This window comes from Lysobacter sp. (assembly GCA_013141175.1).
Taxonomy (GTDB): domain Bacteria; phylum Pseudomonadota; class Gammaproteobacteria; order Xanthomonadales; family Xanthomonadaceae; genus Lysobacter_I.
The window spans coordinates 2925344-2982167 of sequence record JABFRN010000001.1; the positions used below are offsets into that span (position 1 = coordinate 2925344).

General features: G+C 64.3%; 52 protein-coding genes (2 of these 52 cut by a window edge). 28 read left to right on the plus strand and 24 right to left on the minus strand.

All coding sequences use genetic code 11. From position 1 onward, the window contains the following. The 4 genes from HOP03_12830 to typA all read right to left on the minus strand — a co-directional run. Positions 1 to 1324: the 5' portion of an amidase gene (locus HOP03_12830; GenBank protein ID NOT89052.1), read on the minus strand. The gene continues 344 nt to the left of window position 1, outside the view; the window shows 1324 of its 1668 coding nt (coding positions 1–1324); the start codon lies at positions 1322 to 1324; the stop codon falls past the left edge of the window. Positions 1325 to 1410: 86 nt separating this feature from the next. After that, on the minus strand, positions 1411 to 1911 hold the full coding sequence (locus HOP03_12835) for a DUF2127 domain-containing protein (protein NOT89053.1): 501 nt from the start codon (positions 1909 to 1911) through the stop codon (positions 1411 to 1413). Between the two features lie 57 nt (positions 1912 to 1968). Further along, on the minus strand, positions 1969 to 2478 hold the full coding sequence (locus HOP03_12840; GenBank protein NOT89054.1) for a DUF2127 domain-containing protein: 510 nt from the start codon (positions 2476 to 2478) through the stop codon (positions 1969 to 1971). A gap of 22 nt (positions 2479 to 2500) precedes the next feature. Continuing rightward, positions 2501 to 4345: a translational GTPase TypA gene (gene typA / locus HOP03_12845; GenBank protein NOT89055.1), complete on the minus strand. Its 1845-nt coding sequence runs from the start codon at positions 4343 to 4345 to the stop codon at positions 2501 to 2503. A gap of 115 nt (positions 4346 to 4460) precedes the next feature. Between typA and HOP03_12850 the strand changes: the two genes are divergently transcribed. From HOP03_12850 to HOP03_12875, 6 genes are all read left to right on the plus strand, one after another. Then, positions 4461 to 4685: a hypothetical protein gene (locus HOP03_12850; GenBank protein NOT89056.1), complete on the plus strand. Its 225-nt coding sequence runs from the start codon at positions 4461 to 4463 to the stop codon at positions 4683 to 4685. A gap of 147 nt (positions 4686 to 4832) precedes the next feature. Further along, entirely contained in the window at positions 4833 to 5324 is a 492-nt protein-coding gene (locus HOP03_12855; GenBank protein NOT89057.1) for a macro domain-containing protein, read from the plus strand. A 112-nt stretch (positions 5325 to 5436) separates the two neighbouring features. Continuing rightward, on the plus strand, positions 5437 to 5931 hold the full coding sequence (locus HOP03_12860; protein NOT89058.1) for a peptidylprolyl isomerase: 495 nt from the start codon (positions 5437 to 5439) through the stop codon (positions 5929 to 5931). A 117-nt stretch (positions 5932 to 6048) separates the two neighbouring features. Beyond that, complete coding sequence (locus HOP03_12865; GenBank protein NOT89059.1) at positions 6049 to 6513, plus strand: hypothetical protein; 465 nt, start codon at positions 6049 to 6051, stop codon at positions 6511 to 6513. 28 nt (positions 6514 to 6541) lie between these two features. Beyond that, a complete protein-coding gene (locus tag HOP03_12870; GenBank protein ID NOT89060.1) occupies positions 6542 to 7210 on the plus strand; it encodes a replication initiation protein in 669 nt (222 codons plus the stop codon). A gap of 21 nt (positions 7211 to 7231) precedes the next feature. Continuing rightward, positions 7232 to 7597, plus strand: coding sequence for a hypothetical protein (locus HOP03_12875; protein NOT89061.1), 366 nt, complete (start codon positions 7232 to 7234; stop codon positions 7595 to 7597). A gap of 42 nt (positions 7598 to 7639) precedes the next feature. Here the strand turns inward: HOP03_12875 and HOP03_12880 are convergent, their stop codons facing one another. Genes HOP03_12880 through HOP03_12890 form a run of 3 tightly spaced genes read right to left on the minus strand, consistent with a single transcriptional unit; the run spans position 7640 to position 10235 of the window. Continuing rightward, a complete protein-coding gene (locus tag HOP03_12880; protein NOT89062.1) occupies positions 7640 to 8245 on the minus strand; it encodes a hypothetical protein in 606 nt (201 codons plus the stop codon). Further along, positions 8242 to 9423 (minus strand): M48 family metalloprotease, encoded by a 1182-nt coding sequence (locus HOP03_12885; GenBank protein ID NOT89063.1) that lies wholly within the window; start codon positions 9421 to 9423, stop codon positions 8242 to 8244. The genes HOP03_12880 and HOP03_12885 overlap by 4 nt, the downstream gene beginning before the upstream one ends. Further along, positions 9420 to 10235, minus strand: a complete 816-nt coding sequence (locus HOP03_12890) for a hypothetical protein (GenBank protein ID NOT89064.1) — start codon at positions 10233 to 10235, stop codon at positions 9420 to 9422. The genes HOP03_12885 and HOP03_12890 overlap by 4 nt, the downstream gene beginning before the upstream one ends. A 69-nt stretch (positions 10236 to 10304) precedes the next feature. Here HOP03_12890 and HOP03_12895 point away from each other — a divergent pair, with 69 nt between their 5' ends. From HOP03_12895 to prpE, 3 genes are all read left to right on the plus strand, one after another. Next, entirely contained in the window at positions 10305 to 11510 is a 1206-nt protein-coding gene (locus tag HOP03_12895) for a pyridoxal phosphate-dependent aminotransferase (GenBank protein ID NOT89065.1), read from the plus strand. Between the two features lie 97 nt (positions 11511 to 11607). Beyond that, positions 11608 to 12591 (plus strand): malate dehydrogenase, encoded by a 984-nt coding sequence (locus tag HOP03_12900; protein NOT89066.1) that lies wholly within the window; start codon positions 11608 to 11610, stop codon positions 12589 to 12591. A 136-nt stretch (positions 12592 to 12727) separates the two neighbouring features. Beyond that, positions 12728 to 14629 carry a propionate--CoA ligase gene (gene prpE / locus HOP03_12905; GenBank protein ID NOT89067.1) on the plus strand — a complete coding sequence of 634 codons (1902 nt, stop codon included), beginning with the start codon at positions 12728 to 12730 and terminating at the stop codon, positions 14627 to 14629. A 249-nt stretch (positions 14630 to 14878) separates the two neighbouring features. Here the strand turns inward: prpE and HOP03_12910 are convergent, their stop codons facing one another. The 3 genes from HOP03_12910 to HOP03_12920 all read right to left on the minus strand — a co-directional run bounded on the left by HOP03_12910 (position 14879) and on the right by HOP03_12920 (position 18655). Further along, the gene (locus tag HOP03_12910) at positions 14879 to 15214 is read right to left on the minus strand and encodes a hypothetical protein (protein ID NOT89068.1); all 336 of its coding nucleotides are present in this window, start codon (positions 15212 to 15214) and stop codon (positions 14879 to 14881) included. A gap of 118 nt (positions 15215 to 15332) precedes the next feature. Beyond that, the gene (locus HOP03_12915) at positions 15333 to 17057 is read right to left on the minus strand and encodes a GGDEF domain-containing protein (protein ID NOT89069.1); all 1725 of its coding nucleotides are present in this window, start codon (positions 17055 to 17057) and stop codon (positions 15333 to 15335) included. 389 nt (positions 17058 to 17446) lie between these two features. After that, positions 17447 to 18655: a helix-turn-helix domain-containing protein gene (locus HOP03_12920; protein NOT89070.1), complete on the minus strand. Its 1209-nt coding sequence runs from the start codon at positions 18653 to 18655 to the stop codon at positions 17447 to 17449. Positions 18656 to 18798: 143 nt separating this feature from the next. On the opposite strand from HOP03_12920, the gene prpB reads away from it, so the two are divergent. From prpB to HOP03_12935, 3 genes are read left to right on the plus strand one after another with little or no spacing between them, the layout of a single operon-like run. Beyond that, the gene (gene prpB / locus HOP03_12925; GenBank protein ID NOT89071.1) at positions 18799 to 19683 is read left to right on the plus strand and encodes a methylisocitrate lyase; all 885 of its coding nucleotides are present in this window, start codon (positions 18799 to 18801) and stop codon (positions 19681 to 19683) included. Positions 19684 to 19700: 17 nt separating this feature from the next. Further along, on the plus strand, positions 19701 to 20855 hold the full coding sequence (gene prpC, locus HOP03_12930) for a 2-methylcitrate synthase (protein NOT89072.1): 1155 nt from the start codon (positions 19701 to 19703) through the stop codon (positions 20853 to 20855). A 10-nt stretch (positions 20856 to 20865) separates the two neighbouring features. Next, the gene (locus tag HOP03_12935) at positions 20866 to 21315 is read left to right on the plus strand and encodes a two pore domain potassium channel family protein (GenBank protein ID NOT89073.1); all 450 of its coding nucleotides are present in this window, start codon (positions 20866 to 20868) and stop codon (positions 21313 to 21315) included. Positions 21316 to 21382: 67 nt separating this feature from the next. On the opposite strand, the gene HOP03_12940 is transcribed toward HOP03_12935, so the two are convergent. The 3 genes from HOP03_12940 to HOP03_12950 all read right to left on the minus strand — a co-directional run bounded on the left by HOP03_12940 (position 21383) and on the right by HOP03_12950 (position 25186). Next, positions 21383 to 21994, minus strand: coding sequence for a glutathione S-transferase family protein (locus HOP03_12940; GenBank protein ID NOT89074.1), 612 nt, complete (start codon positions 21992 to 21994; stop codon positions 21383 to 21385). A 166-nt stretch (positions 21995 to 22160) separates the two neighbouring features. Next, a complete protein-coding gene (locus tag HOP03_12945) occupies positions 22161 to 22634 on the minus strand; it encodes a cell wall hydrolase (GenBank protein ID NOT89075.1) in 474 nt (157 codons plus the stop codon). A gap of 464 nt (positions 22635 to 23098) precedes the next feature. Beyond that, positions 23099 to 25186 carry an NADPH-dependent 2,4-dienoyl-CoA reductase gene (locus tag HOP03_12950; GenBank protein ID NOT89076.1) on the minus strand — a complete coding sequence of 696 codons (2088 nt, stop codon included), beginning with the start codon at positions 25184 to 25186 and terminating at the stop codon, positions 23099 to 23101. Between the two features lie 202 nt (positions 25187 to 25388). On the opposite strand from HOP03_12950, the gene HOP03_12955 reads away from it, so the two are divergent. The 6 genes from HOP03_12955 (at position 25389) to HOP03_12980 (ending at position 31088) form a co-directional block, all read left to right on the plus strand. Then, positions 25389 to 26840 carry a bifunctional 2-methylcitrate dehydratase/aconitate hydratase gene (locus tag HOP03_12955; GenBank protein ID NOT89077.1) on the plus strand — a complete coding sequence of 484 codons (1452 nt, stop codon included), beginning with the start codon at positions 25389 to 25391 and terminating at the stop codon, positions 26838 to 26840. A 235-nt stretch (positions 26841 to 27075) separates the two neighbouring features. Continuing rightward, complete coding sequence (locus tag HOP03_12960) at positions 27076 to 28203, plus strand: OmpA family protein (protein NOT89078.1); 1128 nt, start codon at positions 27076 to 27078, stop codon at positions 28201 to 28203. A 190-nt stretch (positions 28204 to 28393) separates the two neighbouring features. Then, positions 28394 to 28933 (plus strand): hypothetical protein, encoded by a 540-nt coding sequence (locus tag HOP03_12965; GenBank protein ID NOT89079.1) that lies wholly within the window; start codon positions 28394 to 28396, stop codon positions 28931 to 28933. Between the two features lie 264 nt (positions 28934 to 29197). After that, positions 29198 to 29941 (plus strand): rRNA pseudouridine synthase, encoded by a 744-nt coding sequence (locus HOP03_12970; protein ID NOT89080.1) that lies wholly within the window; start codon positions 29198 to 29200, stop codon positions 29939 to 29941. A gap of 154 nt (positions 29942 to 30095) precedes the next feature. Continuing rightward, entirely contained in the window at positions 30096 to 30374 is a 279-nt protein-coding gene (locus tag HOP03_12975) for a hypothetical protein (GenBank protein NOT89081.1), read from the plus strand. A gap of 168 nt (positions 30375 to 30542) precedes the next feature. Beyond that, entirely contained in the window at positions 30543 to 31088 is a 546-nt protein-coding gene (locus HOP03_12980; GenBank protein NOT89082.1) for a hypothetical protein, read from the plus strand. A 172-nt stretch (positions 31089 to 31260) separates the two neighbouring features. Here HOP03_12980 and kbl read toward each other — a convergent pair whose 3' ends face one another. The 6 genes from kbl to HOP03_13010 all read right to left on the minus strand — a co-directional run bounded on the left by kbl (position 31261) and on the right by HOP03_13010 (position 40589). Then, a complete protein-coding gene (kbl, locus tag HOP03_12985) occupies positions 31261 to 32469 on the minus strand; it encodes a glycine C-acetyltransferase (GenBank protein NOT89083.1) in 1209 nt (402 codons plus the stop codon). A gap of 114 nt (positions 32470 to 32583) precedes the next feature. Then, positions 32584 to 36156: a response regulator gene (locus HOP03_12990; GenBank protein ID NOT89084.1), complete on the minus strand. Its 3573-nt coding sequence runs from the start codon at positions 36154 to 36156 to the stop codon at positions 32584 to 32586. Between the two features lie 56 nt (positions 36157 to 36212). Further along, positions 36213 to 38735 carry a HAMP domain-containing protein gene (locus tag HOP03_12995; protein ID NOT89085.1) on the minus strand — a complete coding sequence of 841 codons (2523 nt, stop codon included), beginning with the start codon at positions 38733 to 38735 and terminating at the stop codon, positions 36213 to 36215. Between the two features lie 69 nt (positions 38736 to 38804). After that, positions 38805 to 39299 (minus strand): hypothetical protein, encoded by a 495-nt coding sequence (locus tag HOP03_13000; GenBank protein ID NOT89086.1) that lies wholly within the window; start codon positions 39297 to 39299, stop codon positions 38805 to 38807. A 2-nt stretch (positions 39300 to 39301) separates the two neighbouring features. Next, positions 39302 to 39661 (minus strand): response regulator, encoded by a 360-nt coding sequence (locus HOP03_13005; protein NOT89087.1) that lies wholly within the window; start codon positions 39659 to 39661, stop codon positions 39302 to 39304. A 73-nt stretch (positions 39662 to 39734) separates the two neighbouring features. Beyond that, a complete protein-coding gene (locus HOP03_13010) occupies positions 39735 to 40589 on the minus strand; it encodes a response regulator (GenBank protein NOT89088.1) in 855 nt (284 codons plus the stop codon). A 225-nt stretch (positions 40590 to 40814) separates the two neighbouring features. Here HOP03_13010 and HOP03_13015 point away from each other — a divergent pair, with 225 nt between their 5' ends. Further along, on the plus strand, positions 40815 to 41507 hold the full coding sequence (locus HOP03_13015; GenBank protein NOT89089.1) for a hypothetical protein: 693 nt from the start codon (positions 40815 to 40817) through the stop codon (positions 41505 to 41507). 64 nt (positions 41508 to 41571) lie between these two features. Here HOP03_13015 and tdh read toward each other — a convergent pair whose 3' ends face one another. Then, positions 41572 to 42594: an L-threonine 3-dehydrogenase gene (gene tdh, locus HOP03_13020; GenBank protein NOT89090.1), complete on the minus strand. Its 1023-nt coding sequence runs from the start codon at positions 42592 to 42594 to the stop codon at positions 41572 to 41574. Positions 42595 to 42855: 261 nt separating this feature from the next. Between tdh and HOP03_13025 the strand changes: the two genes are divergently transcribed. Beyond that, a complete protein-coding gene (locus HOP03_13025; protein NOT89091.1) occupies positions 42856 to 45057 on the plus strand; it encodes a S46 family peptidase in 2202 nt (733 codons plus the stop codon). 67 nt (positions 45058 to 45124) lie between these two features. Here HOP03_13025 and HOP03_13030 read toward each other — a convergent pair whose 3' ends face one another. Beyond that, the gene (locus HOP03_13030; protein ID NOT89092.1) at positions 45125 to 45370 is read right to left on the minus strand and encodes a hypothetical protein; all 246 of its coding nucleotides are present in this window, start codon (positions 45368 to 45370) and stop codon (positions 45125 to 45127) included. Between the two features lie 133 nt (positions 45371 to 45503). Beyond that, entirely contained in the window at positions 45504 to 45899 is a 396-nt protein-coding gene (locus HOP03_13035; GenBank protein NOT89093.1) for a DUF3224 domain-containing protein, read from the minus strand. 255 nt (positions 45900 to 46154) lie between these two features. Here HOP03_13035 and HOP03_13040 point away from each other — a divergent pair, with 255 nt between their 5' ends. Together HOP03_13040 and HOP03_13045 are read left to right on the plus strand one after the other, a co-directional pair. Beyond that, positions 46155 to 47717 carry a phosphoglycerate dehydrogenase gene (locus tag HOP03_13040; GenBank protein ID NOT89094.1) on the plus strand — a complete coding sequence of 521 codons (1563 nt, stop codon included), beginning with the start codon at positions 46155 to 46157 and terminating at the stop codon, positions 47715 to 47717. A 13-nt stretch (positions 47718 to 47730) separates the two neighbouring features. After that, positions 47731 to 48381 carry a histidine phosphatase family protein gene (locus tag HOP03_13045; protein ID NOT89095.1) on the plus strand — a complete coding sequence of 217 codons (651 nt, stop codon included), beginning with the start codon at positions 47731 to 47733 and terminating at the stop codon, positions 48379 to 48381. A 106-nt stretch (positions 48382 to 48487) separates the two neighbouring features. Here HOP03_13045 and HOP03_13050 read toward each other — a convergent pair whose 3' ends face one another. Next, positions 48488 to 49357 carry a hypothetical protein gene (locus HOP03_13050; protein NOT89096.1) on the minus strand — a complete coding sequence of 290 codons (870 nt, stop codon included), beginning with the start codon at positions 49355 to 49357 and terminating at the stop codon, positions 48488 to 48490. A 49-nt stretch (positions 49358 to 49406) separates the two neighbouring features. Here HOP03_13050 and folC point away from each other — a divergent pair, with 49 nt between their 5' ends. The 4 genes from folC to HOP03_13070 all read left to right on the plus strand — a co-directional run bounded on the left by folC (position 49407) and on the right by HOP03_13070 (position 54269). After that, on the plus strand, positions 49407 to 50681 hold the full coding sequence (gene folC / locus HOP03_13055; GenBank protein NOT89097.1) for a bifunctional tetrahydrofolate synthase/dihydrofolate synthase: 1275 nt from the start codon (positions 49407 to 49409) through the stop codon (positions 50679 to 50681). Positions 50682 to 50761: 80 nt separating this feature from the next. Then, complete coding sequence (locus tag HOP03_13060; GenBank protein NOT89098.1) at positions 50762 to 51820, plus strand: sporulation protein; 1059 nt, start codon at positions 50762 to 50764, stop codon at positions 51818 to 51820. Positions 51821 to 51880: 60 nt separating this feature from the next. Continuing rightward, the gene (gene purF, locus HOP03_13065) at positions 51881 to 53350 is read left to right on the plus strand and encodes an amidophosphoribosyltransferase (GenBank protein ID NOT89099.1); all 1470 of its coding nucleotides are present in this window, start codon (positions 51881 to 51883) and stop codon (positions 53348 to 53350) included. Positions 53351 to 53456: 106 nt separating this feature from the next. Beyond that, positions 53457 to 54269 carry a ferritin-like domain-containing protein gene (locus HOP03_13070; protein NOT89100.1) on the plus strand — a complete coding sequence of 271 codons (813 nt, stop codon included), beginning with the start codon at positions 53457 to 53459 and terminating at the stop codon, positions 54267 to 54269. Between the two features lie 66 nt (positions 54270 to 54335). Here HOP03_13070 and lpxH read toward each other — a convergent pair whose 3' ends face one another. After that, positions 54336 to 55079 carry a UDP-2,3-diacylglucosamine diphosphatase gene (gene lpxH, locus HOP03_13075; protein NOT89101.1) on the minus strand — a complete coding sequence of 248 codons (744 nt, stop codon included), beginning with the start codon at positions 55077 to 55079 and terminating at the stop codon, positions 54336 to 54338. A gap of 236 nt (positions 55080 to 55315) precedes the next feature. On the opposite strand from lpxH, the gene gltX reads away from it, so the two are divergent. Together gltX and HOP03_13085 are read left to right on the plus strand one after the other, a co-directional pair. Beyond that, complete coding sequence (gltX, locus tag HOP03_13080) at positions 55316 to 56731, plus strand: glutamate--tRNA ligase (protein NOT89102.1); 1416 nt, start codon at positions 55316 to 55318, stop codon at positions 56729 to 56731. 70 nt (positions 56732 to 56801) lie between these two features. Further along, positions 56802 to 56824, plus strand: the 5' end (the start) of a protein-coding gene (locus HOP03_13085; protein NOT89103.1) for a transcriptional repressor. 493 nt of this gene lie beyond the right edge of the window; only the first 23 of its 516 coding nucleotides appear in the window; it begins with the start codon at positions 56802 to 56804; its stop codon lies off the right edge, out of view.

Genomic DNA, 56824 nt, shown 5'->3' on the forward strand with positions numbered 1-56824 from the left:
CGAGGCCTTCGTCCCTCGCCAGCCGGATGGCGTTCGCGCGCGCTTCGAGATACGCCTTGTCGCTCAGCGGCCCTTTCGCCTGCGCGCGTTCGAACAGGTCCTGCCCGAACCACGGCATCTCCGTATCGGCGTGCGCGTTGTTGTAGGCGATCAGTTCGGCCAGCGATGCGACCGGCGCTCCGCTGTCGGCGAGATAACGGTTCAGTCCGGCCTTGAATTCGTGGAACAGCACTTCGGATTCGGCGTAGTCCCACTGCCCGGCGGTGGCGATGTCGGCATCGACCACGTCTGCGCCAGCAGCACGCAGCACGGCGAGCGCACGTTCGAACGTGGCGTCCAGTGCCGGCTGATAGCCGGTCTTGTCGCGCAGCACGCCGATGCGTGCGCCCTTCAGCGCATCGGGCGAGAGGGCTGCGGCATGGTTTTCGCCATGATGTCCTGCATCGCGGGTCACGATGTCGTCGGGACCGAGGGATGTCAGCACGCCGAGCAAGATGGCGGCATCGGCGACGGAACGCGCCATCGGTCCGGCGGTGTCCTGCGAGGACGAGATCGGAATGATGCCGCTGCGGCTGACCAGTCCCACCGTCGGTTTGATGCCGACCAGCCCGTTCACGGCGGACGGGCAGAGAATGCTGCCGTCGGTTTCGGTACCGATGCCGACCGTGGCCAGATTCGCGGCAATCGCCGCGCCGGTCCCCGAGCTGGAGCCGCAGGGACTGCGGTCGAGCGCATACGGGTTGCGGGTCTGTCCACCGCGTCCGCTCCAGCCGGAGCTGGAGTGCGAAGAGCGGAAATTCGCCCATTCGCTGAGATTGGTCTTGCCCAGGATCACCGCGCCGGCTTCGCGCAGCCGCGCGACCAGCGCTGCGTCCTGCTTCGGGCGATGCATGGCCAGCGCGAGCGAACCGGCGGAATTGACCATCGGCACCGCATCGATGTTGTCCTTCAACAACACCGGGATGCCGTGCAGCGGCCCGCGCACCTTGCCGGCCCTGCGCTCGGCGTCCAGTGTCGTGGCTTCGCGCATCGCCTCCGGATTCAGTTCGATCACCGCATTGAGCATCGGACCGGCATCGTCGATGGCGGCGATGCGATCGAGATAGGCGCGGGTCAATCGTTGGCTGTCGAGCGTGCCGGAGCCCATGCGCGCCTGCAGCTGCGCGACGGTGGCCTCTTCCAGAGCGAGTTCCCTGCGGTCCGTGGATGCCGCAGCCGCGTCTTCGATGGTCGCAGCGTCAGTGTTTCGCAGGGAGCAACCGACAGCCGTCGCCAAGACCACGGCGAGGCTGCAGGACAGCAGAAGGGTCGGGCGCGGAAACATGGAGCCTCCGGAATCTTCGGTACGAATCCGCACACCCTTTCGTATCCGCAGGCAAGGCGCAAGCGTCGTGGCGGCCTACGGATGGATTACGGGTTGGAAGTCGCCGCTTGCCGTGCCGCCAGGCTGCGCCGACGGAGATCGCGGACCAGCACCCAGACGATGATCAGATTGAGCGCCAGCACGGCCGCTGTCGGCCAGCCCGGATAGCGCCACAGGGCGAACAGGCAGAACGGCACGTACAGCACCGCTGCGCAGGCGCCCAGCCACGATGCCCACGCCTTCACCCGCCACAGGCCCCAGAACAGTACGAAACGCAGCACGGCGTAGATGCCGACGGCGGTGGCCGCGAGATGCACGGTTTCCGGGGTGATGCCTTCGATGAAGCGGGCGAGCGCACTGTGCTGCGTATCGAAATGCAGATACTTGCCGATGTTTGCGATCAATGCGCGGATCGGCAACGGACCGACCAGCGCCAGTGCAGTCGCCGCAGAGGCGGAGACCAGGCCTTTGCTCAATTCGATCAGGGCGATGATATGCAGCCCGGGATGCGCACGCGGGCTCGGATCGTAGGTGGTCTGCTGGCTCATCGTGATGTGTTCTCGGGGATCATATGAAGATCGCGGCGATGGATCGCGTCGGAGATCTCATTCGCGGTGGGTGTCGCGAGCGGAAGAGGTACGGCTGGTCTTGCGCCGGCCGAGGAGGTCGCGCGTCAGGATCCACAGCACCGCGAGATTGACGGCAAGCACGGTGAATGCGATCCAGCCCGGGTGGCGGACCGACGCGAACACTTCGAAAGGAAGGTAGAGCGCGACCGAAACAGCGCCCAGCCAGGATGCCCAGGCCTGCGCATGCCACAGGCCCCAGCCTTCGGCCAGACGCAGCGCGCCATAGGCCACGACCGCCGCCACGACCAGATGCACCGAGGCCGGATTGATCTCGCGGGCGACTGCGGAGAGCGCCCGATGGATCGCGTCGAAGTGCGAAACCGCGGCCAGTCGATCGATGGCTTCGTCGATCCGCGCCGCGCCGAAGGTTGCGATGGTGCCTGCCGCAAGCAGGGCGAGGGCGCCCTTGCCCATCTCGACCAGCGCGATGGCGTGCAGGCCGGGATGCGCCCGATGATCCGGATTCTTCGGCGCATCCCGTTCCATGTCGGCGCGAGCGGAGCGCGACTTACGCGGCGCGGGAAGCGCGCTTGCGGTCGTTTTCGGTGCGCTGCTTCTTGCGCAGACGGATCGCCTTGGGGGTGATTTCCACCAGCTCGTCGTCGTCGATGAACTCCAGCGCCTGTTCCAGCGAGAACTTGACCGCCGGGATCAACCCTTCGTCATCGTCCTTGCCCGAGGCGCGGAAGTTGGTGAGCTGCTTGCCGCGCAGCGCATTGACGGTGAGATCGTTGTCTTTCGAGTGGATACCGACGATCTGGCCTTCGTAGATTTCGTCGCCCGGCTCGATGAACAGACGGCCGCGCTCCTGCATCGCGATCTGCGCGTAGGCGGGCGAAGGACCGGTGCCGTTGGAGATCAAAACGCCGTTCTGACGCTGGCCGATATCGCCGTCGGTCTTCGGGCCGTAATGGTCGAAGACGTGGAACAGCAGGCCGGTGCCGGCGGTGATCGTGCGGAATTCGGTCTGGAAGCCGATCAAACCGCGCGCCGGGATCATGAAATCGATGCGCACGCGACCTTTGCCGTCCGGTTCCATATTGGTGAGCTGCGCCTTGCGCTCGCCGAGGCGCGACATCACGCCGCCCTGGTACTGCTCTTCCAGATCGACCACCAGCGACTCGAACGGCTCCATCTTCTCGCCGTCGATCTCCTTGATGATCACTTCCGGGCGCGATACGGCCAGTTCGTAGCCTTCGCGGCGCATGGTTTCGATCAGGATCGACAGATGCAGTTCGCCACGGCCGCTGACCTTGAATTTGTCGGCGTCGGCGGTGTCCTCGACCTTCAGCGCCACGTTGTGCTGGGTCTCGCGGATCAGGCGGTCGCGCAGCTGGCGCGAGGTCAGGAACTTGCCGCCGCTGCGGTCCTTCACGCCGGCGAACGGCGAGTCGTTGACCTGGAAGGTCATCGAGATCGTCGGTTCGTCGACGGTCAGCACCGGCAGTTGCTCGACCCGCGAGGTGTCGCAGATGGTGTCGGAAATGCCGAGGCCTTCGATGCCGGACATCGCGATGATGTCGCCGGCCTGGGCTTCCTTCACTTCATGGCGCTCGAGGCCGAGGAAGCCGAGCACCTGCAGCACTTTCGCGTTGCGGGTCTTGCCTTCGCGGTCGATCACCGTGACCTGCTGGTTGGTCTTGATCTTGCCGCGCTGGATGCGACCGACGCCGATGATGCCGACGTAGTTGCTGTAATCCAGCGAGGTCACGCGCATCTGGAACGGACCTTCCAGATCGACCGGCGGCGGTGCGACGTGATCGACGATGGTCTGGAACAGCGGAGTCATGTCGCCGCTGCGCACGCTCGGGTCGAGCCCGGCGTAACCATGCAGCGCCGAGGCGTAGACGGTGTGGAAGTCGAGCTGCTCGTCGGTGGCGCCGAGACGGTCGAACAGGTCGAAGGTCTGGTCCAGCACCCAGTCCGGACGTGCGCCCGGGCGGTCGACCTTGTTGACCACGACGATCGGCTTGAAGCCCATCGCGAAGGCTTTCTGGGTCACGAAGCGGGTCTGCGGCATCGGGCCGTCCATCGCGTCGACGAGGATCAGCACCGAGTCGACCATCGACAGCACGCGCTCCACTTCGCCGCCGAAGTCGGCATGCCCGGGGGTGTCGACGATATTGATCCGGTATTCCTCGCCTTCGGGCGATTTCCAGCGGATCGCGGTGTTCTTCGAGAGGATCGTGATGCCACGTTCCTTTTCGAGATCGTTGCTGTCCATCATGCGTTCGGTCGTGACCGTACGCTCACTGAAGGTGCCCGACTGCTTCAGCAGCTGGTCGACGAGGGTGGTCTTGCCGTGGTCGACGTGGGCGACGATGGCGATGTTGCGCAGGCGTTCAATGGACATGGCGAATGGGCGCCCGGGGGTGACCGGATGCTGATTTGTCGTGAAGGAAGCCGACTATTATAGCCGGCAGCCGAGAGCAATGGCTCAGTCGGCCCGTTCAGGAGTTTGAATCCCCATGATCAGGACACCGTGGAAGCCGCCTTTGTGGCTGTTCGCCCTCGATGCCATCGGCCTGTTGCTGCTCGGGCTGGGGTTGCTGATGCAGTTCGCGCCGGACTCCGCAGTGGCGCTGTCCCTGCCGGCCTCGTTCCGCTTGCCCTTGCTGGCGGTCGGTGGCGTGTTCTTCGCGTTCGCCTGGGTCGGTCTTGCGATGTCGCTGCTGGATCACCGCCGCAGCTGACGTCCTGCCGGTCGAGGCGGTGGAACCCGCGCACAACCCTCCGATTCTAGTGGATTTCGCGAGGCGCGCGCATGCCTGGCGACAAGGCGTTGGCGGTGCTGTCGTGGGAGCCTGTGGGCATCCCAACCAGCCCAGAAGGCGACCCGAATGATCCAGGAAGTGACCGGCGACATCCTCAAGACCCGCGCTCAGGCCATCGCACATGGCGTGGCCCCGAACGACGATTTCCACACCGGCCTGGCGCTGTCGCTGCGCGAGCATGCCCCGGCGCTGTACAAGGACTTCCGTCATTACTGCCAGTCCGGCCACCCGAAATCCGGCGGCCTGTGGACCTGGGCCGGCGCCGATGGCCGTCGCATCGTCAATCTGTTCACCCAGGAGGGCGTCGAGGGCCACCACGGCGGCAAGCCCGGCAAGGCCAGCCTGCAGCATGTGCGCCATGCCCTGAAGGCGCTGCGCGCCGAGATCGACGATCAGAAGATCGCCAGCATCGCCATCCCGCGCCTCGCGACGGGTGTGGGCGGCCTCGACTGGGTCGATGTACAGCCGCTGGTGCAGGAGTACCTCGCCGACGCCGGGATTCCGGTGATCGTCTACACGACGTTCAAGGCCGGGGCGCAAGCCGACGAAGTGTTCTGATCCGGGCCGATGGAGGGCCAGGGGGCGCACCGATCATGTCCGCCGGGGAGGGCGGCATGGTACGGTGTTGCCCCTTTTTATCCCGTCGATTCGACCCCTCCGGAGCCTGACCATGAGCCTGATCGCCCATTTCGACACCGACCGCGGCCCGATCCGCATCCAGTTGCACGCCGACAAGGCGCCGCTGACCGTCGCCAACTTCGTCAACCTCGCCCAGCGCGGCTTCTACAACGGCCTGATCTTCCACCGCGTCATCGCCGACTTCATGGTCCAGGGCGGCTGCCCGCAGGGCCGCGGCACCGGCGGTCCGGGCTACAAGTTCGAGGACGAAGCCAACAACGGCATCGGCCATGAGCGCGGCGTGCTGTCGATGGCCAACGCCGGCCCAGGCACCAACGGCAGCCAGTTCTTTATCACCCATGTCCCCTGCGGCTGGCTTGACGGCAAGCACACCGTCTTCGGCAAGGTGCTGGAAGGCATGGAGGTGGTCGATACGATCCGCCAGGGCGACACCATCAAGTCGCTGACGATCGAAGGCGATGCCGAAGCCGCCATCGCTGCGAAGGCCGACCGCGTGGCGGAGTGGAACAGGATTCTCGCTGCGTGAAAAACGCCGCATGAAAAACAAGGCGGGACTGCGGAGAAGCCGTCCCGTCCTTCGGCAGCCATGGATGGTCGATGCTGCCATTATCGATCCGCATTCACTCTGTACTGGACGCCATCCATGAAAACCATCTTGTCCGCCGTCCTGCTTTCGGCGCTGTTGCTGACGGGTTGCGCGAAAGACCCGGTCGTCGCCGATCTGCAGGCATTCGATCGATACGTCGCGACCTCGGTTCTCGATCCCGCTTCGCAGGATGTGAGCCGGAAAATGGCTGCGGCCACGACCGACGCCCAAAGAATCGCGCTGTTGGACGACTGGATCGTGGCGATGGAGAAGAACGCGGCTGAATTGGCGCAGTTCAAGGCGAGCACGCCGGAAGTCGGGAAGATTTCCCAAGGTTTCGCGGACGCGATCGCGCTGAGCACCGACGGCGCGAAAGGCGTGAAGGCTGCCCTGGCCGCGAAGAACCAGATGATGATGAGCGACGCCGCGATCAAGTTGTCGCAGGGCCAATCGAAAATGATCGAGCAAGGCAATGCCTTGACCCGGTTGGCGGCCGAAAAGGGCTACAAACTCGCTCGCTGAGTCGAGCGTGGATGTGATCCGGCTGTCGATGCTGTTCGCGACGCTGCTCGCGACAGCGTTGCCGGCACATGCGGCGAACAGCGTGTGCCACGGAACCCCCGCCAAAGGCCGCATCGAGCATGCCGTGCAACTGCCGGCCAACGGCAAGAACTTCCGCGCCTACAGCACTGCCGGCGTCGGCCTCGGGCGCACCTACACGCATCGTCGCGTAGCGGATGCCGTCGCGGGTGCGTACGCAACGCTCGCGCAGCATGCGCCGGCGAAGACCTTCGTCTATGGCGAAACGGGATTCGCGAAGGGCGGGCCGTTCAAGCCGCACAAGAGCCATCAGAACGGATTGTCGGTGGACTTCATGGTGCCGGTGGTCGATGCGAAGGGGCGTTCGGTGCCGTTGCCCGGCAATGCGGGCAACCGTTACGGTTACGACATCGAATTCGACGCCAATGCGCGCTATCGCGATCTGCGTATCGACTTCGATGCGCTGGGCGAACATCTTTACGCGCTGGAACGGTCCGGGCGCCGTTCCGGCGCGCGCATCGGCCGGGTGATCTTCGAGCCTGCATTCCTGCCGAAGCTGTTCGCCACCCGGCGCGGGCCATTCTTACGCGACCGCATTACCTTCGTGCGTGGAAAAGTGTGGTGGCGGCACGACGAGCATTACCACGTCGATTTCGTGGCACAGTGCCGTCCACTTTGACTTGCCGCTCGGGGTGTCGTCATGTCGGGAAAAGTACCGGGGCTGGTGTTGCTTGCGATGGGGGTCGTGGCGCTGCTCGCCGGCTTCCAGCTGCCCGCTTTCGTGGTGATCGGTATCGGCTTGCTGCTGGTGGCGCGCGGCGGCGGTTCGGGCCGCCGTCATGCGCGTCGCGGCGCTGCAGTCAACGGCAGCACTGGGTTTGACAGCCGGGGGTTCGACAACGGAACCACGTACTACAGCGACAGTAGCGCTTCAGGCAATGATCCGCGCGACAGCAATGATCAGTGCGATGCCAGCGATGACGGCGGCGGTGCCGGCGACAGTGGCGGCGATTGCGGCAGCGATAGTGGAGGCGGCGACGGCGACGGCGGTGGTGGTGGCGACTGATGTCGTATCGGACGTGCGTTCGACCTTGTCGCCGCGCGCGCATCACTTCAGCCGCAGGGTGTCCAGCATTTTGGCAACCTTCGCGGCATCGCGCGGGTAGTAGTACTCCGACGGCGCCATGAAGATCGCGAGCGACAGCCCTTTCTCGTGCTCGAACGCGGCGGCCATGCCCTTGAATTTCAGGCCTTCCTCGTTGGCGAGCGAGAACTCGAAGCGCAGGCCTTCGCGGTTGCCGAACGTGGCCGGGCGCAGGTCGCGCGCTTCGACGTTGGCGGTCCCGGCGGCGCGCAGCCCATCCAGGATCAGATCGCGCAACTCGTCCGGGCGCAGGCCGCGATGATAGAAGGCGCCATCGGGACGCCGCTTCGTCTGGCGTTCGCCGAGGAAGATGAATTCCTTCTCGCGCACGGTCGGGATCAGATACAGACGATTGAGCAGTTCACCGTCGATGCTCCACAACTGGTAGCGGGTTCCGGTGTAGATCCGGGTCCACTCCATTTCGCTGTCGATCATCAGCTTGCCGCTGGCGATGGTGGGGCCGGGTTTCACCAGCGCGCCGCCGGTGCTGCAGGCGGCGAGCAGCAGGCAGATCGGCACGATCAAGGCAGTCTGCAACACAATGGTCTGCAGCATGCGGCGGAGGCTCATGGTCGTTCTCCTGTTTTTTCCAGTTCGCGCTGCACGAAAGCGCGGTCGTCCGCCTGCGGGGCGAGATCGAGATAACGTTTCAACGCGGCGATGGCCTCGACATTCTTCCCGGCCTCGCGCAGCGCGAATCCGTGCTCGCGCCAGCTTGCGGCCGGCGCGCCGGGCAGGGTGATCGCACGCGCATAGAGTCCGGCGGCTTTGGCGCGGTCTCCGTTGGCATTGCGTCGCCGGTGCGCTTCGCCGAGATAGAACGTGAGCAAACCATGATCCTCCGCAGGCGCATCCGCCAGCAGTTCGCCGATCACCAGCAGCGAACTGGCGTAGCGGCGGCGGCCGAGTTCTTCGTCGAGCCAGTGCGCCATGAACGGCCGCATCGCCGTGCGGTACTCGTCGCGGCGACGTTCGCGCGGTGGATTCGGCAAGGCACCGGCGGCGGCGCGGATATCGCTCATGCGCTCGTCGGTCGCCGGGTGGGTGGCGAACACCACGCCGCGGCGCTGGTACTTGCGGGTGTCCTCTTCGCGCTTGAGCCGCGCCCACAGATCGGCGCCGGCATCGGGGTCGTAGCCGTGCGCGACTGCGGATGCGAAGCCGAGCCGGTCGGCCTCGCGCTCCTGGTCGCGGCTGAATTTGAAGATGCCGGCGTAGGCGCCCAGCGCGCCGAGCAGCGCGGCGTCGGGCACGCCCGCGCCGTAGGCCACCAGTTGGAAGGCGCTGAGCACGGCGGAAGTGTCCTTGAGCCGTCGCCATTGCCGGATCGAATGCTGGGCGCGGAAATGGCCGGCCTCGTGCCCGAGCACGAAGCCGATCTCGGCCTCGTCGCGGGCGCGGAGCAGGGCGCCGGTCCAGACCAGCATCATCCCGTTCGGCGCCATCGACGCGTTGAATTCCGGTACATCCATGACGTAGACGCGCAGATCGCGGCAGTAGTCGTCGGCCACATCGCAGGCGATCTTGCGCACGTACTCGTTCAGTGCGGGATCGCGGACCCGCTGCGGCGCGCGCTGCAGTTCGGCCTCGGCGCGCTGCATCGCGTACCAGAGTTCGTCCTCGTCGCTGCCGGCGACCGGTGCATCGCCCGGACGATGGTTGCGGACCTGCTGGCTGGTAGCGCAGCCCGTAAGCGCTGCGATGATCAGCACCATCCCCAGCATGGGAATCCGCCACCCCGGGCTCATCGCCGGCTCCCGCTGCTTGATCGAAGCTTGTCGTTGAGGCCCTTGAGCAGATCCTCCGCGGTTTCGCGCGCGCCGGCCTCGTCGCGCAGATCGCCGGCCTGATCGACCAGCAGGTTGTGCCAGACCACCTGGCCGGTGCGCAGGTCGACCAGCGACGTCAGCCCGATCTGGTAGCCGCCGCCGATGTCGCCGCCCAGCAGCAGGAAGCCGACCACCCGCATCGCCACGCGACCGCTGCCGGTGTAGCTGTCGCGGACGTAGGTGAACAGGGCGTAGTCGGCGCCGGTGGCATCGCGTAGCGCTTTCACGCCGGGACCGAGGGTCCAGTCGAACTTGCCGTGCTTGTTGCGCAGGCCGCTATTGGGGCTGCTGCCGCTGCGCGAGTATTGGAGGATGCTGATCGAAACCGCCTGGTTCAGCAGCATCAGCTGGCGCAGCGGATCGTCGTTGCTGGTGGCGGGCGGCAGGTTGAAGTCGGGAACCACGGTCATGCCGCGTCTGCCGAGGATGTCGCGCGCCATCTGCGGATACAGCCGCCGGGCGGTGTCGGTCCAGACTTTGCGCGGTTCCTGGGCGCCGCCGGCGAGCACTTCGTAAAGCTCCATGTCCGGTTCCACCAGCACCACGCTGCCGGCGATGGCCAGCGGCTGGCCGGTTTCGTCTTTCACCACCCGCGTCTGCGTGGAGACGCAGGCGTTCAGCAGCAGGCAGCAGGCCAGCACGAAGGCCCAGCGGGATCGTTGCAGAACCGGCGCAGATACGGTCGGCAAGCGGGTCGCGGCGGCGGTCGGAACGGTGCGCTGTGCTAACATTTCGTGCTTCCTCCGGCCTGCGTCCGCAGGCTCCCCCTCAGTGTTTTCGAACCCAAAACAGGTCAAGCGATGCTGCAGCTCGCCCGGCGCGTCGGTCGCGCCAAGCCCAGTGCGATCATGGTTGTCGCCGAAAAGGCCAAACGGCTCAAGGCCGAAGGCCGCGACATCATCAGTTTCTCGATCGGCGTCCCGAATTTTCTGCCCGGTGCTCATGTCTATGACGCCGTCCGTGAGGCCCTGAACAAAGACTCGGGCCAGTATGGCAGCAACCGCGGCTCGGACGCGCTGCTCGACGCCTTCCTGAAGCACATGGAAGCCACCGGTCTGACCGGCTACACCCGGGCCAACATCGCCACCGGCATCGGCGCCAAACACGTCATCTACAACCTGGCCGAAGTGCTGCTGGACGAAGGCGACACCATCGCCTTCCCAACGCCCTACTGGACCAGCTATCTCGATATCGCGGAGATCGTCGACGCCAAGATCGATCTGCTGCCGTGTCCGCCGGAACAGGACTACAAGCTCACCCCCGCGCAGCTCGACGCCGCGATGGCGAAGAAGCCGAAAGTGTTCCTGTTCAACAATCCGTCCAACCCGACCGGCATGGTCTACGGCAAGGACGAGATCGCGGCGCTCGCCGACGTTCTCGTGAAGTATCCGGACACCTGGATCATCACCGACGACATCTACAACCGAATGGTCTTCGACGATGTCGGCTACCACAACTTCATCCAGTTCCGTCCCGAGCTGCGCGACCGGGTGATCTTCCTGGATTCGCTGTCGAAGACCTACGGCATGCCCGGCTGGCGCGTCGGCTTCATGGCCGGCCCGGAAGCGGTGGCGAAGGCAGTGGTGACGATGAACTCGAACCACATCACCAATATCCCGGAGATGACCACCGCCGCTGCGATCGCCGCGCTCAGTGGCCCTCAGGACGTCCCGACCCTGAAGAACGCCGAATTCCAGGCCAAGCGCGACCAGGTGATGGCGGCGCTGATGGCCATTCCGGGCATCGTCTGCCCGAAACCGCGCGGCGCGTTCTACGTGTTCCCCGATGTCAGCGCCTACTTCGGCAAGACCCACGGCCCGACCGGGCTGAAGATCGCCAACGACGTCGACCTGTGCAACGCGCTGCTGGATGCCAAGGGTGTGGCCTGCGTGCCCGGCTCGGCCTTCGGCGAACCGCGCGCGCTCCGGATCAGCTACACCTGCCCGACGCCGCAGCTGGCCCCGGGTCTGCAGCGCATCCAGGAGTTCTTCGCCGAATTGCACTGAGTCCGGGCCGCCGGAGACGAAAGTCGAATTGCCCTTCGTCTCCGGTTCGGTCGAACTTTCCTTTTTTCGCCACTCGTCATCCCCCCGGAGTTCCGTCATGAAACAACCCGTCCGAGTCGCCGTCACCGGCGCCGCTGGCCAGATCGGTTACGCCCTGTTGTTCCGCATCGCTTCGGGCGAAATGCTGGGCAAGGACCAGCCGGTGATCCTGCAGATGCTGGAACTGCCGCTGGAGAAAGCCCAGGCCGCGCTCAAGGGCGTGATGATGGAGCTGGAAGACTGTGCATTCCCGCTGCTGGCCGGTATGGTCGGCACCGACGATCCGAACGTCGCGTTCAAGGACGCCGACGTGGCCATGCTGGTCGGCGCGATGCCGCGCGGCCCGGGCATGGAGCGCAAGGATCTGCTGCTGAAGAACGCCGAAATCTTCACCGTGCAGGGCAAGGCGCTGAACGCTGTCGCCAGCCGCAACGTGAAGGTGCTGGTGGTCGGCAACCCGGCGAACACCAATGCGTATATCGCGATGAAATCCGCGCCCGATCTGCCGGCGAAGAACTTCACCGCCATGCTGCGCCTCGACCACAACCGCGCGCTGTCGCAGCTCGCCAACAAGGCCGGCGTGGCTGTCGGCGACATCCAGAACATGGTTGTGTGGGGCAATCACTCGCCGACGATGTATCCCGACTACCGCTTCGCCACCATCAACGGCGAATCGCTGAAGGACAAGATCAACGATGGCGACTGGAACGCGAATGCGTTCATTCCGCAGGTCGGCAAGCGCGGCGCGGCGATCATCGAAGCGCGCGGCCTGTCCTCGGCCGCGTCGGCCGCGAATGCCGCGATCGACCACATCCACGACTGGGTGCTGGGCACCAACGGCAAGTGGGTGACCATGGGTATTCCGTCCGATGGCAGCTACGGCATCCCCGAAGGCGTGATGTACGGCGTGCCGGTGACCTGCGCCAACGGCGAATACACGCGCATCGAAGGCCTGCCGGTCGACGACTTCAGCCGCGCGGCGATGGACAAGACGCTCGCGGAACTCGAAGAGGAACGTGCCGGCGTCGCGCATCTGCTCTGATCGTGACAACGCTCGTAATTCATGAACGCGCCGGGCATTGCCCGGCGTTTTCGTTTGCGCCTGCGACCAAGGTCGGAAGGCCGGGCACGGCGCGGAGGACTAAGCTCCTCCCATCGCGTTGTCCGTGGGAGGGCGCATGCGCTACGAAGACGAATATCGCCGCTCGATAGAAGACCCTGAAGGGTTCTGGGCGGAGCAGGCGAAAGCCATCCACTGGCATGTCCCGCCAGCGAAGATCCTCGATTACGACAACCCGCCGTTCCGGTCGTGGTTCGTCGGCGGGCAGACCAATCTCTGCTACAACGCCGTGGACCGGCATCTGGACGCGCGCGGCGATCAGCTCGCACTGGTCGCGATCTCGACCGAAACCAACCTCACCCGCGAAATCACCTATCGCGAGCTGTATCGCGAGGTGAATGCCTTCGCCGCCGTGCTGCAGCGGCTGGACGTGGGCTGCGGCGACCGGGTCGTCATCTATATGCCGAACATGGCCGAAGCGGTGTTCGCGATGCTGGCCTGCGCGCGCATCGGCGCGATCCATTCCGTCGTGTTCGGCGGATTCGCCGCGCACAACCTCGCGCTGCGCATCGACGACGCCACGCCGAAGCTGCTGATCGCGGCCGACGCCGGCATGCGCGGCGGCAAGGTGATTCCGTACAAGGCGCTGGTCGATGCCGCCTGCGCCGAAGCGGCGTCTCCGCCAGCGAAAGTGTTGATCGTTTCGCGTGGTCTCGATGCCGCCGAGCCGAAGCTCGCCGGTCGCGATGAGGATTACGCAATGCTGCGCGCCGAAGTCGGCGATACCGACGTGCCGGTGCAATGGCTGGAATCCAACGAACCCAGCTATCTGCTCTACACCTCCGGTACCACCGGCAAACCCAAGGGCGTACAGCGCGACGTCGGCGGCCACGCGGTGGCGATGGCGCTGTCGATGCGCACGGTGTTCGATGTCGGCCCCGGGCAAGTGATGTTCTCCACGTCCGATGTCGGCTGGGCGGTCGGGCATTCCTACAACGTCTACGGCCCGCTGATCGTCGGCGCGACCTCGCTGCTGTACGAAGGTCTGCCGGTGAATCCCGACCCCGGCATCTGGTGGTCGCTGTGCGAGAAGTACGGCGTGCGCACGATGTTTTCGTCGCCGACCGCCGCGCGCGTGCTGAAGAAGCACGATATCGATTTCATCCGCCGCCACGACCTGTCGTCGCTGCAGTATCTGTTCCTCGCCGGCGAGCCGCTGGACGAACCCACCGCGCACTGGATCACCGATGCGTTGGGCAAACCGGTGATCGACAACTACTGGCAGACAGAAACCGGTTGGCCGGTGCTCGCGCTGCTGCCGGGCCTGGACATGAAGCCGGTGAAGTTCGGTTCGCCGGGTTTCCCGAATCTCGGCTACCGCACGAAGATCATCCACGAATCCACCGGCGAGGAAGTCGGTGCCGGCGAGAAGGGCGTGCTGGTGATCGAACCGCCGCTGCCGCCGGGCTGCATGACCACGCTGTGGAACGACGACGCGCGCTTCCTGCGCAGTTATTTCGGCCACTTCAAAGGCCTACTCTACAGCTCGCTGGATTGGGCGATCCGCGACGAAGACGGCTACACCTTCATCCTCGGTCGCACCGACGACGTGATCAACGTCGCCGGCCACCGCCTGGGCACGCGCGAGATCGAGGAATCGGTGTCGAGTTGCCCGCTGGTGGCGGAGGTCGCCGTCGTCGGCGTCGCCGACGAACTCAAGGGCCAGGTGCCGGTGGTGTTCGCGACATTGCGTCAAGCAACGAGCGAACCGCAGGAACGCATCGCCGCCGCCGACAGCATGCGCAAACAGGTCGAACACAGCCTCGGCGCCGTCGCGCGCCCCGCGCGGATTTACATCGTCAATGCGTTGCCGAAAACGCGATCCGGCAAGCTGCTGCGCCGCTCGCTGCTCGCCCTCGCGCAGGGCGGCGACCCGGGCGATCTGTCGACGCTGGATGATCCGAATGCGTTGGAGGATGTGAAGCGCGCATTGCAGCGTGGGCCGGAGTTTGGCAGTTGAGACCAACGGCCGCCGCAAGCACATCGCGTCGCCCAGAAATTTCGTAGCGCGCATAAGCCGAAGGCGTCATGCGCCATCGCAGTTTTCAGATGGCGATGACCCTCAAACGCACAGCGGAATGGGTAGCCCGGGTAAGCGCGCCGCGCGCACCCGGGAAAGCGCAAGCCACGTAAAATCCGTTGCGGTTAAATTTCAAAAGCCCCGGGTGCGGCCTGCGGCCTTACCCGGGCTACTCGCTCGACGAAATCTTTAGGCGGATTCCCAAGCATCCAAGGCGTGGTCAACGATCACGGGAGCGACCGCCTCAACAATCCTTGACCCTCCGGGCTGCTGCATTGTTTTCAACAAATCGACAGCCTGCTCAAGATTGGCGTTGATATTCAGAAGCACGATGGGGATGCCGAAAAGAATCGAAGCGGCAAAAATGCCGATCACCGCGCCGATGCCGTAACCGATTCCTTCCGATACGTCCGGGAAGCCCAGTTCCGCGGTGACCTCCGGGCCGACCAGCGCGCCAATGATGACTGTGAGCAGCGCTCCTGTGTATATGGATAGCTTTAGGCAAAGCGTCAAGAATCTGAACATCCATCCCCCGATCATTGATTGTGTCCGTACAACGTTTGAATTGAATCGCGCCACATTGCGTAGGCTGGGTCATCGATCCAGCTCTGATCCCCTCCGGCAGTTGGGTCGATGACCCAGCCTATGGCTCTTTGGCGCTGTTGGCGGTGTATACGCAGACCCGATTGCGACCTTCATTCTTCGCGCGATACATCATCTGATCGGCGTGCGAGAGAAGATTGGAGAGATCGTAGCTCGACTGCTCGGTCGAGCTGACTCCGAAACTCGCGGTGACCACTAGCCCGTCATCGCTTTGGCGCGTGTCGATCTGGGCCAACTTCGCACGGTAACCTTCCGCCATCTGCGCCGCAGTGGCCAGATTCATTCCTCTCAGTAGCATCGCGAACTCCTCACCGCCGATGCGGCCAAGATAGTCGGTCTTGCGGCAGTGCGCCGAACATATCTTGCCCACCTGCTTGAGCACCCAGTCGCCAGCGTCATGGCCGTAGGTGTCGTTGATCGCCTTGAAATGATCGAGGTCGAACATGATCAGCGCGACGGGCTCGCCGGTGCGCGCCGCAGCGACGAGGGCGCGTTCGGATTTCTGGGTGAAGAAGTGACGGTTGCCCAAGCCGGTGAGCGTGTCGGTCTGCGCCAAACGTTTGAACTGGGTCAACCTGGAAAATACGATGCCTGTCAATAGAAACATCGGCATCAGGAGCATCAGGGTCACCATCGCGAGTCGCGCCTGCTTCGCACCGTTGCGCTCCAGCTCGAGCTGCCGCTGCAGCTGCTGCGCCTGCTGATTGGTCTGATGACGCGCGATCTCGTAAGCCAGCTCCCTCACTCTGGCATCGGACATGCGCGCCATTTCCGATTCGGCGTAACGCTTGTACAGTTCAAGCGCCACCGACTGCTTCTCGCGGCTGGCTGCGATCCGATAGAGGGTGTGGTAGGCGCTAACGAGAGTCGACGAGGACGGAATCTGCTCGCCCATGGCGATCGCTGACCGAGCGTGGGCTTCCGCCGATGGCGCATCGCCGATCGTCAATTTGAGTTCGGCGATCAGCGAGTGGAACTCCGCGATCAGACGCGGATACCGCGTGGCTTGCACCTCGGGGAGCGCGGCTTCGAGCAGGGCGGCAGCCTTCACTGAATCGCCGTCGGCCGCCAGCTTGCGGGCCAACACCCCGCGCGCGAGATTCGCGGAGATCAGCTCGCGGATCGACCTGCAGTGGTCGATGACTTCTTGGATCGACTGAATGTCGCCGGGCTTGAGCAAGCCCAGCTCGAATATCGACTCGTGCCGAGCGAGTCCGGCAAAGCACTTGACTTGGGGGCTCGGACGATCCGAAAGCAGTTCATCGGCATAGCGCATGCCGATCCTGTACTGCGCCATTTCGTTGTACAGCACCGCGGCGGCGCCGATGCCTTCATGCCGGACGCTCCTATTGTTGATCGAGTTCCGCATCTCCATCGTCTTGGTCAAGTAACGAATACCGTTACTGAAATCCCGACTGAGTGCGAAGAAATTTGCGGCCAAGGCGCCAGATCGGTACTTCAGTTCGATATCACTCGCTTGATCGAACAATGCCTTGGCCAGTTGCGCTCCGGTCGTTATCTCATCCAGATATATGCCAGTGTAATACGCCTCCAGATACTTGAGGTGTTGCCGCTGAAGTGCGCTGGCGCTAACGGCATCAGATTGAAGCTGCGGTAGAAACTCCATGAATTTCAACGGATCGGAGGCCTTGGCCTCGTCTGCAGCCCGTAATTTCGCTTCAAACTCAGACGATGCAGCATTACTAACAGCGGCCTGCGCGCTAACCGATAGCAGCAGCATGAAAACCAAGAGCGTCCTTCTCATGATGGCTCGACCCAAGTGGTGGAAGTCTCTTGGGCAGGCCATCATGCTGATGGCTACCCCCTGATTCGGTGCTTCGCTGTCCGGGTTACGCAATTCGGCTCGTCAGACGTGCGGTCACTTTATCTGGGGGGTAGGCCCTTCTACAGGCACTACAAGTACCTAGGCAACCTGTCAAAAGTGACAGGTTTTCTTTGCCAGTTCCGTAGCCCGGTTGTCGCATAGCGACAGCCGGGAATGCAAGCCGGATACACATTCGCGATTGCAGCCATCGTTAAACCCTCCTGCAAGCCTCGTGAAACGCCATCGTTGCATGGCGCCGCGCTTCGATGTCGACACCGCTGTGGAAGCCCATCCCGGCTGTCTTCGACAACCGGGCTACGAATCGGCGGTCATGGCGAATTCGGCTCTACGCCCGTATACCTCGCCCTGGGCCGAATCAATTTCCCCTCAGCCTGCTGTTCCAACGCATGCGCAAGCCACCCCGCGAGGCGCCCCGCCGCGAACATCACCAACGCAGGCGTCGCAGGCAATGCATTGGCGTGGCAGATCGCGGCGAGCATGAAGTCGATGTTCGGGTGCTGGCCGCTGACGTCTTCGGTCGCGGTGACGATCGCATCGAGTTCGCGCATCGCGGCTTCGCCCGCGTGCTGCACTCGCAAAAGGGCGAGTAGTTCTGCAGCCCGCGGGTCGCCGTGCGGATAGAGCGCGTGGCCGAAGCCCGGGAGGTCGTCGCCGCGCTGCAGTCGGGTTTCGATGAAATCGCGTGGCGATACAGCCTCGCGCGCGTCTGCGATGAGCGCATAGGCGCGCGCGGTCGCGCCGCCGTGGCGCGGGCCGGACAGCGCAGCCAAGCCTGCGCACACCGTCGCGTGCAGATGCGCGCCGGTGGACGCGACCACGCGCGCGGCGAATGCGGAGACATTGAGTTCGTGGTCCGCGCACAGCACCAGCGCGGCGCGGACGAGATCGGCGAAACCGGCGTCGCCGGGTTTCCAGACCTCGGCGAGCAGCGCATGCGCAGGCCCGGCTGGCGGCGGGCGACCGACCAGCAGCGCGGCGTTCTGGCGGAGCAGGGTGGCAGCGATCTCGTGGCGTGCGCGCGTTGTTGTATTCAGCGCGCCGCGTGTGCCGAGCGCCAGCAGCGGGATCGCAGCCATCGCGCGTTCCAGCGGCGGCAGCGCGTCGTCGGCGGCGATTGCGGCGACGTGGGTGGGCCACGCGCCATCGACGGCGGCGAACGGGTCGTGGTCGCCGCAGTCCCACAGCAGGCGAGCCGCGTCCTCCAGGGTGGCGCCGTCGCGCACCGCAGCGATTGCGGAACGACCGCGGTAGTAGGGGCCATCGGGCCGGATCAGCGAGATCCGCGTTTCCAGCACCGGCAGACCCCGGTCCAGGCTGTGCGCTGCGGCTGCGGCGGCGCTGCGGCCGACCTGCTTGCGCTGCATCAGGCGCTCCACGTCGATCCTCGGGTAAAGCCGGGTCCGGTGGTCCGGGCCGGGCCGCGATTCGAGCAGGCCACGGCTGACATAGGCGTACAAGGTCGCCTGGCTGATGCCGAGCAGACGGCAGGTTTCGCGGGCGGTCAGCAGATCGGCCATGGCGATAGATTGATTGATTCGATCAAGATTGATCAACCCTCGGGATGGTGCCAGATTTGCGGCCCCGGGAGGGGCGTACGATGCGACGCACCTCCGCCATCCGGACGTATGTCCGGGCCCGTGGACGATCAGGAGTCCCGACCATGTCGCAACATTCCGCAGGCGCGAAGTTCCGCGCCGCCCTCGCCGAAGAATCGCCGCTGCAGGTGATCGGCGCGATCAACGCCAATCACGCATTGCTGGCGAAGCGCGCCGGTTACCGCGCGATTTACCTTTCGGGCGGCGGCGTCGCTGCCGGCTCGCTGGGGCTGCCCGATCTCGGTATCAACACGCTTGAAGACGTGCTGATCGACACCCGCCGCATCACCGATGTCTGCGATCTGCCGCTGATGGTCGACATCGATACCGGCTTCGGGCCCAGCGCGTTCAACATCGAGCGCACCATCAAATCGCTGATCAAGGCCGGCGCCGCCGCCTGCCATATCGAGGACCAGGTCGGCGCCAAGCGCTGCGGCCATCGCCCGGGCAAGGAGATCGTGTCGCAGGGCGAGATGGTCGATCGCGTGAAGGCCGCAGCGGACGCGAAGACCGACGCGGCCTTCTTCCTGATCGCGCGCACCGATGCGATCCAGGTCGACGGCGTGGACGCCGCGATCGAACGTGCCATCGCCTGCGTCGAAGCCGGCGTCGACGGCATCTTCGCCGAGGCCGCCTACGACCTGCCGACCTATCGGCGTTTCGTCGATGCAGTGAAGGTGCCGGTGCTGGCCAACATCACCGAGTTCGGCAAGACCCCGCTGTTTTCCCGCGACGAACTGGCTTCGGCCGGCGTCGCCATCCAACTGTTCCCGCTGTCGGCGTTCCGGGCCATGAACAAGGCTGCGGAGAATGTCTACGAAAGCATCCGCCGCGATGGCCATCAGCAGGCCGTGGTCGATACCATGCAGACCCGCGAGGAACTCTACGACCGGATCGGCTACCACGCATTCGAACAGAAGCTCGATGCGCTGTTCGCCGCCAAGAAATGATGTCAAAGGACAAGACCATGAGCGAGAACACCACCCAGACGTTGCCGAAAGCCAAGAAATCCGTCGCGCTGAGCGGCACCGCTGCGGGCAATACCGCGCTGTGCACGGTCGGCCGCAGCGGCAACGATCTGCATTACCGCGGCTACGACATCCACGATCTGGCGACCCGATCGACGTTCGAGGAAGTCGCGCATCTGTTGGTCCACGGTGTGCTGCCGACCGCATCGCAACTCAAGGCTTATCGCACCAAGCTCAAGCGCCTGCGCGGGCTGCCGGCGATCGTGCAGGAAGCGCTGGAACTCATTCCCGCGAACGCGCATCCGATGGACGTGATGCGTACCGGCTGCTCGGTGCTGGGCACGGTGCTGCCGGAACGCGAAGGGCATCCTGCGAGCGAGGCGCGCGACATCGCCGATCGCCTGATCGCCAGCTTCGGTTCGATGCTGCTGTACTGGTGGCATTTCACCCGCAACGGCCGCCGCATCGACTGCGAAACCGACGACGACACCGTCGCCGCGCATTTCCTGACGCTGCTGCACGGCGAGCCGCCGAGCGAGCTCCATGCGGATGCGCTGGACAAGTCGCTGATCCTCTATGCCGAGCACGAATTCAACGCCTCGACCTTCGCCGCGCGCGTCATCGCCGGCACCGGCAGCGATCTGCATTCGTGCATCACCGGCGGTATCGGCGCCCTGCGCGGCCCGAAACACGGCGGCGCCAATGAAGTGGCGATGGATATCATCAGCCGTTACGCCACGGCCGATGAGGCCGAAGCCGATATCCGCGCGCGCATGGAGCGCAAGGAAATCGTCATCGGCTTCGGCCATCCGGTGTACACCATCGGCGATCCGCGCAACCCGATCATCAAGGCGATCTCGAAGACGCTGTGCGAAAGTGGCGGCAATCAGGTCCTGTTCGACGTGTCCGAGCGCATCGAAAACCTGATGATGGATACCAAGAAGATGTTCCCGAACCTCGACTGGTACAGTGCTTCCAGCTACCACATGATGGGCATCCCGACGCCGCTGTTCACGCCGTTGTTCGTGATCGCGCGCACCACCGGCTGGAGCGCGCACGTGATCGAGCAGCGAGAAGATGGCAAGATCATCCGCCCCAGCGCGAACTACGTCGGCCCGGACGATCGCGCGTACGTCACCATCGACAAACGCTGACATCACGTAGATGTATCAACACTGGGACGCTAACGCGCTGGTGGTGCTGATCACCGCGATTTCGGTGAGCCTCGCGGTATTGGTGCATTACGAAGGACTGAATCTGCTGTCGCGCTGGCTCTCGGCCCGTCACGAAAGTCATCGGCGCAGGAAGGTGCTCTACGGCATCTTCGGCGTGCTGGCGCTGCATGTCGCCGAAATCTGGGTGTTCGGCGCAGCGATCTGGGGGCTGTTGATGTTCCCGAACACCGGCGTCGTCGCCGGTGCGCATCCGCTGAGTCTGCTCGATGCGGTGTACATGTCGGCGGTGACCTACACCACGGTGGGCTTCGGCGATCTCGCACCGATCGGCCCGATCCGCTTCATCGCCGGGACCGTCGCGCTCACCGGTTTCGTGCTGATCACGTGGTCGGCGTCGTTCACGTATCTGGAAATGACCCGCGACTGGCGCGAGCGCTGAGTCGTTTCGATCGATCGACGAAGAAGCCGCACGATGCGCGGCTTCTTCGTTTGCCGCAGCGAACGGATCAGCTCAGGCCTTCGTCCTGCAACGCTTTCTGCACGGCGGGATCGGCTTCCATTCGCGTTGCGAAGGCGGCGAGGTTGTCCAGACCGGAAAGATCGACACCGGTGGCGCGTGCCCAACGATAAGTCACATACAGATAGGGATCGGCGACCGTGCGGCTGCCGGCCAGCCACTGCTTGTCGGCCAGATGCGCGTCGGCGCGTTCGTAAAGCGTGCGGATTTTCGCGCGTGCGGCATCCTTGGTCTTGTCGATCAGCGCGGTATCTTCGAGATAAGCCGTACTGCCGAACAATGGATGGAACGACGGGTGTAGGTCGGAGTTGGAGAATGCGATCCATTTGTTCACCTCTGCGCGGCTCTTCGCGCTGCCGTCGCCACCGAGACCGGATTCCGGATTCAGATCGGCGAGGTAATTGAGGATCGCCGAATTCTGGGTGAGCACCCAGCCATCGTGATCGAGTGCGGGGACCGCGCCGGCCGGATTGATCGCCAGGAATTCCGGCTTCTTGCGGTCGTCGCGGCCGACCTTGACGGTTTCGTATGGCTTGCCGATCCATTCCAGCACGATGTGATCGGAGAGAGAGCAGGCGCCGGGGGAGAAATAGAGTTTCATCGAGGGTTCCATGGGGTGGGTTCCGGATCATGGTGCGCTGGGGCGTGGCGCTCAATCGCGACGCATGGAACGCAGTGTCGTTCGCGTCGCGCAAAAAAAACGACCGCGAAAATGGCGGTCGTGAGCAGTACAGCGATTCGATTCCGGAATCGAAACCGTGGCGGCGTCATCCGCGTCCGGGTTTGTCTTTCTGGGGCTTCAGCGATTGCACCTTGAAGAAACTGTGATCGCCGATGGTCGCGACCTGATAGGCGTTGCGCCAGCTGGGCTGGGCGATGGACAGGGCCGCGAAGTGGCTGGCGCCGGGAACGATCTCCTTGCGCTCACCGACCGGAAGCGCCCAATTGCGCTCCGCCTCGAGGGCGATGGTGATCGCCTGCGACCAGGCTTCGGCATTGCTGAGTTGCGTACGCGGCGAAACGATGGTCGGCGCGAACTGTTTGCGGGCGGTGACGACTTCGCACATCGAATCGCCCCACAAGCCGCTGTCCTCGCGACGCAGGGCGACTTCGGCGACCGCCTGCTGTCCGCGGACAGGCTGATTGCGTGCTTCCAGGTACAACGTGGTGCTGAGACATAACGAGTCGGCGGCCTGGGGGGGCAACACCGAGGCGATCCAAAGGATCCATGCGAGCTTCATGAGAACTCCTTGCTTCGTTGCTTCGGGCCGGACGGTGGCGGGGTAAGGGCCCACGACATCGATACGGGTGCGACATGGCGATAGACAGTCCGGCGTGAAGCCGGGCGCTTGCGAGGATCGCAAGACAAGGGGCTGCGGGCTCTATGGCCGCTTGTAGCCCAAACGTGGATCGTGTCCGGGGAAGCACCCTTCCTGGGCGGTTCGTCGCCTGACACGATCTCGCGCTGGTCCCGCATCCGGTGGCGGGAAAGCGGGCGTAGGTTAGTCATCGAAACATAACGACAGCTGAACAGAAATCAGGAAATCTCTGATTCAATTGGAGTTTTTGTTCAAAAGGCGCCGTAACTCACTGTCAGGGCAGGAGGAATAGCCTGCCGTGGACTCGTGCCAACGGCACTGTGACCAGAGTCGCGAACTGGAGCGTCCGATACGATCGAGGGCCGATCCGCGCGCTTTCGAGCCCTTCAGAACCCGGCGGCGAGACGACTACCCTGGGAGATGGCGCGTTTGGCGTCCAGTTCGTCGGCCACATCCGCGCCGCCGATCAGATGCGGGGTCACGCCGGCCGCCTGCAGTGCGTCGGCCAGCTCCCTTCGCGGCTCCTGGCCGGCGCAAACCACCACATGATCGACCGGCAGCAGCTGTTCCTTGCCGTCGACGCGGATACGGAAACCGCTGTCGTCGATGCCGAGATATTCCACGCCGCCCAGCATCGTGACCTGCTTGGCCTTGAGCGCGGCGCGGTGGATCCAGCCGGTGGTCTTGCCCAGCTTGGCGCCCGGTTTGCCCGGGCTGCGTTGCAGCAGCCAGACTTCACGTGTCGGCGGCTCGGGCGATGGTTTGCGCAGACCGCCGGGGCCGGAGAAGGTCGGGTCGACGCCCCATTCGGCCATCCAGCGTTCCACGTCCAGCGAAGGCGAGCCGTGTTCGAGGGCACCGTGCAGCGGTGGCAGGTCGAACGCCGTCGGGTCCAGTACCGGCATGTGCACCAGGTATTCGGCGGTATCGAAACCGATGCCGCCGGCACCGACGATGGCGACCCGCGCGCCGGGCTTGACGCGTCCACTGAGCACATCGAGATAGCCGACGACCTTGGCGTGATCGGAGCCCGGGAAATTCACTTTTCGCGGGCGGATGCCGGCGGCGAGCACGACTTCATCGAAACCCTTGAGCGCATCGACATCCGCCACGGTCGACAGCCGCAGCTCGACGCCGGTGTCCTCGATCCGATTCCGGAAATAGCGCAATGTTTCGTGGAACTCTTCCTTGCCGGGAATCCGCTTGGCGATGTTGAATTGCCCGCCGATTTCGTCGGCGGCGTCGAACAGCGTCACTGCGTGGCCGCGCTCGGCGGCGACTGTCGCGCAGGCGAGGCCGGCGGGACCGGCGCCGACCACCGCGATCCGTTTCCGACTGTCCGTCCTTACATAGTTGAGTTCGGTTTCGGCACAGGCGCGCGGGTTGACCAGACAGCTCGCTTTTTTCTGCTCGAACACATGGTCGAGGCAGGCCTGATTGCAGGCGATGCAGGTGTTGATGCGGTCGGCGCGCCCCGCGCGTGCCTTGTTGGCCCATTCCGGGTCGGCCAGCAGGGGGCGCGCCATCGAAATCAGATCGGCGCCGCCACTGCCGAGAATGCCTTCGGCGACATCGGGCATGTTGATGCGGTTGGTGGCGACCAGCGGCAACTTCACCTCGGGGCGCAATTTTGCGGTCACACCCGCGAACGCCGCGCGCGGCACTGAGGTCGCGATCGTCGGTACCCGCGCCTCATGCCAGCCGATGCCGGTGTTGAGGATCGTCGCGCCGGCCGCTTCGACCGCCTTCGCCTGGGCGACGATCTCCTCCCAACCCGAGCCTTCCGGCACCAGTTCCAGCATCGACAGTCGATAAATGATGATGAAGTCGGGACCGCAGGCCTCGCGCACCCGGCGCACGATCTCGGTCGCGAACCGCATGCGCTTCGAAAGATCGCCCCCCCAGCCGTCGCTGCGGCGATTGGTGCGCGCGCTCATGAACTGGTTGATCAGATAGCCTTCCGAGCCCATGACTTCGACGCCGTCGTAGCCGCCGTCGCGCGCGAGTCTCGCGGCATTCGCATAAGCGGAAATCGTGCGTTCCACCCCGAAACCGGTCAGCGCGCGCGGCGTGAACGGGTTGATCGGCGACTTGATCCGCGAGGGCGCCACCGACAGCGGATGGTAGGAATAGCGGCCGGCGTGCAGCAACTGCAGACAGATCTTCGCGCCATGGCTGTGCACCGCATCGGTGACCTGACGGTGTTTGCCTGCCTCCCACGGCCAGCTGAGCTTGCCGGCGAAGGGCGTCAACCAGCCCATCATGTTCGGCGAGAAGCCGCCGGTGACGATCAGCCCGACGCCGCCGGCCGCGCGTTCGCCGAAATACGCCGCGAGCTTGGGGAAATCGCTGGCGCGATCTTCCAGCCCGGTGTGCATCGAGCCCATCAGCACACGGTTGCGCAGGGTGGTGAAGCCCAGATCCAGTGGTGAAAACAGATGCGGATAACGTGTGGTGGCGGTTTGGGCGGTCATCGGTCGATACGCATACGTATGGATGAGGCGCACGATGCCGGGAAAGCCCGTGTCACTCAAGTGGTTTCGCGCAAACGCTCGCGAACAGGTTGCCGATGGTAGCGATTCGACCAAGGCCGCAGGGCGGTGCGGGTGTCGGGTCTGGCAAAATAGTGTCCTTACCCACGTCATCAACGCGCCACGCACCCAAGGGCCCCGTTTTATGAGTCATGCCGATATCCGCTCCGCCGTCCGCCCGAATCCCGACCAGCCGATGGTCGACATCGCCGATTACGTCATCGACACGAAAATCGAGTCGCAGGAAGCCTACGACACCGCCCGCTACATGCTGCTCGACTCGCTGGCCTGCGCGATGCTGGCAATGAAGTTCGATGGCTGCGTGAAGCATCTCGGTCCATTGGTGCCGGGCGCGGAATTGCCGGGCGGCGCGCGCGTGCCGGGCACCTCTTTCGAACTCGACCCGGTGCAGGCTGCGTTCAACATCGGCACGCTCGTGCGCTGGCTCGACTTCAACGACACGTGGCTGGCGGCCGAATGGGGCCACCCGTCCGACAATCTCGGTGCGATTCTCGCCGTGGGCGATTACCTCGGCCGCAAGGCCGAGCGCGAAGGCGGGCAGGGTCCGACCGTGCGCGATGCCTTGACCTGGGCGATCAAGGCCCACGAAATCCAGGGTGTCTACGCATTGCAGAACTCCTTCAACCGCGTCGGCCTGGACCATGTGATCCTGGTCCGCCTGGCATCCACGGCCGTGTCGACCGCGATGTTCGGCGGCGACAAGGAAGCGGTGATCATCGCCGTGTCGCACAGTTGGATCGACAACGGTGTGCTGCGCACCTACCGCCACGCCCCCAACACCGGGCCGCGCAAAAGCTGGGCGGCCGGTGACGCTTGCCGTCGCGCGGTCACCCATGCGCTCAACGCCGCGCACAAGAAGATCGTCGGTTATCCGTCGGCGCTCAGCGCCAAGACCTGGGGCTTCTACGACGTCGCCTTCAAGGGCAAAGCCTTCGAGTTCGAGCGCCCGTTCGGCAGCTACGTGATGGAGAACGTGCTGTTCAAGATCAGCTTCCCGGCCGAATTCCACGCACAGACTGCGGTGGAGTGCGCGATGCAACTGCACGCTCAGGTCAAGGACCGGATCGACCAGATCGAACGCATCGAGGTCGAGACCCAGGAGGCCGGTGTCCGCATCATCGACAAAACCGGCCCGCTGTCGAACTATGCCGACCGCGACCATTGCATCCAGTACATGATCGCAGTGCCCCTGATCCACGGCCGCCTGACCGCCGACGACTACAACGACGATATCGCGGCCGATCCGCGCATCGACGCGCTCCGCGACCGGATGGTCGTCAAGGAGAACCCGCAGTTCACGAAGGACTACTTCGATGCGGACAAGCGCTATATCGGCAATTCGGTACAGGTCTTCTTTACGGACGGAAGCGCCACCGAAAAGGTCTCGATCGACTACCCGATCGGCCACCGCAAGCGACGCGCCGAGGGGATTCCTGTACTGATGGACAAAGCCAAGGCCGCTCTGGGTTCCCATTTGCCGGCTGAACAGGCGGCTGAAATCATGCGTTTGGCCGCCAATCCGGCCGAAATGGACGGAATGCCGCTTTCTGCATGGATGGCGCTGTTTTCCGCATGAATGAATACGTTCAGGTTCCAACCCGGATCATGCGCACCGACAGCAGACTCTCGGCGATGGCAAAGGTTCCCTCCAACCTGAACTGTGCTTGGAATCGCAAAACTGTTATGCTATTGTTAACAAGGCCATGACGCGGCCGGATCACAATGAATGGGATGGTGAGCCCCGATCGGTGGCCATCCTGTTCAAACCGACACCACCGAGTCTTTTCAATTCCTCCAAGGAGCATTGAGTAATGAACAAGAAACTCCTCTGTGCTGCGCTGCTGAGTGGGCTGGCCGTGGCCCAGACCGTCTCCGCGCAGGACTTCGACGACCGCTGGTACCTCACCACGTCTGCAGGCTTCAATCTGCAGGATGGTGCCCGTGACACCCGCAGCGCCCCGTTCGGCACCCTCGGTTTCGGCAAATTCATCAGCCAGAACTGGTCGCTCGATGGCGAGTTCAACTACCAGAACCCGCGTTTCGACAACCAGAACCTGCTTCTGAATCCGAACCGTCCGCTCGCGGGCCGTGCGCAGAACCTGAACTGGAGCCAGTACGGCGTCTCGCTCGATCTGCGTCGCCACTTCATCACTGAAGGCCGCAACTGGAACCCGTACGTGCTGGCCGGCCTCGGCTATCAGCGTTCGGAAGAAGAATTCGACGCTTTCCCGAACCCGAATTCCCCCGGTCAGCGTGAAGACGGCAACCTCGCCGGCAAGGTCGGTGGTGGTTTGCAGGGCGACCTCGGTCGCGTCGGCATCCGTGCTGAACTTGCTTATCGCCTCGACGCCGACGACAGCAGCGTTGCCGCTGCCAACGAAAGCTGGTTCGGTGATGTCTTGGCTTCGGTCGGTTTCGTTGTACCCCTCGGTGCGGAAGCTTCCGAGCCGGTCGCCGATGCCCCGCCGCCGCCGCCGGCCCCGAACTGCGCCGACAAGGATGGCGACGGTGATGGCGTCAACGATTGCAACGACAAGTGCCCGAACTCGGTTGCTGGTGAAGCGATCGGTCCCGACGGTTGCAAAGTCAACATCGCGATCGACCTGAAGGGCGTCAACTTCGACTTCGACAAAGCCACCCTGCGTCCGGACGCGGTTGCGATCCTGAACGAAGCCGTCGAAATCCTGAAGCGTTACCCGGATCTGCGTGTCGAAGTCGCCGGTCACACCGACCTGTGCGGCAAGGACACGTACAACCAGTCGCTCTCGCAGCGTCGTTCGCAGACCGTGTACGACTACCTGACCAGCAACGGCATCGACAGCGGTCGCTTGGCCGGCCCGAATGGTTACGGCGAAAGCCGTCCGCTCGTGCAGACCGGTCAGACCCTGCCGGAATGCAAGAACGAAACCAACCGTCGCACCGAGCTCAACGTCCAGTAATTCCGGACGCGCTCCGCAGCAATATCCCGAAGCCCGGCCTTGTGCCGGGCTTCGGTGTTTTTGAGAATCGTTTTCCGGAGAGCCGATTTTCCTGCGCCCGGTCACGCTCTCTACGATCTGCAGCGATGGACGGTTGTCGCCAGCCCGGTCGGCGGCCTACACTCCGAAGTCATTCGACCGGAGAGAACCCATGCGCATAGCCCCTGCGTCCACCTGCATGCAAGGATTGATGGCCGTGGGTCTGATTGCGCTGTCGGCGACATTCGCTGGTCCTGCGCATGCTGCCGCCGTGGATTGCGCTTCGTTCAAACCGCTTGCGCCGGTCAAAGGCAATGCCCTGCAGTTGACACCGATTGCCGAAGAACTGGCCGCACCGAGCGCGCAGGTCGGAACCGGCGTTGGTTTTGCCCAGTTGTTCTCGGAAGGCGCCACCGTCGAAGTCGTGCTGTCGCGTGTCCAGCATCAGGAATGCCGTGCGACCGCTGCTGCAAGACAGCCCCTTCCAGCCACGGCGAGCGCGGGCGCATATCAGCCGAAGCCTGGCGAAAGCAGTACCGCTTGGCGCTTCGATATGACCCAGAACGGCAAGCGCATGACTGCGGACGAATTCGACGCGTGGATGAAGGCGCGTGGCGTGCGTGTCGTGCAGGGTCCGGCCAAACCTGCTGCAGTGGCGTCGCCACCTGCGCCCACGCCGCCGACGACACCCCCGAAGAAGAAAAAGCGCTGATTCTGTCGCGCCGCGAGCGCTCTCGGAGTTCCTCCTTCCGGTGGCGCCATGGTGTTGTCGTGCACCGATCCGCCATACATTTTTCGCCGTACCCGTCGCCATGAACCGGATATTGCCTGCGCTGTTCCATGCGATCAGTCTGATGATCGTTCCGGGTCGGCAATGCACCGGACATGCAACCGGTCGAACGTGCAATCACATCGGGCCACTCGGCATCACCCCTCCGCGTATGCGGTGCGCCTGTGATTCAACGATAGCGTCCTGATGCCATCTGCATCGCCCCCTCGCTATGGCCTCGCCCGCGTCCTTTCGAAGCGCGGCGTTTGTTCGCGCACACAGGCGGCCGAGTGGGTGCGTGCAGGCCGTGTCAGCGTCGGTGGCCGTGTTGTACGAGATCCCGAACATCCCACCGTGCTCGATCGCGCCGACATCGTCCTCGACGGCAATCTGCTCGGGGCGCAACCGCCGATCCATCTGATGCTCAATAAGCCGCGCGGTCTGGTCACCACTGTCAGCGACGAGCGTGGCCGGGATACCGTGTATCGTTGTTTCGATGGTGCGGCGCTGCAGGGTGTGCCGTTGCCTTGGCTCGCCCCGGTCGGGCGCCTGGACAAGGCCAGCGAAGGACTTCTGTTGTTCACCAATGATCCGCGATGGGCGGCACGCATCACCGATCCGGAAACCGGGCCGCGCAAGACTTATCACGTCCAGATCGATCGGATACCGGATGTCGATCAGCTCGCGGCGCTGCGCCATGGGCGGGAAGTGGATGGCGAATGGCTGAATGCGGTCGAGGCGACGTTGCTGCGTGCTGGTGAAAAGAACGCCTGGATCGAGATCGTGCTCGACGAAGGCCGCAATCGGCAGATCCGGCGACTGCTGGGTGCGTTCGAGATCGAAACGCTGCGATTGGTGCGCGTGGCGATCGGCGGCTTGGCGTTGGGTGAGTTGCCGAAAGGACAGTGGCGTGTCCTGGACGAGACCGCGCTAAGCAGCCTGGGCCTCTGAAGCCGGACGCGCACGAACGAGACACGGATCACCTGCGCGCCAGACGCGATGCGTGAACTGTGCGCGCCTTCACGCCCGCATTCAGGCTTTGCGGTTGGCGCCCCGCCTAAACTTCCAACGGGGGCGGTCCAACGTCCAACGAAGGTGTCACTCGATGCGCATGTTCATGCCTGCGGTGCTGTGCGCCGCGATCGCTGTTGTTTCCGGTTGCGCCACGCAGGCCCCGGGTGTCGTCAAAGCATCGCCCCTGCCCGCGCCGCCGGTGGCTGTCGGTAAATCCAACCGGTTCGAAATGACCCAGAACGGTCGCCAGATGAGCGCACGCGATTTCGATGCATGGATGAAGGCGCGTGGCATCCGTATCGCAAAGGGAGCGCCTGCCGCAAAAAAACCGCCCAAGTCACAACCCAAGGCGCAGGCAAAACGGCGCTGACGACCAGCGGTGTATCCGCAAGTAGATATCGGCAAGCAATCCAAAGGAGTCGTTCGCAACGATACCTTCGGTTTCCGGAACGATCGCCGCACGTCGTTCGGACAGTTCGCGCTGGCTGTCATCAAAGGAAAAGGCGCAGTCACGTTCACATGCTCAAGGAGCGACACGATGAACAACCAATTACAGGCCCCACTTCTCAAGCGCTTCGGGCAGTTTCCTCCAGCGATGGGCCGACGATACGGCTTTGCGGCGATGTTCATGAGTCTGCTGCTGTTGTTCGGCGGGACCGTGCAAGCGCAGCAGACGCCGGCAATGCAGCAACTGCTGTACACGAAGGTGAATTTCGACGTTGCCAAGGTCAATTATCAAATCGGCCGCGGTTATGCGCTCGCAGGGAAAGCCGCCACGGCACGCACTTATTTCACTTCGGCGCATATCAGTGCAATGCAGATGTATGCTCATTCGTTGTATCTCCACCAAGAGAACATCAATGCGCTCGTCAATGGGCAATACAGCAACGTCTATTACCAGCAGCTGGCGGTATCGTATTCAAGTCTATTGCGGGCGAGGGTGAACATCCTCACGGCGCATTTGGGCGTATTGAGGCAGACGCCACTTTCAGCGTCGGCTCGCGCCAGCGTTGATGCGGATATTCTCAATGTCTATGCCGCGTTGCTGTACACCGAGCAGGCGATGTACAACGCGCAGTATTGATGGAAGTGGATTTTCAGGCATCGGGGCATCCGGGTCGCTTTGGCAAGCCGGATGCCTCGATTCGATCGACGAGCGCAGTGGTGGGTATGTCGTTCCATGGGCTGGGAACGAATGATCGCTACCGTCTCGATGGACGATAGACCGTCGAGCGCAAGGTGGCGCTGGATCGAGGCTAACGCCCGACCACGCCCAGTTCGTGCCCGATGCGGGTGAACGCGTCGATCGCGCGGTCGAGATGTGCCCGCGTATGCGCCGCGCTCATCTGCGTGCGGATGCGTGCCTGGCCTTTCGCCACGACCGGGAAAAAGAAGCCGATCGCGTAAATGCCCTCTTCGAGCAGCCGCTCGGCGAAACGTTGCGCCAGCGGCGCGTCGTAGAGCATCACCGGGCAGATCGGGTGCACGCCGGGTTTGATATCGAAACCGATGGCGGTCATCTTCTCGCGGAAATAACGGGTGTTGTCGGCAAGTCGCTCGCGCAGATCCCCGGCGGTGGACAACATGTCGAAGGCCTGGATGCCCGCCGCAACCACGTGCGGCGGCAGCGAGTTGGAAAACAGATACGGCCGCGAGCGTTGGCGCAACATTTCGATCACTTCGCGCTTGGCGGTGGTGAAACCGCCGAGCGCGCCACCCATCGCTTTGCCGAGCGTACCGGTGAAGATGTCGATCCGATCCATCACCCCCTTCACTTCGGCCGAGCCGCGGCCATTCGCACCGAGGAAACCGGTGGCGTGGCATTCGTCGATATGCACCAGCGCGCCGTACTTCCTCGCCAGCGCCGTGATGTCGTCGAGCGGCGCGATGAAGCCATCCATCGAGAACACGCCATCGGTGGTGATCAGTTTGGTTCTGCAGCCGGCCGCATCGGCGGCCTGCAGCTGCGCTTCCAGATCGGTCATGTCGCAGTTGGCGTAGCGGAAGCGCTGTGCCTTGCACAGGCGCACGCCATCGATGATCGAAGCGTGATTGAGCGCATCGGAGATGATCGCGTCGTGTTCGTCCAGCAGCGGTTCGAACAGTCCGCCGTTGGCGTCGAAACAGGCGGCGTACAGGATGGTGTCTTCGGTACCGAAGAAATCGGCGATTTTCGCTTCGAGCTGCTTGTGCAGATCCTGCGTGCCGCAGATGAAGCGTACCGATGCCATGCCGAAGCCATGGGTGTCGAGGGCGTCTTTCGCTGCAGCGATGATGTCGGGGTGGTCGGCCAAGCCGAGATAGTTGTTGGCGCAGAAGTTCAGCACCATGCGGCCGTCGGCGAGCCGGATTTCGGCCGACTGCGGGCTGGTGATGATCCGTTCGGACTTGAACAGCCCCTGCGCGCGGATGGTGTCGAGTTCGTCAGCGTATCGGCGGGTGAGGGGCGGAGTGGCTTCGGACATGGCAGCGGATCGCAGTGGGCGAGCTGCCTAGTGTAAATCGGCCGCCGCTGCGGGAGGGGCTCGAGTATCGGGGTTCGCTTCGGTGCAGAGGCCGGCCCCGAAAGCCCGGCCATGTCAGTCGGCAGTGGTGCCCACCGCTGCGTTTTCGGCGATCAGTTCCCGCACCAGTATCACCAGCGAGTCTTCGGAGAAGGGTTTGCCCAGCATCCGGGTCACGCCGGCCTGTTCCGCCATTGTCTGGTGTTTGTCGGTCGCGCGCGAAGTGATCATCACCACCGGCAGGTCGCGGGTCTCGGCGTGATTGCGCAGGTTGCGGGTGACTTCCAGGCCGTTCATGCGCGGCATCTCGAGGTCGACCAGCAGCGCATGCGTGGGTTTGGCCTGGATCGCCGCCAGCGCCTCGAAACCATCGCGCGCGGTCGCGACTTCGAAGCCGGCGTCCTGCATCAGTTGTTCCAGTGCGCGACGCACGCTGAGCGAGTCGTCGGCGACCACCACACGGGTCACGGGCGCCGCCGTCAGCGAAAGATCCGCCGTATCGAAGTGGCTTTGCTGCGCGGACTGCAGCAGTACGTCGAGATCGATCACCGGCGCGAGGCCACCGTCGCCGAGCTGGGTGATGCCGCGGACCGCGGGAATCGGCGGGAGGTAGGCGCTGATCGGTTTGACCACGACACTGCGGACTTCGTCGATGCCGCGCACGAGCACCACGTTGCCCCTGCCGTCCGCATCGCGAACGTAGAGGCCGATGCCGGACGTGCCGACCCACATCGAGAAGTCGGCCGATTCGTCGTAGAACGCTTCGATCGGCAATGCGGGCAGGACCTCGCCATCCAGTGCGACGCGCAGTTGGCCGTCGTCGTAGCTGCATTCGCCAGCGGCGAAACTGACGACGCGTTCGACCGATGCCGCCACCACTGCGCTGACCTGACGCTGGCCGCGGGCGACGATGACGTTGGCGAGGGTCTGGGTGATCGGCAGGCGCAGTTGCACGCGGGTGCCGTGGCCGGATTCGGTGGTGATCGCGAGCGTGCCGCGCAGTGCGGCGATGCGCTGGTTGACCACGTCCATACCGATGCCGCGCCCCGAGACTTCGGAGGCGGTGCTGCGGGTGGAGAAACCCGGCAGCAGGATGAGGCGGGTGAGTTGGCGTTCGTCGATCGCTTGCCCGGGGCCGAGCAGGCCGGCGCTGATGGCGCGCGCACGGATCGCTTCGAGGTCGAGCCCACGCCCGTCGTCATGCAGCTCGATGGTCGCGGCGTCGCCCTGCAGACCCACGCGCAGCACGATATGACCATGTTCGGATTTGCCGGCGGCGAGGCGCTCCTGCGGCGTCTCGATGCCATGATCGATGGCATTGCGCAACAGATGCGCGAGCGGTTCGACGATGCGTTCCAGCAACTCGGCGTCGACCGGGATGTCCTCGCCGATGATCTCGAGCTGTACTTGCTTGAAGACCTGTTTCGCGGTCTGGCGCACGATACGCTGCAGGCGCTGCGAGACTTGGCCGAACGGCACGGTGCGCGTGCGCAGGATGGTGCGCTGCAGGTCGCGATTGAGCTGTTCCTGTTCGCTGCGCAGGTCGGACAGCGCATTCATGATGCGTTCGATGCGGCGCTGGAATTCGCTGCTGTCGGCATGCGCTTCCAGCAGCTGGCGCGAGATCACGTGCAGTTCGTTGTACTGGTCGATCTCGAGAGGATCGAGATCGGCGCCGGCTTTCTGTGCGGTGGACTGCAGTGCCGCGCCGCGCAGCGCGACCAGATCGTCGAGTCGGCCCATGAGTTCATGGGTATAGCGAACGCCCTGTCGCTGGTCGCGTTGAATCGTACCCAGGCCATCGAGCTGCTGGTCGATCTGACGCGAGGTCACCAGCGTTTCGCCGGCCAGTCGCTGCAGTTCGTCGAGCAGCGTGCTGGGGACGTTGAGGCTTTGAATGCCGCTGGCGGCCATGCCGGTGTCTTCGGTCGGGATCGCGGGCGCGATGACCGGCGACATGGCCGGCAATGCGTCATCGGTCGGAACGACCGGCAGGACGACGTCGGTGGGGCTGGATTCCGCGCGATCCTGTTCTGCGCGCGGCGCGGCTGCCTGTGGCGCCTGGGCGCCATCGGCAAGTGCGTTCGCGGTGTCGAGGATGTGCTGATAGAGGTCGAGCAGGTTGTCCGGTGCACGCCCCCGGCCGAGCAGGTGGTCGGAGATTTCTTCGACACCGTCGCTGGCGGAGGTCAGCAATTCGGCGCAATCGTCGTTGAGCAGATCGGGCCGCTTCGCCAGTACGATCAGGATCTCTTCCAGCGCGTGGGTGATGTTCGCCAGCCCACGGATACCCACGGTGTTGGCATCGCCCTTGAGCGTGTGCGCCACGCGGCGGGCTTCGTCGATGGGTTCGGGCGAACGGGTGTCGGCGAGCGCACGGACCGAAGCGCCAAGGCGCGCGGTATTGCCCGGCAGTTCCCGGAACATGCCGTCGAGCACATTCGGCAGGACGTCTTCCGCTGGCGAAAGGCCGATGTCTTCGACGGTGGCGAGGGTTTTGCGCTGCGCGATCAATGCCGGATCGAAGCCGATGACGATCCTCGCCATCTCGTCGTGCAGGGCGCGCGCCCAGGCGTCGTCCAGCTCAGGCAGTGCCGGTGCGACGGAGGTCAGCAGGTCGGCAGCATCGTGGCCAGGCTGTTCGATCGCTCCGAACAATGCGCCGCACCACATCGCCACTTGTTCGGGCGGCACTGCGGGGTCGCGGCGTTCGATACTGTCGTGGACCGCAGCCATGCCCTGCGCGAGCACCGGCGTGCCGATCAATTCCAGCACGTTCACGATGAGCTGGCATTGGTAGGCGAGTTCTTCGACGATGGGCGCATTGGCGTCCGCATCCGGCGTTTCGGACCATGCCTGCGCGAGCGGAAGGACCTGCTCGACGATGGCTTGGCGGGTGAGATCGAGTTCTTCCTGACCGATCCAGATCGGCGACTGATCCGCTTCGATCGTCGGCGTGCCGCAGTCCTGCGAAAGCGCGCCTTCGGTGAAGGCGAGCGCGAGATCGCCAGAAGCGATCCCGGCCCCTGTCGTTGGCTCCATCGCAGGATCGTCGATTGCGGTCTCCGTGGACGACGGCGCCTGCGATCCCGTGGTTTCGACAGCGACCGCTGCCGCAATCGCAGGGACTTCCTCATCGAAGGCAAAGACGAAAGCATCGACATCCGCAGGCGCCTGCAGCGTGTCGATGGCGATGGGCGACGCCGGGATTTCCGCGGCGGTCGCGCCTTCTTCGAGTCGGCGCGCGATCGCATGGGTGAAATTTGGCGACAATCGCGGCATCCATTCGATGCCTTCCGGCAACTGCGCCAACAGTTGCCGCCCTTCGCGATCGAGGCGACCGGCGGCATGCTCCTGCAGGCCGATGAACCAGAGCGTCATCTGGGTCAGATCGTCCTGACTCAGGCCGTCGCCACGACGGCCGAGATCCTGCAGCGCCGCTTTCCAACTGCGCAGCAGATCCGGGACGCCGGGCAGGGGCGCGGCGGATGCGCCTTCCTGCAGGGTTTCGACCATCTGCCCGAGCAGGATGGGATCCGCCATGTCGGGCACGGCGTTGGCCACTTGCAACAGCGACACGAGGGTGTCGAGCTGCGAACGGTAGTGCGCTGGCGCGATCGTCTCTGCGCTGCCGGGCGGCGGTGACATGGCGTACTTCCTCGTCGGTGTGGCGTGTGTCGTTTCGGTGCTGTTCCGCTGCCGGATCAACTCGGCAGGCGGAATTCCGAAACCGTCCGCACCAACGCCGATGCCGATTCGGTCAGCGACTCGGTATCGCCGCGCTGCTGTTCGATTTCCTCCAGGGTGTTCTGCGAAGCGCTGATCAGGTCGTAGGCGCGGGCCAGCAGGCGCTGCGAGGCTTCGCCCTGGGTCTGGGTCGCGATCGTGATGCTGCGCACCGAGTTCACCAGCGCTTCGGTCGCTTCGCGGTTGTCGTTCATCTGCGCGCCAGCGCGGTCGGCGAGCTTGGTGATGTCCACGACCTGGCTGATGGTGCCGTTCATCGCCTGCAGTGTTTCGGTGGTATCCGACTGGATCGCACTCACCAGTCCGGCGATCTGCTGGGTCGCTTCACGGGCGTTTTCAGCAAGGCGCTTCACTTCGTCCGCCACCACTGCGAAACCGCGCCCGGCTTCGCCGGCCGCCACCGCCTGCATCGACGCGTTGAGCGCGAGGACCGAGGTGCGTTCCGCGATCTGTCCGATGATGGTGACAGCAGAGGAGATTTCCTGCGAACGTTCGGCCAGTCGCTTCACGCGTTTTTCCGTCTCGCGGATCTGATCGCGCGAGTTGGTGATGCCTTCGACCGTGGCGCGGACCACCGACATCGCTTCGTTGGTCGTGACCAGCGCGCGTTCGGCCTCGCGTCCCGCATCCTGCGCCTGTTCGCCGATCTTGCGCAGTTCGTTCGCCGTGGTGCTCAATTCCGCCGATGCGGCGTTCGCCTGGTTGCTCGCCTCGTCGGCGAGTTTGTACACGTTGTCGGCGCGCTGTTTGACGCGCCCGGAGCTGTCGGAGACCTGCGCCGAAATGGTGTTGACTTCGCGCAGCGCGCGCGCGGTCGCGTTGGTCATCATGTTGATGGCGTCCGAGACCACGCCGGTGACGTCTTCCGACACCGGGACCTTCACGTTGAGATCGCGCTGCGCGAGCTGCGCGACCGAGGTCATGATCTCGATCACCGAGTTGTTGAGCTGTTCGTTCTCCTGCTGCGCGCGGGCGAGTTCCGACACTTTATCGTCGAGCAGGGCATCGAACGCTTGCGAGAGCTGGCCGATTTCGTCGTTCGATTGCATGCGGGTACGGGCGTCGAGTTCGCCGGCGCTGACCTTGGCGACGGTGTCCTGCACCTGGGACAGCGGCACGTTGATCGAGCGGGCGAGTCGCAGACCGGCGAACAATGCGATCAGGCCCACCAGCAACAGCGTGAAAAGGCCCACGACGGCGATACCGCGCTGCAGCGCCGTGACCGGCGCGTTCGACTCGGTTTCGTCGATTTCGGAGAGAATGACCCAGCGCAGGCCGAGGATATCCAGCGGCGCGTACGAACCCAGCACGTTGATGCCGCGATAGTCCGGATACACCGCGGTGCCGCTCTGTCCGGCCAGCGCGCTCTGCACGCCACGGGTGTCGACGGTCATCAGGCCGACGTTGGAATCGCGCGAGTCCATCGAGGCGAGTTTGTTCTGGGGCGTTTTCAGCCCGCGCATCAGCTCGACGAAACCCGTGCTGTTCTGCTTCATGAATCGCGAGATCGAGCGCGGCGTCTTGTCGGGGCCGACGAGATACGTTTCGCCGGAGTCGCCCAGGCCGACATCCTTCCACTTGTCGTTGAAGGTCATGATCTGGTTCACGCGGTCGATCGGCAGCTGCACGATGAAGACGCCGATGGTGCGCCCGTTTTCGATGATCGGCGTGCTGACGAACGATGCCTGATCGTCGTACGAGGGACGGTACGGCGCGTAGTCGGTGATCAGCACATCGTTGCTGTTCTTCGCCGACATCGCTTTGGAGAAGGCCTGGCCCAGGCCGCTCTGTGCCCATGGGCCATCGCGCAGGCTGGTCGCGAAATCCAGTTCCTTGAAGTAGGTGTAGACCACGAAGCCGGTCTCGGCATCGACGAGGAAGAAGTCGTACAGGCCGTAATCCTGCACCGCGCGGCGTGCATAGGCATGGATGCGCGGATGCATCGCGCTATAGGCGGAGCCGTCGCCCGACTGGTCGAGATCGTTCTTCTTGCCGAGCGGATTCGGATTCTTGGCGATGTAGGCGTATTGCGCCGCAAGGGTCTGCGGCGGCAGTTTCGCGACGACCTCGGAGATGTCGGTGCGCTGTCCGGGGTTGCGGACGGAAAACTGGCGGCCGAAGTCGTTGCGGTAATAATCGCTCAATGCGGCCTTGGCCTGCTCGAGGTCCGTGGTCGCGACCATCTTCGGCTGCATCGCGATGCCGTCGCGCAGCGCCTGCTGCACTTCGGCGGTATTGGACACGGTACGCATCAAGTCGGCGACGTTGTCGAAGTAGGCCTTGATTTCCTCCTGCTTGCCGGCGCGGATCGAGGCCATCTGGTCGTAGCCGCGTTGGTTCAGCGCGCTCGCCGACTGGCGGCTGGCGTAGTAGCCCAACACGATCGCGAGCAGGATCAGCGGGATCAGCGCCAGCGCCGCGGTACCGGCGATGAGTCGCCCACGGATACTGCCGAAGAAGGAAGATGAAGAGCTGGCCATGGAGTGTCCCCTCGAAAGCGAAAGTCTGGATGCGTGTCGGTGTGCGGTGCCGCGCCTGGTCCGCGGTGTTCAGGCGGCCGCGTTGCCGGAAATCTGCCGCGCAGTGGTTGCGAGCCAACGCTGGATATCGAACTCGCGCGCCCTCCCCAGGGCGCTGGTGTAGCTCCGGCCGAGAAACGGCGAGAGTGCGCCGTCCTCGGTCGGTGTTGCGTCTTCGGCGCCGATGGCCAGGAGCGTTGGCGTGGTGGCGCAGAGCATCGCGCAGGCCTGTGCGCCCAATCCGATCGCGACCACCTGTCGACGCGTGTCGGTTTCGGCCGGCAAACCGGCCCAACCGGCGAGGTCGAATACCGGCAAGAGGTTGCCGCGCTGGCTGACCACGCCCTGGAACCAGGGCCGCGTGTTCGGGACCCGGACCGGTGCGGCTTCGATCAGTACCTGGAGCGGCACGCCTTCCGGCAGCAGCAGCCAAGGCAACTGGCGATGCGGACGGAACGCAATGCGCGGCGCGATGACCTGCGCCGCCGGCTCCGATCCCGCAATGGCCGTTCCGGATGCGGACATGCTCAGCCGTAGGCCTTCAGTGTGTCGAGGATCTGGTCGGCGGAGTAAGGCTTGCCGATGAGCGCTTTGCCACCCTGCATCTTCGCCCAGATATGGTCGGCCTTCTGGTTCTTGCTGGAGACGAACACCACCGGGATCGCTTTGGTGTCGGGGTTCGACTGCAACTGCCGGCAGGCTTCGTAGCCGTCCATGTCCGGCATGATGATGTCCAGGAAAATCAGCGACGGTTTCTCGACAGCGGCTTTCTGCACGGCCTCGCTGCCGTTGGAGGCGGTGACCGAATGCCAGCCGGCGTCGGTGAGAATGCTGCGGAGGTTGGCGAGTTCGGCGGCGGAATCGTCGCAGATGAGGATCTTGGGCATGGGTGTTGAATCCTTGGGGAGCGCGTGAACAGGGGAAAGCATCGCGTTGCGCCGATGGCATCGCGGGTCGGTATCAGGTCCGGTAGCCGCGGGCGATCATCTGCGCGCGGTCGTTGCGGAAGTGCTTCATCAGCGCCTTGTCGACCGCCTGGCTGAAGGTGTCCCAGGTGATCGGCTTGGTCAGATAGCTGTCGCAGCCCGAGAGCGCGCCGCGGGCGCGGTCGAACGGCGAAGAGCGACTGGTGAGCATCAGGACCGGCATCAGCCGGGTGTAGCTGTTGTGCTTGATCTTGCGGCAGAGCTCGTAACCGTCGGTACCGGGCATGACCACGTCGAGGAAGGCGAGGTTGTAGCTGTTGTGCTGCAGCAACTGCATGGCCGCTTCGGCGCTGTCGGCCTGGTCGCAGGCGATGCCCAGGCGCTCCAGCGCCATCCGCATCTGTTCGCGCACGGTCAAACTGTCGTCGACGACCAGGGCGCTGAGCGGCTGCGGCTGCCCGGCCTTGCCGGCGACGAAGGCGCTGTCGGTGGCGGCGGCCAGCGACGAGGCGGTTTGGGTCTGCTGTGCGGTCAATGTGGGATGGGAGCTGACCTTGGTCCCGGTGAATTCATGCTCCGCCAAGTCTTCCAGGACCCGCATGACCTGCAGGAACAAAGACTTGCGCTCGATCCGGTAACGGGTATCGCCCGCCATGCCGTGGTCCGAGATCGTGACCGCCAACAGGTTCGGACAGCGCTGGCGGAGACTCTGGTACATCTCAAGGGAAAGCGGCGAGCTGGCGTCGACGATGGCGACACGGGGAGACGACGCGTTTTCGGCCTGGGATGCGTGGAAGGTATGTCGCCCGCTGTTTGCGCGGTTGATCACGATTTCGAGGAGCCGCGAGTCCCGGGCGGTCAATCCGCAAAGCGCTACCGAGTAGGTCATACCATGTCTCATTCACTTGGGAGGGGACGCCCGCGATCCTTTGCAGGGTGTTCGGGATATTGAGCAAGTTTGATGCCAATTAATCAACAGGTGGTGGCTGAATTGTTGCTGGCATCAAATTTGCTGAGGGGTTTCGGCGAGTTAAATATGAGTTAATCTCGTTGCGATGCAGCCTGAAGCGGCATCCACTCCCCCCCGTACACCCATATACCTGAGGAGGTTTTTGTGCGTAAACAGATGATTTCGCTGGCGTTGCTGGCACTGATGCCGCTGGCGGCCCAAGCCCAGGAAGACGATGGTTCCGGTTTCAACTGGAATGCTGCAGCCACGTCCGAATACATGTTCCGCGGTATTTCTCAGACCGACGACAAGCCTGCCATCCAACTCGGTGCCGGCTACAGCTTCTCCAACGGCATCTATGTCGGCGGTTGGGCGTCCAACGTCGACTTCGGTGAATCCACCGATGCCGAAATCGACACCTTCGTCGGCTGGAACGGCGATCTGAACGACAACGTCAACCTCGACGTGCAGCTGGTCCGCTACAACTATGTCGGCGAACCCACCGGTGTCGATTACGCCTACAACGAACTGATCGGCAAGGCCACGATCGCCGAGGATTACACGGTCACGCTCGGTTACACCAACGACTATCTCAATACCAGCGAAAACAGCATCTATGCCGGTGTGGGCGGGAGCTGGGGCGTTGGCCACGACATCAACCTCACTGCAGGTCTGGGTTATACGTCCAACAGTGGTCCGCTCGACAACTACATGGACTACTCGGTCGGTGTGAACCGCGATTTCGGTCCCGTCAACGTCGGTCTGGGCTACATCGGAACCGACAACAACGGCGAAGCCATCTTCGGCAAGGATAATGCCGAAGACAAGTTCGTGGTGACGTTCGCGTTCGGCGGCTGATCCAGCGCATCACGCGGCTGCAGTACGGCCGTGAATACGGAAGGGCGCCCCAGGGCGCCCTTCTTCAGTTCCAGCTGAGGACGACCTTGCCCGATTTTCCGGACTCCATCAGATCGAAACCGGTCTGGAACTCGTCGATCGGCAGTTGGTGGCTCAGGACCTTGCCCAGTGGGAAGCCCGACAACACAAGCTGCGTCATCTTGTACCAGGTTTCATACATTCTGCGTCCATAGATGCCCTGCATGGTCAGCCCCTTGAAGATGACCTTGTCCCAATCGATTCCGGCACCGCGGGGCAGGATGCCAAGCAGCGCGATCTTGCCGCCGTGGTACATGCAGTCGAGCATATCGTTGAAAGCGCCGGGATTTCCGCTCATTTCCAGGCCTACGTCGAAGCCTTCCATGTGCAAGTCCGCCATCACTTCCTTCAACGAACTCTTGCTGACGTTGACGACGCGGGTCGCACCCATGTCCGCAGCGAGCTTCAAACGATAATCGTTCACATCGGTGACCACCACATTGCGGGCGCCGATGTGTTTGCAGATGCCGGCGGCCATCACGCCGATCGGGCCGGCACCGGTGATCAGCACGTCCTCGCCGACGACATCGAACTCCAGCGCGCAGTGCGCCGCGTTGCCGTAAGGGTCGAAGAACGCGGCCAGTTCGCTGGGGATCTGGTCGGGGATCGGCCACAGATTGCTCGATGGCATCGTCATGTATTCGGCGAAGGCGCCGTTGCGGTTCACGCCGATGCCGACGGTATTCGGGCAGAGATGCTGTTTGCCGGCGCGGCAGTTCCTGCAGTGCCCGCAGACGATGTGACCTTCGGCGGACACGCGTTGACCGATGCGGTAGCCGGTGACGCCGGGGCCGAGCTCCACGATACGGCCGACGAATTCATGGCCGATGACCAGACCGGGTCTGATCGTACGCTGGCTCCACTCGTCCCAAAGATAGATGTGGAGGTCGGTGCCGCAGATCGCGGTTTTCTCCAGCTTGATCAGGACTTCGTTGGCGCCGGGAGAGGGCACGGGCACCTGTTCCATCCAAATCCCTTTGGCGGCTTCGCGCTTCACCAGGGCTTTCATCATCATCGCGGCCATCGCTTGCCCATCGGTCGGGGTAAGGGCGCGGATTATACGCCGCGCGGTCGTTCGCTCCGGGCCTTGTACCGTGCACGATCCGCCATTCAGAACCGTATGGTCGAAAGCCGCTGTTCCCGGGGCGATGCCTCGAAAAGCGGGGCCGGATCGAGACGCGCGTCGCACGACTATGACCATTGGACATGGTGACGATCGGTGGCTGCCGATACACTCATGCTCTTTAGCTCCGATTTCCCGAGAGATGCCATGCGCCGTTATGGATCCACACCCACGTTTCTTGTCGCTGCGACCCTGACCGCCGTTGCCGGTGCGTTGTCGTCCGCCGCGATCCCGTCCGCCCATGCCGCCGAAGGGATGTGGGTTCCGCAGCAACTGCCCGAAATTTCAGGTCCGCTGAAGGCGGCTGGCCTCAAACTCACGCCCAAGCAGCTCAGTGATCTTGCCGGCGACCCGCTCGGCGCCGTCGTATCGCTGGGCGGGTGTACCGCCAGTTTCGTGTCGCCTCAGGGGCTCGTCACCACCAATCATCATTGCGCTTACGGCGCGATCCAGCTCAATTCGACGGCGCAGAAGAACCTGATCAGGGACGGCTTCAATGCCGCGACCCAGGCCGAGGAACTGACTGCCGGCCCGAATGCGCGGGTGTTCGTGCTCGATCGTATCGACGATGTCACGCCGCAAGTACGTCAGACCATCATGGCGGCGCCGGACGCGCTGGCGCGCAGCCGCGCCCGCGACACGATCGAAAAACGACTGGTCGCGGACTGCGAGGCGGTTCCGGGCTATCGCTGTCAGTTCTACAGTTTCGCCGGTGGCGCCAGCTACCGTCTGTTCCGCAACATCGAGATCAAGGACGTGCGCCTGGTCTATGCGCCGCCGAACAGCATCGGCAACTACGGCGGCGAAGTGGACAACTGGATGTGGCCGCGCCACACCGGCGACTTCGCGTTCTATCGCGCCTATGTCGGTCGCGACGGCAAGCCCGCCGCATATTCGCCGGACAACGTGCCGTACAAGCCGAAGCAATGGCTGAAGATCGCCGACAAGCCGCTTGCCGCTGGCGATTTCGTGATGGTCGCCGGCTACCCTGGCAGCACCAATCGCTATGCGCTGGCCGGTGAGTTCGACAACGCCGCCGATTGGACCTATCCCACCGTCAGTCGCCACAACAAGGCACTGGTCGCGATGATCGATGCCGAGGGCAAGAAAATCCCGGATATCGCCGTCAAGTACGCCAGCATCGTGCGCGGTTGGGAGAACACGCTCAAGAATTACGACGGTCAGCTCGAAGGCTTCCAGCGCATGGGCGCCTCCGGCATCAAGGCCAAGCAGGAAGAAGCCGTGCTGACGTGGCTGCGCAAGCGCAACAAGGCCGGCATGCCGCCCGCACTGGAAGCATACGAGACGCTGCGCGCGCTGCAGGCGCAGACCGTGGCGACCCGCGAACGCGATCTGGTGCTCGGGCGGCTCGGCGGCAACGGCGTGCTGAGTGCCGCAGTGCAGCTGTATCGCCTGTCGATCGAACGCGCCAAACCCGATGCCGAGCGTGAGCCCGGCTTCCAGCAGCGCGATTACGCTGGCATCGAGGGTGGATTGCGGCAGATGGAGCGTCGTTACCATCCGACGATGGACCGCGAGTTGATGCGTTACTGGCTCGATCAGTACGTGCGACTGCCGAAAGAGCAGCGTCTCCAGGCGATGGACGCGTGGCTGAAGGGCAGCGATGCCAAGGCGATCTCGGCGGTGCTGAAGTCGCTCGCCGCCACCAAGCTGGGCAACACCGATGAACGCCTGCGTTGGATGAACGCGGACCGCAAGGCTTTCGAGAGCAGCAAGGATCCTGCGATCCGCTATGCGGTAACCATGATGCCGACGCTGCTGCGGCTGGAAGAGGCGCGCAAATCGCGTGCCGGCGACAGCATGGTCGCGCGGCCGGTCTTCCTGCAGGCGGTGGCCGAATACAAGAAAAGCCGCGGTGAAGCGGTGTATCCCGATGCCAATGGCTCGCTGCGGATCACCTTCGGCAATGTCACGGGCTACGCCAAACGCGACGGCAGCAAACAGTTGCCGTTCACGCGCCTGGAGGAAGTCGCGCAGAAGGCGACCGGACAGGAGCCGTTCGATGCGCCGCAGGTGCAGCTCGATGCGATCCGCGCCAAGCGCTACGGCGGCCTGGCCGATCCGAAACTCGGCACGGTACCGGTGAATTTCCTCTCCGATCTCGATATCACCGGCGGCAACTCCGGTTCTCCGGTGCTGGATGCGCAGGGCAAGCTGGTCGGCCTGGCGTTCGACGGCAACTGGGAATCCGTCAGCTCCAACTGGGTGTACGACGGCACGGTCAATCGCATGATCTCGCTCGATCAGCGCTACATGCGCTGGATCATGCAGGAAGTGTTCCCGGCGCCGCAGCTGCTGCAGGAACTGGGCGTGCCTGCGAAGAAGTGATTGTCGGCGCATTTGCGCCGCAAGCGAAAACGGCGGCCTCGGCCGCCGTTTTCGTGTGCGCTGCGGATCAGTCCACGGGGTCGCAGATCGCGTAGCCGTTGGAATAGCGCGCGCTGGTCTTGCCCCAGGAAACGAATGTGCCGTTGCAATTGATCGCGCGGTAACCGATGGTCTTGCCGCTTGCATCGAAGTAGTAATAGAACTCGCCGTTCGACGTGGGGCCGGGGGCAGCGGCGATCGCCGCACCGATCACGCAGGCAGCGGCGAGAGCCAGCGCGATCTTCGCGCTGCGACGCTGGATCGAAGTTTTCATCGTGCGTTCCTTTTCTCTTGAAGTCCTGCCGGGGATTCCGGCCACCCGACTCTAGCGCCGCTCCGCTTCCGAAAACGTTATGTCCTCGGCAGTCTTCGCGAGTGATGCGTTCAGATTCCGGGCGATGCCTCGTTCAGGCGGGCAGGGCATAGTCGAAGGTATAGAGATGCTTGCCGTCGACGATGTCGATCGCGAGCGTGCCGCGCAGCCCGGTCAGTGCTTCGGTGCCGGAATCCGGGACCACCGACACGATCAGCGACGGTGTGCCCCGATCCATGACTCCGGTGTGGTGCATGCAGAACGCGCCGGCACGCCCCTCGAGCGTGCCGACGATGCGCTCCACCGCCACGTATGCGGCAGAGCCCGGTGTCGGTGTCATGACCGCGAGCATATGCACGACGCTGATGGCGTCCAGCGGCCCATGGAACATCTTGTCGAAGCGGTTGTGCATCGCTTCCATGCCATCGCCGAGGTCGCAGCCGGGTTCCGCGCTGCGACGGACGTCGAACTCGCCTTTGACCTGGGGCATGCCCTTCTCCGATGATTTCGATTGCAAGAGCATGCCGTGTTCGAGAGGGGAGTGCGAGCGCCCTTTGCAGCACTGGCGTGGTCTGCTAGTCTGTCGGCTGTCGCGGATTCCCATGCCAGCCGGCCCCGTTTTCCGACACGCAGGTGACTGCCCTTCGATCGAACATGATCGTCCGGCATCCCCATTCAGCTACATCGTCAGCGTTGTGCCGGCTTGCAGGGCTCCGCGGGATACCTTCCCCACTAGGAGCTGACGATGAAAGTACTGGCATGCGACGGAATCCACGAAGACGGTCTGGCGATGTTTCGCGACGCCGGTTGGACCGTCGAAATCTCCGATCCGATCAAAGACCCCGCCAAACTGGCCGTCGCACTCGCCGACGTCGATGCGGTGCTCGTGCGTTCGTCGACGCTGATCACGGCCGAATCCATCGAAGGCGCGAAGCAGTTGAAGGTGATCGGCCGCGCCGGTGCAGGCGTCGATACCATCGACGTCGATGCCGCCACGGCGAAGGGCATCGCGGTGATGAACGCGCCCGATGGCAACACGCTCGCCGCCGCCGAGCACGCGATTTCGCTGCTGTTTTCGCTGGCGCGCCATGTGCCCAAGGCCGACGCGGGCATGAAGGCCGGGTTGTGGCCCAAAGCCGGTTTGACCGGTTTCGAACTCGAAGGCAAGCGTCTCGGTGTCATCGGCCTCGGCCGCATCGGCAGCACCGTCGCGCGCAAGGCGCAGGGCATCGGCATGGATGTGGCCGCGTTCGATCCGTTCCTGCCGGCTTCGGCCGCGGGCAAAGGCAGCGTCGCGCTGAAATCGCTGGACGAACTGCTGGCGTGGGCCGACATCATCACCCTGCATATCCCGCGCACCAAAGAAACCACCAACCTCATCGGCGAAGCGCAGATGCGCGCGATGAAGAAGGGCGCGTATCTGGTCAACGCCGCGCGCGGCGGTCTGGTCGACGAAGATGCGTTGCTGCGCCTGCTCGACGAAGGCCATCTTGCCGGAGCCGCGCTCGATACCTTCGTCACCGAGCCGCTGCAGGCCGATTCGCCTTTGCGCGCGCATCCGAAGTTGATCCTCACCCCGCATCTCGGCGCATCGACGAGCGAAGCGCAGCAGGCGGTGAGCACGATCCTCGCGAAACAGATCATCGATTTCGCGGCCACCGGCGCGGTTGCCGGCTGCGTCAACCTGCCGCCGCTCACTGCCGAGGCCGCGCGTGAAGTGGGACCATGGATGCCGCTGATGTCGTCGCTCGGTCGCCTTGCGGTGCGTCTGGTGCGCGCGCCGACGCGTCTGGAAATCACCTATGCCGGGCGGACGGAAGCGCTGGACACCCGCCCGCTGACGCGCCTGCTGGTGGCGGCGTTGCTCGGTACATCCTCGGGCCGCGTCACCCCGGTGAATGCGCTGCAGGAAGCCGCTGCGCGTGGATTGACGGTGGCCGAAACCGTCGGCGGCGATGGCGACGGTTTCGATCGTCTGCTGCGCGTGCGCGTGGTCGGCGACAACCGCACCCGCGAGATCGAAGCCACGCTGCATCGCGGTCCGCGCGTGGTGCGCCTGGACGGCGTCGAGATCGAATTCGATCCGCTCGCGCACGTGCTGTTGATGCGCAACGAGGATCGCCCCGGCATGATCGGTCAGGTCGGTTCCCAGCTCGGCGCGGCTGGCGTGAACATCATCAACTTCGCGCTGGGTGCCGCCGGCGATGGCCAGGCGCGCGCCGCGATCACCGTCGACAAGCCCTTGACCGATGCACAGATCGCGGTACTGAAAGCAGTGCCGGGCGTGTTGTCGATCCAGCAGGTCTGAGGCGGAGATCTCCATGCGCATCCTCCTCGCACGTCACGGCGAAACGCCGTGGAACGCCGAAGGCCGCTATCAGGGCCAGGAAGACATCCCACTTTCGCCCGTGGGCGAAGCGCAGGCGCGCGCGCTCGGTGCGCGGCTTGCCGACGTCCGCATCGATCGCGCGGTCGCATCGCCGCTGGTCCGCGCGAAAACCACCGCCGAGTTCGCGCTCGGAGATCCGCGCAAATCACAGCTGATGACCGATGCCGGCCTGATGGAAATCGCGCATGGCACGTGGGAAGGCCTGCTTGCCAGCGAAATCCGCGATCGCGATGGCGAACGCCTGCAGGCGTGGCGCGACGCCCCCGACACCGTGCTGATGCCCGGTGCCGGAGGCGAATCGCTGCAGATGGTCTTCGATCGCGCGTGGCCGGCATTCGCACGCGCCACCGAAGGCCTCGGCGACGATGACACCCTGCTGGTGGTCGCGCACGATGCCGTCAACCGCGTGCTGCTGTGTCGTCTGCTCGGCATTCCGTTCGCGAAGCTGTGGACGTTCCGCCAGGCGCCGACCACGCTGAATCTGCTGGAAGGCCCGGATGTCGAACGGCTCGACATCGTCCGCCTCAACGACTGCGCGCACCACACCGCGCTGTTCGGCGAAGCGGTGCATCGGGCGTTGTAAAGCGATCCATCCTGTAAAGCGATCCATCCTTCGCTCGTGGCGTTTTCTTCTTCCTTCTCCCCGTGAAACGGGGAGAAGGTGGCCGAAGGCCGGATGAGGGGCGCTTTCAAGGCACAGCTTTCCCCCGCGCCGCTTCCCACAATGCGTACCACGCATCGCGCGGCAGCGGTTCGGCGCAGGCATGCACCGCATCGCGGAGTCGTTCGATCTTCGTGCTGCCGATGACCACACGCGTTGACGGCAGCGACGCCACCCAGCGTAGCAGCAGCGATGCGGCATCAAGCCCGAATTCGCGGCTCATCGTCTGCAGACGCTCGTACACGCGACCGCCGATCTGCGACTGCGGATCGAGCAGATCGCCGCCGCCGAGCGGCGACCACGCCTGTACTTCCGCACCCCGTGCGCGGGTTGCGCTGTGCGTGCCGTCGTCCAGCGCTGCGCTGTTCGCGAGCGACAGCTCGATTTGATTCGCGACCACCGGCAGATGCACGTCGAACAGCGCGATGGCATGCGCATCGACATTGGACACGCCGAAGTCGCCGACATGGCCTTCGCGTTGCTCGTAGCGCACCCAGTCCGCGATGGCGGCAGGCTGCAGATGCGGATCGAAGCGATGCAGCATCAGCGTGTCGACGCGATCGGTATGGAGCGCGGACAACGTGCCGCCGAGCGTGCGTTGCAGATGTTCGACCGAAAGATCGTAGTGCTGCACACCGCGCGGGTTGTCCGGGCTGCTGGTCATGACGATGCCGATCTTGGCGATCAGTTTGAATCGCGCGCGCAGCCCCGGGCGCAGCGCGAACGCGGCGCCGACCAGCGCATTGGTGGTGTGGCCGCCGTAGATGTCGGCCAGATCGAGGGTGTCGATGCCGAGATCGAGCGCGGCTTCCAACAGCTCGGCCACGGCCTGCGGCGACAGCCGCGCGCCCCATTCGCCGAAGCGCATCGAGCCGAGGATCGGGGTTGTGTTCGACATCTGTGATCTCACGATGGCCGCAGGGGCAGGGCATCGCGATAATAGCCGCATGACAACCCGCACCCTCTCCGATTGGCTCGGCTACATCGAGCGCCAGCACCCGAAAACGATTGCAATGGGACTGGAGCGCGTTCGCGCCGTCGCCGAACGCATGGCGTTGCCCAGGCCCGCGCGCCATGTCATCACGATTGCAGGCACCAACGGCAAGGGCTCGACGGTCGCGTTCATCGAAGCCATCGCCCGCGCTGCGGGTTGGCGGGTCGGCGCCTACACCTCGCCGCATCTGCTGCGCTACAACGAACGCGTGCGCATCGATGGCGAAGACGTCGACGACGCATCGCTGGTCGCCGCGTTCGAGGCGGTCGAAGCCGCGCGCGGCGACGCTGCGCTCACCTATTTCGAATACGGCACGCTCGCCGCTTTGTGGCTGTTCGCAGGCCGCGATCTGGATATTGCCATTCTCGAAGTCGGCCTCGGTGGCCGACTCGATGCGGTGAATCTTGTCGATGCCGATGTCGCCGCGATCACCACGGTCGACCTCGACCATCAGGATTGGCTCGGCGATACCATCGAGACCATCGGCCTCGAGAAGGCGGGCATCGCCCGCGCCTGGAAGCCGCTGGTGCTGGGCGACGACGACCCGCCGTCGAGCGTGCTGGGCCATGCCTATGCCATCGGTGCATCGGCGGTGCGGATCGGCTGTGATTTCTTTTTCGAGCGCATCGAAGACGATCCGCAGCACTGGCGCTGGCGCGAGATCGGCTGCGAACTCGAACTGCCGATGCCGCAGCTGGCCGCGCCGGTGCAACTGCGCAATGCCGCCGTGGCGATCGCCGCGCTGCGTGCGCTGCCGGTGGATCTGCCGGAGGCTGCGTTCATCGCGGGTGTGCGCGATGCGCAGATCGCGGCGCGGCTGCAGCGGTTCGTGCGCGACGGCGTCGAGATCGTGGTCGATGTCGGCCACAACCCGCAGGCGGCGCGTGCGTTGGCGGCGTGGCTGGAGGCGTCGCCGGTCGCCGGCCCCACGCACGCGGTGTTCGCAGCCTTGGGCGACAAGGATATCGCCGGCGTGATCGCGGCGCTGGAAGGGCGGATCGACCGCTGGTGGCTGGCCGGACTGGCCGATGCCGGACCGCGCGGGCTGAGCGTGGATGCGTTCGCCGAACGGCTCGCGGGTACGGCAGCGGCGGATGGGGTCCGGTGTCCCGAAGTCGCGCATGCCTTGGCCGCCGCGCGTCATGAGGCTGTCCCGGGCGCACGGATTCTGGTGTTCGGCTCGTTCCATACCGCCGCCGCCGCGCTGGACGCGCTCGCCACGGCCTGAACGATACGTGCGCCGCTGCCCGGTCGGTCGTGCCCGGGGCCGGCGTATAATTCGCCCGCTCCCTCTTCCTCCGGATGCCGATGGACACTGGACTCAAGCAGCGCCTCATCGGCGCCGCCGTACTCGTTGCCCTTGCGGTGATTTTCCTGCCGATGCTGGTCAAAGGCCCGGCGCCCGACAGCGGCGTCTCGGACGTGTCGATCAAGATGCCCGACGGCCCGGAAGGCGAGCTCGAAACCCGTGAGTTGCCGCTGGTCATGCCCGGCGAAGTACCCAAGGGTGGTGCGGTCGGCATGGATACGACGCCGGTCGATCGGCCATCCACCGCTACTGCGCCCACGCCCACGACGGCAGCCGCTGCCGACCCGGCCGCGACCGGCGCCGATCAACCCGTGTCCTCCGATCCCGCAGCCACCGCATCTGCACTGCCTGCCACCGCTGCCGGCGGCGACTACGCCGTGCATTTCGGCGCGTATGCCAGCCAGAAGGGTGCCGACACCGTGGTCGCGTCGGCCAAGGCCGCGCAATTGCCGGCCTACAGCGAAGCCACGACCGTCAACGGCAAGCCAGCGTTCCGGGTGCGCATCGGCCCATACGCGACCCGGGCCGAAGCCGAATCGGTGCGATTGAAGGCGCTCGAAGTGCGCAGCGATGTGCCGGTGAAGGTGGTGACACTGGATGCCGAGCCTGCGCCGGCAGTCGCCCCGCCACAGCCAGTGGCTGCGGCTGAAACGCCGAAGCCAGTCGCTGCGAAGCCGGAGCCCAAGCCGGCCGAGACGAAGCCGGTTGCCGCGAAGCCAGCGGTGGTCAAACCGGCCGAAACGAAGCCTGCGCAAACCAAGCCTGCAGTGCCCGCGAAGCCGCCGGCACCGAAACCCGCCGTCGCGCCGCCCGCAGCCGCCAAGGTCGGATTCGCGGTGCAGCTCGGTGCGTTCAGCGACGCCGCCGAAGCCGGTGCGATGCGCGAGCGCCTCCGCGCCGCCGGCTTCACCGCCTTCACCGAGGCGGTGAACACCGACAAGGGCAGACTGACCCGCGTGCGCGCCGGCCCGGTGCTGGACCGTGCCGCAGCCGATCAGCTGAAGTCACAGATCAAAGCGAAAACGGGCATCGACGGTATCGTCCGCCCGCATCCGTAAGTTTCACGTCCGCAGTTTCACGTCCGCCCGTTCGCGACCGCTCTTCCCGGAGTCAACATCATGTGCGGCATTCTCGGCATCGTCGGTACGTCCGACGTCGCGGCAGCGCTCTACGACGGGCTGACCGTGCTCCAGCATCGCGGCCAGGACGCTGCAGGCATCGCCACCGCCAACGGCACCCAGGTGCGCCTGCACAAGGGCAACGGTCTGGTGCGCGACGCGTTCGACGCGAAAGCGATGGCATTGCTGCAGGGGCGCGTGGGCATCGGCCACTGCCGCTATCCCACTGCCGGCAGCGAAGGCAGCGACGAGGCGCAGCCGTTCTACGTGAATTCGCCGTTCGGCATCGCGCTCGCGCACAACGGCAACCTGATCAATACCGACACGCTGCGGCGCGAAGTCTTCGAGCAGGATCGCCGCAACGTCAACACCGAATCCGATTCCGAAGTGCTGCTCAACGTGTTCGCGCACGAACTGGACAAGCAGCGCGTGCTCACGCCCGACGCCGCGTTTCGCGCGGTCGAAGGCGTGACCCGCCGTGCGAAGGGCGGTTACGCGGTGGTGGCGGTGGTGCTCGGCCTCGGTCTGGTCGCATTCCGCGACCCGCACGGCATCCGTCCGCTGGTGCTGGGTCGGCGCGATTCCGACGCCGGCAGCGAATATGCGGTCGCTTCCGAATCGGTGGCGCTGGACATCCTCGGCTTCGACCGCGTGCGCGACATCGCGCCAGGCGAAGCGGTGGTGATCACCCCGCGCGGCGAGCTGTATTCCCGCCAGTGCGCCGATGGCGAGCTGCGGCCGTGCATCTTCGAATTCGTGTATTTCGCGCGACCCGACTCGATGATGGACGAGATCTCGGTGCACAAGGCGCGCATGCGCATGGGCGTGACCCTCGGCGAGAAGATCCTGCGCCTGCGCCCGAAGCACGACATCGATGTGGTGATCCCGATTCCCGACACCTCCCGCGACGCCGCGCTGGAAATCGCGAACACGCTCGGCGTGAAATACCGCGAAGGCTTCATCAAGAACCGCTATGTCGGTCGGACCTTCATCATGCCGGGGCAGGGCGAACGGGTGAAATCCGTGCGCCGCAAGCTCAATCCGATTCCATTGGAATTCCGCAATCGCGTCGTGCTGCTGGTCGACGATTCCATCGTCCGCGGCACCACTTCGCAGCAGATCGTGCAGATGGCGCGCGATGCCGGCGCGAAGAAGGTCTATCTCGCCTCCGCCGCGCCGCCGGTGCGTTTCCCGAACGTTTATGGCATCGACATGCCGTCGCCGGAAGAACTGGTCGCCCACGGTCGCACCGAGGAAGAGGTGCAGACCCTGCTCGGCTGCGATTGGTTGATCTACCAGGACTTGGCCGATCTCGAAGCCGCCGTCGCCGGCCCGAAGTTTCCCGGCAGAAAGTTCGACAGCTCCTGTTTCGACGGCGAATACGTCACCGGCATCGAGCCCGGCTACTTCGAGCGCATCCAGCAACTGCGTTCGGACGAGGCGAAGAAGAAGCGGCGGCTGGCGAGCTGACCTCACTTCTGTGGGAGCGGCGGGAGCCGCGATGCTTTTGCATCGCGAAGGGGATAAGAAAAGCCTGTCGCCGCTCCTGTAGTAGCCATGGATACGATGTTCACGCATGAATTCATTATTCAACGCCGCTGACGCCTGTCTCCACGCTTCGGCGCCGGAGGACAAGATCGCGCGTACGTTCGCAACAGCGGACGCCTTCTTGCGCGGCGAACTTGTCATCGTCGACAACGCGCCATTGCCCGAACCGATCCGCATGCCCGGGCGCCCTGGGCGACCTGAACTCGTGCATCCGCGCGAACTGCCGCGTCGCGGGTTCGGCAGCACCGAAGGCCGCGCGGCGTTCGTCCATTCCATCGCGCATATCGAATTCAACGCGATCGATCTTGCGTGGGATGCGGTCTATCGCTTCCGCGAGATGCCGCATGATTTCTACGCCGACTGGGTGAGCGTCGCCAACGACGAAGCCCGGCATTTCACGATGCTGCGCAAGCGGCTCAATGAATTCGGCCACGACTACGGCGATTTCGACGCCCACAACGGCTTGTGGGAAATGGCCGAGAAGACCGCGCACAGCGGACTGGAACGGATGGCGCTCGTGCCTCGCGTGCTGGAAGCGCGCGGCCTCGACGTGACGCCGGGCATGATCGCCAAGCTGCGCCAGATCGGCGACGATGCCACCGCCGATATCCTCGAAATCATCCTGCGCGAAGAAGTGGGCCATGTTGCCGCAGGTTCGCGCTGGTACCGTTGGTGCTGCGAACGAGAAGGCGTGGAACCGGAAGCGACGTTCCGTCGCCTGTTGACCGAATACGGTCGCGGCGTGCTCTACGGTCCGTTCAATCTCGAAGCGCGCAGCGCGGCCGGCTTCAGCGAAGCGGAATTGATGGCATTGCAGAGTGCGGTCGAAGGCGTTTTGTAGGAGCGGCGCGAGCCGCGATGGGCAATGGTGCGCGCGTCGAGTGTTCGATCGCGGCTCGCGCCGCTCCTACAAAGGCAATGCCGACAATTGCATGCCGCCTGCGTCGGCGCGCAGCACCGAGCCCTGCGTATACCAGTCGCCGAGCACGATACGCTCGCAGTTCCGGCCATCGACATCGAGCACATGGATCGCAGGACGATGGGTGTGGCCGTGGATGATCGTATCGATGCCGTAGCGGGCGAACGTTTCGCGGACCGCATCGGCCGATACATCGGTGACCGCCTCGAACTGCGCGCGGTCGTCCTGCTTCATCGCCTGCTGCCGCTGCTGGCTTGCCGTGCGTGCCTGCGCGGCGAACGCCAGGCGCGCGGCCAATGGCTGCGCGAGGAACTGCGCGCGCCACGCCGGGTCGCGGGTCTGCGCGCGGAACGCCTGATAGGCATGATCGTCGGTGCACAGGGTGTCGCCGTGCATCAGCAATACCGGCTTGCCATGGAGCATGATCACCGCGTTTTCCGACAGCAGCGTGATGCCTGCGCGCCGCGCGAAATCGCGCCCGACCAGGAAATCGCGATTGCCGTGCTGGAAATACACCGGCACGCCGTTGTCGGCCAGTGCGCGCAGTTTCGAGGCGACGAATGCGCCGGGTTCGGATGGATCATCGTCGCCGACCCAGGCCTCGAACAGGTCCCCGAGGATGTACAGCGCATCGGCGCCGCGGGCCTCGCCGTCGATGAAGTCGCCGAACAGACGGGTGATCTCCGGGCGCTCGGAATCGAGGTGAAGATCGGAAATGAAGAAAGTGGCCATGGGGGAATTGTAGTGGCCGGGCGGTGAGCAGTGAATGGAAGCGCGTAAACCACTGTCATCCCGAACCCCTGCTCCATCGGGGTGAGGGACCTGCTTTTTGTGTGTCACAGGAAGCATGAAAGCAGGTCCCCCGCCTGCGGCTCGGGATGACAGGATTTGCTGCTGACGTCGAAGGCCGGAATACACCTGCCGGAACAGGTAAAATTCGGCCTTTCCCGCGCCCCGGCACCAACCGAATGACCATCCGCACCCGCTTCGCTCCCAGCCCGACCGGCTATCTGCACATCGGCGGCGCCCGCACTGCGCTCTACTGCTGGCTCGCTTCGCGCCACAGCGGTGGCCAGTTCGTGCTGAGGATCGAGGACACCGACCAGGAGCGAAGCACCCAGGGCGCGATCGATGCGATTCTCGACGCGATGGACTGGCTGGGTCTGGGCTACGACGAGGGCCCGATCTACCAGACCCAGCGGCTTGATCGTTACCGCGAAGTCGCCGAGCAGATGGTCGCCGCCGGCACCGCCTACTACGCCTACGAGACCAAGGAGGAACTCGATGCCATTCGCGAGGCGGCGATGGCGGCGAAGCAGAAGCCGCGCTACAACGGCGCGTATCGCGAGCGGAATGCCGGTTTCCGCGACGATCCCAACCGGGTGATCCGCTTCAAGAATCCGCTCGACGGCGTGGTGTCGTGGGACGACAAGGTGAAGGGGACGATCGAGTTCGCCAACACCGAGCTCGACGACCTGGTGATTTTCCGCTCCGATGGCTACCCGACCTACAACTTCGCGGTGGTGGTGGACGATGTCGACATGCGCATCACCGATGTGGTGCGCGGCGACGACCACGTCAACAACACGCCGCGACAGATCAACATCTATCGCGCGCTGATTCAAATGGGCGTTCCCGCCCTAGTGCCGAATTTCGCGCACTTGCCGATGATTCTCGACGAGAGCGGCGCCAAACTGTCCAAACGCACCGGCGCCGCCGACGTGATGCAGTATCGCGATGGCGGCTATCTGCCGCATGCGCTGCTGAACTATCTGGTCCGCCTGGGCTGGTCGCATGGCGACCAGGAAATCTTCTCGATCGACGAGATGATCCGTCTGTTCGAGTTGCACGACGTGAACCCCAGCGCGTCGCGACTGGACATGGCCAAACTCGGCTGGCTCAACCAGCAGTATCTGAAGAGCGACGATCCGGCAGCGGTCGCGCGACATCTCGAATGGCATCTGCAGCAGCAGGGCTACGATCTGTCGCAGGGCCCGGCCCCGGCGGACGTGGTGGTGGCGCTGCGCGATCGGGTGCAGACCTTGAAGGACATGGCCGAACGCGCCGGCATCTGGTACCGCCCGCTGACCGAATACGACGAGGCGGCGGTCGCCAAGCATCTCAAGCCCGAGACTGCGGCAGCGCTGACCGATGCCCGCGACCGCTTCGCCGGGCTCGACACCTGGACGGCCGACAGCGTGAGTGCCGCGCTGCATGCCACCGCCGAGGCGCTGGGGGTGGGCATGGGCAAGGTCGCGCAACCGATGCGGGTGGCGATCACCGGCACCCAGGTGAGCCCGGACATCTCGCACACGGTCTATCTGGCCGGGCAGGCGCAGGCGGTGGCGCGGATCGACGTCGCCTTGGCGAAGATCGCAGGCTGAACATCGCCCGCATGCGCCGATCGTGTCCGCACCGCTTGAGTCCGCGCCGTTGCGTCGCCATCATCCACCCATGCCACGCGCCTGCACCGATCC

What these genes read in the sequence shown, in the direction of transcription:
- HOP03_12835 (NOT89053.1), bottom strand. Translation starts at nt 1,911, where the DNA reads ATGAGCCAGCAGACCACCTACGATCCGAGCCCGCGTGCGCATCCCGGG.
- HOP03_12840 (NOT89054.1), bottom strand. Translation starts at nt 2,478, where the DNA reads ATGGAACGGGATGCGCCGAAGAATCCGGATCATCGGGCGCATCCCGGC.
- typA (NOT89055.1), bottom strand. Translation starts at nt 4,345, where the DNA reads ATGTCCATTGAACGCCTGCGCAACATCGCCATCGTCGCCCACGTCGAC.
- HOP03_12850 (NOT89056.1), top strand. Translation starts at nt 4,461, where the DNA reads ATGATCAGGACACCGTGGAAGCCGCCTTTGTGGCTGTTCGCCCTCGAT.
- HOP03_12855 (NOT89057.1), top strand. Translation starts at nt 4,833, where the DNA reads ATGATCCAGGAAGTGACCGGCGACATCCTCAAGACCCGCGCTCAGGCC.
- HOP03_12860 (NOT89058.1), top strand. Translation starts at nt 5,437, where the DNA reads ATGAGCCTGATCGCCCATTTCGACACCGACCGCGGCCCGATCCGCATC.
- HOP03_12865 (NOT89059.1), top strand. Translation starts at nt 6,049, where the DNA reads ATGAAAACCATCTTGTCCGCCGTCCTGCTTTCGGCGCTGTTGCTGACG.
- HOP03_12870 (NOT89060.1), top strand. Translation starts at nt 6,542, where the DNA reads ATGCTGTTCGCGACGCTGCTCGCGACAGCGTTGCCGGCACATGCGGCG.
- HOP03_12875 (NOT89061.1), top strand. Translation starts at nt 7,232, where the DNA reads ATGTCGGGAAAAGTACCGGGGCTGGTGTTGCTTGCGATGGGGGTCGTG.
- HOP03_12880 (NOT89062.1), bottom strand. Translation starts at nt 8,245, where the DNA reads ATGAGCCTCCGCCGCATGCTGCAGACCATTGTGTTGCAGACTGCCTTG.
- HOP03_12885 (NOT89063.1), bottom strand. Translation starts at nt 9,423, where the DNA reads ATGAGCCCGGGGTGGCGGATTCCCATGCTGGGGATGGTGCTGATCATC.
- HOP03_12890 (NOT89064.1), bottom strand. Translation starts at nt 10,235, where the DNA reads ATGTTAGCACAGCGCACCGTTCCGACCGCCGCCGCGACCCGCTTGCCG.
- HOP03_12895 (NOT89065.1), top strand. Translation starts at nt 10,305, where the DNA reads ATGCTGCAGCTCGCCCGGCGCGTCGGTCGCGCCAAGCCCAGTGCGATC.
- HOP03_12900 (NOT89066.1), top strand. Translation starts at nt 11,608, where the DNA reads ATGAAACAACCCGTCCGAGTCGCCGTCACCGGCGCCGCTGGCCAGATC.
- prpE (NOT89067.1), top strand. Translation starts at nt 12,728, where the DNA reads ATGCGCTACGAAGACGAATATCGCCGCTCGATAGAAGACCCTGAAGGG.
- HOP03_12910 (NOT89068.1), bottom strand. Translation starts at nt 15,214, where the DNA reads ATGTTCAGATTCTTGACGCTTTGCCTAAAGCTATCCATATACACAGGA.
- HOP03_12915 (NOT89069.1), bottom strand. Translation starts at nt 17,057, where the DNA reads ATGAGAAGGACGCTCTTGGTTTTCATGCTGCTGCTATCGGTTAGCGCG.
- HOP03_12920 (NOT89070.1), bottom strand. Translation starts at nt 18,655, where the DNA reads ATGGCCGATCTGCTGACCGCCCGCGAAACCTGCCGTCTGCTCGGCATC.
- prpB (NOT89071.1), top strand. Translation starts at nt 18,799, where the DNA reads ATGTCGCAACATTCCGCAGGCGCGAAGTTCCGCGCCGCCCTCGCCGAA.
- prpC (NOT89072.1), top strand. Translation starts at nt 19,701, where the DNA reads ATGAGCGAGAACACCACCCAGACGTTGCCGAAAGCCAAGAAATCCGTC.
- HOP03_12935 (NOT89073.1), top strand. Translation starts at nt 20,866, where the DNA reads ATGTATCAACACTGGGACGCTAACGCGCTGGTGGTGCTGATCACCGCG.
- HOP03_12940 (NOT89074.1), bottom strand. Translation starts at nt 21,994, where the DNA reads ATGAAACTCTATTTCTCCCCCGGCGCCTGCTCTCTCTCCGATCACATC.
- HOP03_12945 (NOT89075.1), bottom strand. Translation starts at nt 22,634, where the DNA reads ATGAAGCTCGCATGGATCCTTTGGATCGCCTCGGTGTTGCCCCCCCAG.
- HOP03_12950 (NOT89076.1), bottom strand. Translation starts at nt 25,186, where the DNA reads ATGACCGCCCAAACCGCCACCACACGTTATCCGCATCTGTTTTCACCA.
- HOP03_12955 (NOT89077.1), top strand. Translation starts at nt 25,389, where the DNA reads ATGAGTCATGCCGATATCCGCTCCGCCGTCCGCCCGAATCCCGACCAG.
- HOP03_12960 (NOT89078.1), top strand. Translation starts at nt 27,076, where the DNA reads ATGAACAAGAAACTCCTCTGTGCTGCGCTGCTGAGTGGGCTGGCCGTG.
- HOP03_12965 (NOT89079.1), top strand. Translation starts at nt 28,394, where the DNA reads ATGCGCATAGCCCCTGCGTCCACCTGCATGCAAGGATTGATGGCCGTG.
- HOP03_12970 (NOT89080.1), top strand. Translation starts at nt 29,198, where the DNA reads ATGCCATCTGCATCGCCCCCTCGCTATGGCCTCGCCCGCGTCCTTTCG.
- HOP03_12975 (NOT89081.1), top strand. Translation starts at nt 30,096, where the DNA reads ATGCGCATGTTCATGCCTGCGGTGCTGTGCGCCGCGATCGCTGTTGTT.
- HOP03_12980 (NOT89082.1), top strand. Translation starts at nt 30,543, where the DNA reads ATGAACAACCAATTACAGGCCCCACTTCTCAAGCGCTTCGGGCAGTTT.
- kbl (NOT89083.1), bottom strand. Translation starts at nt 32,469, where the DNA reads ATGTCCGAAGCCACTCCGCCCCTCACCCGCCGATACGCTGACGAACTC.
- HOP03_12990 (NOT89084.1), bottom strand. Translation starts at nt 36,156, where the DNA reads ATGTCACCGCCGCCCGGCAGCGCAGAGACGATCGCGCCAGCGCACTAC.
- HOP03_12995 (NOT89085.1), bottom strand. Translation starts at nt 38,735, where the DNA reads ATGGCCAGCTCTTCATCTTCCTTCTTCGGCAGTATCCGTGGGCGACTC.
- HOP03_13000 (NOT89086.1), bottom strand. Translation starts at nt 39,299, where the DNA reads ATGTCCGCATCCGGAACGGCCATTGCGGGATCGGAGCCGGCGGCGCAG.
- HOP03_13005 (NOT89087.1), bottom strand. Translation starts at nt 39,661, where the DNA reads ATGCCCAAGATCCTCATCTGCGACGATTCCGCCGCCGAACTCGCCAAC.
- HOP03_13010 (NOT89088.1), bottom strand. Translation starts at nt 40,589, where the DNA reads ATGACCTACTCGGTAGCGCTTTGCGGATTGACCGCCCGGGACTCGCGG.
- tdh (NOT89090.1), bottom strand. Translation starts at nt 42,594, where the DNA reads ATGAAAGCCCTGGTGAAGCGCGAAGCCGCCAAAGGGATTTGGATGGAA.
- HOP03_13025 (NOT89091.1), top strand. Translation starts at nt 42,856, where the DNA reads ATGCGCCGTTATGGATCCACACCCACGTTTCTTGTCGCTGCGACCCTG.
- HOP03_13030 (NOT89092.1), bottom strand. Translation starts at nt 45,370, where the DNA reads ATGAAAACTTCGATCCAGCGTCGCAGCGCGAAGATCGCGCTGGCTCTC.
- HOP03_13035 (NOT89093.1), bottom strand. Translation starts at nt 45,899, where the DNA reads ATGCCCCAGGTCAAAGGCGAGTTCGACGTCCGTCGCAGCGCGGAACCC.
- HOP03_13040 (NOT89094.1), top strand. Translation starts at nt 46,155, where the DNA reads ATGAAAGTACTGGCATGCGACGGAATCCACGAAGACGGTCTGGCGATG.
- HOP03_13045 (NOT89095.1), top strand. Translation starts at nt 47,731, where the DNA reads ATGCGCATCCTCCTCGCACGTCACGGCGAAACGCCGTGGAACGCCGAA.
- HOP03_13050 (NOT89096.1), bottom strand. Translation starts at nt 49,357, where the DNA reads ATGTCGAACACAACCCCGATCCTCGGCTCGATGCGCTTCGGCGAATGG.
- folC (NOT89097.1), top strand. Translation starts at nt 49,407, where the DNA reads ATGACAACCCGCACCCTCTCCGATTGGCTCGGCTACATCGAGCGCCAG.
- HOP03_13060 (NOT89098.1), top strand. Translation starts at nt 50,762, where the DNA reads ATGGACACTGGACTCAAGCAGCGCCTCATCGGCGCCGCCGTACTCGTT.
- purF (NOT89099.1), top strand. Translation starts at nt 51,881, where the DNA reads ATGTGCGGCATTCTCGGCATCGTCGGTACGTCCGACGTCGCGGCAGCG.
- HOP03_13070 (NOT89100.1), top strand. Translation starts at nt 53,457, where the DNA reads ATGAATTCATTATTCAACGCCGCTGACGCCTGTCTCCACGCTTCGGCG.
- lpxH (NOT89101.1), bottom strand. Translation starts at nt 55,079, where the DNA reads ATGGCCACTTTCTTCATTTCCGATCTTCACCTCGATTCCGAGCGCCCG.
- gltX (NOT89102.1), top strand. Translation starts at nt 55,316, where the DNA reads ATGACCATCCGCACCCGCTTCGCTCCCAGCCCGACCGGCTATCTGCAC.